Here is a 41,106-nt window from a genome sequence, read left to right as displayed (position 1 = left end):
GGCCGGCGCCGGGGCTGCGGCTTCAGGCGGCGGCGGTGCGGCGGCCGGGGCGCCTTCGGGCTTGGGCGGCAGCTTCTTCTTGATGACCAGACGCGACTTTTCCTCGGGCGTCATCGGATAGATGCGGGCCAACACCCGGCGGTTGATCGCCTGGGCCTCGGGATTGGGGGTCTTGTCGGGATTGCGGTTGTCCACCTTGGGGCGCGTCTCGGCGTAGCCGGTGGCCTTGAGCCGGCGCGGATCGACCCCCTTGGAGACCAGGAACCGCACCACGCTGGCGGCACGCGCCGTCGACAGTTCCCAGTTGGAGGGAAAATGGACGCTTCTGATCGGACTGTCGTCGGTATGGCCTTCCAGTTCGATGATGAATCCCTTGTAGCGTTCCTCGCTGAAGGTTTCGGCCATGGCGGTCAGGAGGGTCGTCACGCCATCCTGGATTTCCGCCGAACCGATCTTGAAGAAGGCCGAACTGGCGAATTCCATCACCAGCCCCTTTTCGTCGTTGCCCAGTTCCACCGCCTTGCCCTTGTCCAGGGTGTCGGTGATGTCCTGCATGGCCTGCTTGAGGATCGAGGTGTCCGACTGCTTGGCGCCCAGACCCATTTCCTCGGTCATGGCGTTCATGGTCTTCTCGAACTTGCCCTTGTCGAAGTCCGCCATGCTGAGCAGCAGCACGAAGAACGTCAGGACCAGGGTCACCGTGTCGGCATAGGTGACGAGCCAGTCTTCGCATTCTTCCTGTTCTTCGGGAACCGATGCGCCGCCCATGGTCCCGACCTCAGCCCTTCATCTTGTCGATGTTGAAGTGCAGGGACGGATCCAGGAAGCTGTTCATGCGATCCTGGATGTAGCGCGGGCTCTTGCGGTCGGCCAGCAGGCACAGGCCTTCCATGACCAGGTAGTTGCGGAAACGCACGATCTGTTCCCGCTGCAAGACCTTGGAGGCGACCGGCAGGAACACCAGGCGCGCCAACAGCACGCCGTAGAGCGTGGTGATGAGGGCCACCGCCATGCCCTTGCCCAGCCCCGCCGGATCGCCGCCCATGTTGTCCAGCATGATGATAAGGCCCACCAGGGTGCCGATCATGCCGAAGGCGGGCGCGGCGGCGGCCATGTTCTTCAGGATGTTGACCGGCACCGTGTTGCGGCCGTAGGTGCTTTCGATCATGGTGGTGAGGATGTCGCGCACTTCCTGGCCGGTGTAGCCGCTAAGCACGGCCTCCATGCCGAACTTCAGGAAGCGGTCGCCCTTCACCGCCTTGCCGGCTTCGGCTTCCAGGCCCGGCATGCCGTTCTTCTGCACGGCGTAAGCCCACTTGATGATCCGTCCGACTTCGGCCTTCAGCACGTTGCGCCCGACCCGCGGCGTGGCGATGACCTTGGCGATCAGCTTCAGGGACAAGATGACGTAGCGGGCCTCGTAGGACATGAAGGTCCCGGCCATGGTGCCGCCTACCACCATCACCGCGCTGGGCAGGTCGATGAAGGCCTTCCAGTTGCTGGTGGAAATCAGCACCGACCCGATGAACAGGACGTAGGAGAGGACGATGGCGATGATCGTGGAGATGGACATTCTGGTCCCCGTACCCCGTTCGCGCCGGGACACCCCGGCCACGGCGCCGGCCACGGCTGCCCGGCGATTCTGCTATTAACCTACACGAAGATTTAGAAAAGATGAACGGCGCCGAAGGCTTACCGCCGGGCGACGGCGGAGGAGGTTCAGCGGCAGGATTCCCGCCGATTCGCTGTTACGTGATGTCATCCAACCCGACGCGAAGGACCTCCGCCAATCTCTTGAGAGCGGAGAGGCTGCCCGGCTTCTTGCCGGTCTCTATCTCGGACAGGTAACCGCGCGGCAGGCCGGCGGCTTCGGCCAGGGCCTTCGAGGTCAAGCCTCGATGCTCACGCCACACCCGCACCGGACTTTCGCCGGCCAGCATCCGCTCGACCAATCCGACAGACAGGCAGTCGGCGCGGTAGGCCGCCTTCCCGGCTGCCCGTTCCTTCGCGGCGTTGGCATTCAGCGTGGCGGCGGTCTCCGCGTCTTCCAGGGCCTCCAAAAGCGCCTCATAGTCGGCGCGATTCAGGGTGACGGTCTTCGCCGTCTCGACAAGGGGAACAATCGTGTTCATCTGTATACCTCCCGTCTATGGCCCACGCGGTCCACCACCATTTCCTCGGTCTCCAGGTCCAAGCGGTAGACCGCCCGCCAGTCGCCATGCCGCGCCCGAAATCCTGGATGGCCGGTCAGCTTCTTCGCCTTGGCACATGGAGCGAAGGGATCGGCGGCGATTTCCTTCAGCACCGCCAATAGGGCTGCATCGTAGCGTGTTCGACCTGAAGAAGCCCTACCGTTCCCGGAAAGCCTCGTGGCGGAGTTTGAGCACCGGCTTGACCAGATATTCCAGCACCGACTTCTGTCCGGTGCGGATATCCACGGTGGCCTGCATGCCGGGCATGATGGGCAGTTCGCCCTCGTGCTTGCCCAGATAGGTCTTGTCCGTCTGGACGACGACGCGAAAGAAGGGATTCCCCTTGTCGTCGGTGCTGGAATCGGGGGCCACCATGACCACCTTGCCTTCCAGGCCGCCGTAGCGGGCGTAGTCGTAGGTGGACACCTTGACCATGGCGTCCTGATCCTCGCGCACGTAGCCGCGGTCGGTGGGGTTCAGCTTGGCCTCGATGACCAGATTCTCGCCGATGGGGACGAGTTCCAGGATCGGCTCGCCCGCCTTCACCACGCCGCCCAGGGTGTGGTAGCGCATGTTCTTGACGATGCCGTCGATGGGGCTCTTGATTTCGGCGCGCACGCCTTGGCGGGTGGCCTCGTTGAGAAGTTCCTGGACGCGGCCGATGGCCTGTTCCGATTTGCCCAGTTCCTCGCGGGCCTCGCGGCGGAAGGCGTTCTCCTCCGCCAGGACGCGCTCCTTGGCTTCCGCGATGGCCGCCTTGGTGCGCGGAATCGAGGATTCCAGGCTGTTCACCTCGCCCTGCAGACGTTCGGTGTCGGCTTCCAGGGACAGATGGTCCATCCTGGCGGTCAGGCCCTTGGACAGCAGCCCTTCCGACATGGTGCGCCGTTCCTGGGAAAGCTTCAGGTTGCGGGCCGCGGCCCGACGCTTGGCGTCCAATTCGTCGACTTCCAGTTCCTTCTGGCGCACCTGTTCGCGCAGCACGCTGAGCTTGGAGCCCAACTGGCGCTTGCGCGCCTCGTAGTTGTTGATTTCGGCAGCCAACTGCGAGGGACGGCGTTCCGCCACGTCGCGCGGGAACTTGGGCGTGCCGCCTTCGGCTTCGGCCTGCAGGCGGGCCCTTTCCAGGATCGAGCTGTCGAGCCGCACCTGCAGTTCGGCGCGATTGGCCTCCGTCGCCCCCAGGTCGAGCAGGAGCAAGGGCTCGCCCTCGGACACCCGCGCGCCCTCGGTGACGAAGATTTGCAGAATGATGCCGCCTTCCAGGTGCTGGACGACCTTCACCTTGCCCTGGGGAACCACTTCGCCGATGGCGATCGCCACCTCGTCCAACTGGGCGAAGCGGGACCAGACGGCCATCAAGGTCACCAGGATCATCACCGGCCAGGCCAACGAGCGCCATGTCGGCAGCGGGTGGGAGGCGACCAGGGCATCCAGGCGGTTCATGGCACCCTCCGGAAGCCGGTGACGTTTCCGCCGTCCTCGCCGCCCGGCGACGTGGCCGGGCGCCCGCGGAACTGGGCCGGATCGCCGCCCACCGGACGGGGGCCGCGCGGCGTGACGGTACCGCCGAAGATCTTGGGCAGGATGTCCTTGGCCGGGCCCGAGATCGCCACCCGGCCGCCGTCCAGGGCCACCAGATTGTCGCAGGCCGCGAGCATGATCGGGCTGTGGGTGACGATGATCACGGTCCGCTCGGCGCTGAGCGCCACCAGGGTGTCGCGCAGTTCGATCTCGGCCTGGCGGTCGAGGCTGCTCGACGGCTCGTCCAGCAGCAGTACCGGCGGATCGCCGATCAGGGCACGGGCCACGGCGATGCGCTGGCGCTGGCCGCCCGACAGACGACGGCCCGCCTCGCCGATGTCGCTGGCGTAGCCGTCCGGCAGGTCGATGATGAACTCGTGCACACCCGCCTGGGTGGCGGCGCGGACGATTTCCTCGTCGCTGGCGTCGGGATGGCGGTGGGCGATGTTGGCACGGACCGTACCCTGGAACAGCACGCATTCCTGCGGCACGTAGCCGATCCAGTCGGCCAGTTCGTAACGACCGAACTGGCCGATGTCGGCACCGTCCAGCAGCACCCGGCCCGATTTCGGCTTGTAAAGTCCCTGGATCAACTTGAGCAGGGTGGTCTTGCCGCTGCCGTTGCGCCCGACCAGGGCGTGGATGCCGCCGGCCTTGATGGACAACTGGACGCCTTCCACGACTGGCTTGGCGCCTTCTGAATAGGCGTAGGTGACGTTCTCCAGGGTGATGTTGCCCTTGGGACGCTGGAGTTTCACCTCGCTCTCGCGGCGATCTGCAGAAGCCTCGAAGATTTCCCCCAGCCTTTCCACCGACTGACGGAAGGAGGAATAGGCCCGCCACTGCCCGACCAACTGGTTCAGGGGTCCCAGCAGGCGGCTGCTCAGCATGTTGGTGGCGATCAGCGCCCCCATGGTCAGATGCTGGCCGATGATGGCGATCGAGCCCACGGTCGTCAGCACCACCGATGTGACCAGGGTCAGGGTCTGGCCCAGGTTGGCGTAGCCGTCGGTCTTGGCGCCCCGCTGGATCGAGGCTTCGATGTTCTCCGCGTGCTTGTCCTCCCAGATCGGCCGCATGGCCTGATCGAGCCCCAGGGCCTTCACGGTGGTGCGCCCCGCGATGATCTCGGCGACCAAGGCGTCGCGGGACAGGGTGCTTTGCCGTTCGGCCTTGTTGGCGTCGTTCATGACCCCGGCCGAACGCCAGGCGACCAGCATGAACAGGGGCATGATGACCAGGAAGACCCAGGCGATGGGTTGGGCGATGGTGAAGGCCAGGACCAGGAACAGCACCGCGAAGGGCAAATCGGCGACCAGCAGCGCCGCCGCCCCGGACAGGGTGTTGCGCACCACGTCCACGTCGCGGAACAGGGATTGCCAATAGCCGGCCGGCTTGGATTCGAGCATCTGCAACGGCAGGGCGGTGATTTTCTCGAAGAGTTGCCGGCCGACCAGCACGTCGACCCGGAGCGCCACCGTCTGCATGATGCGGGCCCGGGACTGACGCAGCACGTAATCGAACAGCAGGATGACTCCCACCCCCACCACCAAGCCCTGCAGGGTGCTGATACCGCCGCTGGAAAGGACGCGGTCGTAGACCTGCATCACGAAGACGGGAACGGCCAGGGCGAGGATGTTGACGAAAAACGACATCACCACGACCTCGCGGAAGGTCGGCCGCAGGAGCTTCACGAAAGGCCCCAGCCAGGATCGGGCGGACGGATTGGCCATTTGCGCACCAGTATACTGCGCCGATTCGCAGGGCGAAAGCGGCATTCCCGCCTATCCTAGTCAACAATTCTTGACCGGAGATTAAAGGCTCTTCGACGTCGCAAGTGGAATTCTCGGAAGTTCATGGGTTGGTCGAGATCGGATGAGAAAGCCCCCTCGCCACTTGTGAGAGGGCCGACAACGCAGCCTCCGGTCTTCCGGCAAGATCATCCGCCAATTCCATTCGAAACGTCGAGGAACCATGTTCTGCTATGGCAGAACGGTGAGGTAGAAGGGGTAGAAGCCCATGTCCCCGAACATCAAGAACGAGAAAACTCGCCGCCTAGCCGGGGAACTGGACCGGCTGACCGGGGAGACCATGACCCAGGCCGCGCAGCACCAAGGGATCGATCTGGCGGATCGCCTGCTTGCCATCGGCGCTGCCGTTGTTCCGCGCTGACTATCCGTTTACGCCCGCCGCCGCCTGCCCCAGCACCTGGGCGCTGCGGAACAGCACCATTTCCTGCCAGTCGCGGCTGGCCGGGTAGAAGTGATGGCGGATGGCTTCCTTGACGCGCCGGGTGGCGGGGGCGGCCCAGTCGGGCGGGCCGTCCCGGTGCGCCAAGTGGTCGTCGCGCAGCACGTCGAACATGGCTTCCGGGGAATAGGTACCGAATTCCAGGGCGACGAAGGTCACCGCTTCGCCCAGGGCGTCCTGCCAGCCGTAGTCGGACAGGCCCGCCTTGGCCACCGAGGTCGAGGTGCCGAGCGCCGGCTCGGTCACCGAATCGCCGAACCATGCCCGGGCGCGGGCGACGGCGGCGCTGCCCGGCGGATGGTCGCAGATGGGCTCGCCGTAGCCGAAGGGCCCGAGGCCCGTATGGAAGTCCACCACCGCCACCCGCGCCCGTTCCCGCAGGCGGAAATCGGCCATGACCGCCGCCGTGGTCCGGCGCGACCAGCAGGGCGCGGCGCCGCCGTAGAACAGGCCCTGGGGATGACGGTACTGGCCGCCGGTGACGGCTTCTTCCAGGGCCTTGCGGCCGTTTTCTTCCGCGTAGGCCTGCAGGGCCGCGTGGGCCGCCGCCAGCAGGTGGGGCTCCGACGACGGCGGAAGGATGGAATCGGCCAGAACGTCGTAGGCCGGGTTCTCGGGCAGGGGCCCGGAGAAGTCGATAAAGTTGCGGTTCAGGTCGATTCCTTCCTCGGTGACCCGCCGCAGCCAGGCGAAGCCGTGCGGGTTCAGCGCATGGACGTGCAGCATGGCAACGCCTTCCGGCCGCGGCCGGCGCAGAGCTTGGACCTGGGTGGCCGAGCCGCAGAAGCCTTCGACCCCGTGGGTTGCCGACAGCGTGACCAGGACGGCCGCGGCGTCCTCCGGTCCCAGCCAGGCGGCATCGGCAGCCAGGACTTCACCGTCGGGACCGCGTTCCGGGTTCGGGTATTCGCGTAAGCGCGCCCCGGCCGCCTTGGCGGCATCCAGAAACTTGGCCCGCGCCTGGGCGTAATCGGCGGAAAAGGCGGAAAGGTCGATCACAACTGGGCCTCCACCCAGGCCATGGCCTCGGCTACCGTCGCCACCTGGGGACCGGGTTCCGGGTAGGGGCGGGCGATCAGGACGACCTTGACCCGCTCCTCGCGAGCGGCCACCAGCTTGGCCCTTCCTTCCTCGCCACCGCTCTGCTTGGTAATCAGGGTGTCGATCCGCAGGTCGCGCATCAGGCGCCGTTCGTCCTCCACCGAATGGGGCGGCGCGCCGACGACGATCCGGTAGGCGTCGAGCGGCAGCGCCTCCGCCGGGGCCTCCAGCAGCCGCACGGCGAAAAAGATGCCCGGCAGCCCGGCAAAGGCCCCGAGGTCGCGCCGACCCGTGGTCAGCAGCACCCGCCGGGCGAAGCGCGGCAGGACCTCGGCGGCGCGGGCGAAGCTTTCCACTTCCACCCAGCGGTCGCCCGGCTCCGGATGCCAGGGAGGGCGGACGAGGGCCAGGCGGGACGTTCCGGCTTCCAGACAGGCGCAATAGGCGTGATTGGACATTTGTTCGGCGAAGGGATGGGTGGCATCGACCACCAGCGTCACCCCTTCCGCCTTCAGGTAGTCCGCCAGTCCATCGATGCCGCCGAAGCCGCCCTTGCGGACGATGCAGGGATGGCTGCGGCGCGGTGCCGCCACGCCAGCCAAGGAAAGCACCACCTCCGCCCGTCCGGCCAAGCGCTCGTGGGCAAGGGCGGCGAGCTCGTTGGCCTGTGCCGTACCGCCCAGGATCAGGACCTTCTTAGGCATGTCCGACCACCTCCCCTTCCCGGTCCACCACCAGGACCTCGACGTCGGTATGGGCTGGAAGATGGCTTGCCGCCACGCCCCTGGCAAGGGCCGCCACCCGATCGCCCAGGGGCAGGCCGTCCCGCCGGGCGATCGCCAGCATCCCGGCTCCCGTTTCCGCCCCGCTTCCGTCGCCGCCCAGGTCCGCCAGCAGGCCACCCAGCCAGGCCATATCCACCCGCGAGGCCCCGGAATGAAGGTTGGTCTCGCCTTGGGCCAGTTTGGCCAGCTTGGCGAAGCCGCCGGCCAGGGTCAGGCGGGCGACGGGGGTCTTTCTTAAGACCTTGAACAGCCCGCCCGCAAAGTCGCCCATGTCGATCATGGCCGTTTCGGGCAGGTTCAGGCGGGCGCGGACAGCCCTTTCGGAAGTGCGGCCGGTGCAGGCGGCGAGATGGTCGTGGCCGGCCGCCCGCGCCACATCGACCCCGGCCCGGATGGCGGCGATCCAGGCGCCGCAGGAATAGGGCACGACGATGCCCGTGGTGCCCAGGATGGACAGCCCGCCGACGATACCCAGGCGCTCGTTCAGAGTCCTTTTCGCCAGTTCCGCGCCGCCGGGAATCGACAGGGTAACCACGACATCGGCCCCGCCCAGGGCATCCTCGATCATGCGGCGCGGCACCGGATTGATGGCCGGCTCGCCGGGGGGGATGGGCAGGCCGGGGCGCATCACGGTTCCCACGCCCGCGCCGGCCCGGAAGGCGATGCCCGGCCCGCCCCGCTCTACGCGAGCCAAAATCAAGGCGCCATGGGTGACGTCGGGGTCGTCACCGGCATCCTTGACCACGCCGGCTTCCGCCCACCCGTCCCCCAGTGCCTTGCGGGCAAGCGGAAAGGAGGGCGTCTCGCCCCCCGGCAGGCGAATCGTCACCGGATCGGGAAAGACACCGCTCGCCAACGCCTCGAAGGCCGCGGCGGCGGCAGCCGTCGCGCAGGCCCCGGTGGTGAACCCCCGGCGTAAACCCCGTCTTTTCCTGTCCCTTGTCATGGCCTAAACATAGCGCCCCATGGACGCGCACGCGATGCTGTTCGATTTCGTCTCGGTCTGCCGGGTGGCGGTGGACGATCATTCCGGCCTGATTCTTGGCCTGTTCCTGGCCGGGCTGGGCGGCAGCCTCACCCATTGCGCCGGCATGTGCGGGCCCTTCGTGCTGGCCCAGGTGATGGCCCGCCTGGAAGCCCTGCCGGCCGGAGCCATGAGCGAGACCCATCGCCTGCTGGGCGCCGCCCTGGTGCCCTACCACCTGGGCCGCGCGACCACCTACGCGGGGCTGGGCGCCCTGGCCGCCGGGCTGGTCGACGCCGCCGGGTTTCGCCCTTTGGCCGCCCTGCTCCTCGGCTTGGCGGGACTCTTCTTCCTTGGCTACGGCTTGAGGCGCCTCGGGCTCGCCCTGCCCGGACTGGCGGCCACCGCCGAGGGCCCGGTGAGCCGCGCGATTTCCCGCCTCGCCAAGCCATTGTTCGCCCGGCCCGTCGGGACGAGGGCCTATGGTCTGGGGGTGGCGCTGGGTTTCCTGCCTTGCGGCTTGGTGTGGGGCGCCCTGGCGGCGGCGGCTTCGGCCGGAGACTCCCTGGGCGGCGCCTTCGCCATGCTGGCCTTCGCCGTCGGTACCATACCAGCCCTGCTGGCGGTCGGACTGGCCGGTCACGTGGCGGGCAGCCGCTGGCGGGAGACCGTCGGCAGGGTCGCTCCGTTTCTCCTCGTGGCGAATGCCGCCTTGCTATGCTACATGGCATGGCGAATGACTACCTGAGGGACCGATGAATAGACTCGTCTTCTATGCCGTGTTCGCCGTGATCGTCGCCGCCGGTTTCGGCGCCAGCCTGTTGCTCAAGGGCGACGAGCCGCCGGCCAAGCCCATCACCAACGCCGGAACGGCCAACATCGGCGGTCCCTTCGCGCTTATCGACGAAGACGGCCGACCCATCACCGACCAGGCCTTCAAGGACAAGTTCCTGCTGATCTTCTTCGGCTATACCTTCTGCCCCGACGTCTGTCCGACCTCGCTGGGCCTGGTGGCGGAAGCCCTGGACACCCTGGGACCGGACGCCGAGAAGGTGGTGCCGGTTTTCGTGTCCGTCGATCCGGCCCGCGACACGCCCGCCCATCTGAAGGAATACGTCAAGAAATTCCATCCCCGCCTGCGCGGCCTGACCGGCAGCCCGGACCAGGTCGCCAGGGCGGCCAAGGCCTACAAGGCTTTCTATGCCAAGGCGGCCGGCGGCGACGACAAGGACTACCTGATCGACCATTCGGCGCTTCTTTACCTGATGGGGCCGGACGGCAAGTTCCGCGCCTTCTTCTCCCACGGCACGCCCGGTGCGGAGATGGCGCAACGCATCAAGGAACTTCTGTGACCGCGCCCGGCATCGTCGTTGCCGCGCCGGCGTCGGGCAGCGGCAAGACGGTGCTGACCCTGGGGCTTTTGCGCCACCTGCACCGCAACAAGGTGAAGGTCGCCTCGGCCAAGGCCGGCCCCGACTACATCGATCCCGCCTTTCATGAGGCCGCCTCGGGCCGGCCCTGCCCGAATCTGGACCCTTGGGCGATGGCGCCCCGCCGTCTGGCGGCGGTGGCGAGCCAGATTGCGCAAGGGGTCGACCTGGTGGTCTGCGAGGGCGTCATGGGCCTGTTCGACGGCGCCACCGCCTTTCAGGGCTCGACCGCCGACCTGGCGGCGACGCTCGGCTGGCCGGTGGTGCTGGTGGTGGATGCCCGCGCGCAGGGCGCCTCGGCGGCGGCCCTCGTGCGCGGGTTCGCCTCCCACCGGCCCGACATGGAGGTCGCGGGGGTGGTGTTCAACCGCGTGGCCGGGGAGCGACATGCCCGCCTGCTCGCCGAGTCCTGCGCCGCGGCGGTGCCCCAGGTGAAGATCCTGGGCTTCATGCCGCGCTTCGAGGACCTTTCCCTGCCTGGCCGGCACCTGGGCCTGGTGCAGGCGGTGGAGCATCCGGACCTGGACGAATTCTTGGACCGGGCGGGAGAACTGGTCGGGGCCCACGTCGACGTGGCGACGCTCCGCGCGCTGGCCCGGCCGGCCACGGCTGAGGCATGCGACCTGCCGCCGCCCGTCCCGCCTTTGGGCCAGCGCATCGGGGTGGCGGCCGACGAGGCTTTCGCCTTCCGCTATCCCCTGGTGCTCGAGGGCTGGCGCAAGGCGGGGGCGGAGATTTCCTTCTTTTCCCCCCTGGGGGACCAGGCGCCGCCGCCCGATGCCGATGCCCTTTATCTGCCCGGCGGCTATCCCGAACTGCATGCGGAGGTCCTGGCGGCCAATCGCCGCTTCCTCGACGGTCTGCAGGAGGCCGCAAGGACCAAGGTCGTCTTCGGCGAGTGCGGCGGCTACATGGTGCTGGGACGGACCCTGACGGATGGGAACGGGCGCAGCCATGCCATGGCGGGCCTGCTGCCCTTGGCGACGAACTTCGCCGAACGGCGCCTGCACCTGGGCTACCGCCGCGCCGTGCTGCAGGTCGATGGCCCCCTGGGCGAGGCGGGGACGATCTTTCTGGGCCATGAATTCCATTATTCCGTGGTCCGTGAGGAAGGTCCGGGCCAGGCCCTGTTCCGCTGCACCGACGCCGAAGGAACCGACCGGGGGCCGGCCGGGCTGGCGGCGGGACGCGTCGCCGGTTCCTTCATCCACCTGATCGACCGGGAGGCCTGATGGCGTTCTGGCTCGACAAGCCCTTGGCCCGCCTGACGCCGGAGGAATGGGAAAGCCTCTGCGACGGCTGCGGCAAGTGCTGCCTGGAGAAGCTGGAGGACGTCGACACCGGCGAAGTCGCCTATACGGAAGTCGCCTGCCGGCTGCTCGACCTGGAAACCTGCCGCTGCCGCAACTACGTGGAACGGCGCCGCTTCGTACCCGACTGCGTACCGCTGTCGCCGAAAAACGTGAAGAAGCTGCCCTGGATGCCCACCACCTGCGCCTATCGCCTGCTGACGGAAGGGAAGGACCTTCCGGCATGGCATCCGCTCGTCACCGGCGACCCCGAATCGGTCCATGGAGCCGGGCAGTCGGTGCGCGGGCGGGCGGTGGCGGAAAAGGACGCGGGGGCCCTGGAAGATCATGTCGTCGACTGGCCGGCCTGAGGTCGTCGTTCTCGACGGCCGGGAAATCCCGGTCCTGGTGACGCGCAACCGCCGGGCCCGGCGGATGATCTTGCGCCTGGCCCCCGAGATCGGCGGGGCCACGGTCACCCTCCCCTGGCACGTGCCGAAGGCGGCGGCCCTTGCCATGGTGCGGGAAAAGGCGGGCTGGCTGCTGGCCCGATTGAAGCGCCTGCCGCCTCGCGTGCCCTTCGCCGAAGGGGCGGAGATTCCCTGGCTGGGCGAGCCGCATCACATCCGCCACGCCCCCGGCCGGCGAGGCGGCGTCTGGCGGGAGGACGGGGAAATCCTGGTCGCCGGCCTGGCCGAGCATCTGCCCCGCCGCGTCGCCGACTGGCTGAAGCGGGAAGCCAGGCGGGAAATCGCCGAACGGGTGCGACGCAAGTCGCTGCTGCTGGGACGCCAGGCCGGAAGGGTGGCGGTGCGCGACACCCGCTCGCGCTGGGGGTCCTGCGCCGCGTCGGGGAACCTGAACTTCTCGTGGCGCCTGATCCTGGCGCCCGATTTCGTGCTCGACTACGTGGTGGCGCACGAGGTGGCCCACCTGAAGGTCAAGGACCACGGTCCCCGCTTCTGGCGCACGGTCGACGACCTCACCCCCCACGCCAAGGCCGCCCGCGCCTGGCTGAACCGGCACGGGACGGCCTTGCACGGGTACGGCTGATCAGACGTTTTTGCAGCCGTTGCGCCGGGCGTTGGGCACCGTCTTCTTCCAGCGCCACTCGCCCGCCTCCGTTTTGGAAAGTTGGGGGATAGACGGCCGGGACGGCGCTTTCGTGACGGCTCACGCCCCCCGGAAGTGCCCGATCACCGTCCAGGCGCCCAGCAGGATGAAGCCGATCCCGGCGATCAGCTTGAGCGGGATGCCTTCGATGTATTTGGCCCCGGCGGTGCCCACCAGGACGGCCAGGGCGGTCGAGGCGACCAGGGCGCCGGCGGCGGCCAGGAAGACGGCGAAGGGATGGTGTTTGCCCTCGGAGGCGAACAGCACCGTGGCGAGCTGGGTCTTGTCCCCCAGTTCGGCCAGGAAGACGGAAGCGAACACGGCGGCGATCTCGAACATGACGGCTAGACCCCTGATCTGGCATAAAGGCGGCCTCTCCTTACACCAATCGGACGGACGGCACAGCATGAAACAGGCGCAGCACGGCTTCCAGGTCCAGACCCGCGGTCCCGGCCTTTATGAGGTGACGGAAGAGGTCTCCGCCTGGGCGCGCGCCCAGGGCATGGAGTGCGGCCTGCTCACCCTGTTCTGCCGTCACACCTCGGCTAGTTTGGTGATTCAGGAGAACGCCGATCCCGACGTGCGACGCGACCTGGACGAATTCTTCCGCCGTCTGGTGCCGGAGAACGCTGGCTGGATACGTCATACCGTCGAGGGCCCCGACGACATGCCGGCCCATATCAAGGGGGCATTGACCCAGGTTTCCCTGTCCATCCCGGTGTCGGAAGGCCGGCTGGCGCTGGGCACCTGGCAGGGCGTCTACCTGTTCGAACATCGCAGCCGCGCCCACCTGCGCACCCTGGTGGCCCACCTGGCGGGGGAGTAGACGTCCTTTTGCCGGCGGGAATCCCGTGGTATCATGACCATGGCAGGACTTCCAAACCCATGAGAGCGATGAAGGCCGGAGAATTCAAGGCCAAGCGCCTGAAGGCGATGGACGAAGTGGCGGCCAGCGGCGAGCCCCTGGTGGTCACCAAGCGGGGAGTGCCCATCGTTCGCCTCGTTCCGGTCCGGGAGCGTCCGGATGCCCGCCGTTAGGGCTTTCTCACGCAGGAGTGATGGTTTCCGGGGCCGGCCCCCTGGTCCGGTGCGGGATATCCTCCTAGATTCACAAAGAGGGGCAATGCCGCCCCTTGAAGGAAGGACTCCATGATCGCCGCGCGCAATGTTCCCTCCGCCGAGTCCGGCTCGCCCGGAGCCTTCGACTTGGCCCATTGGCAATTGAACGAAGTCATCTACGTCCGGCCGGTCGCCACCACCCAAGGCCCGGCCTTTTCCGTCCATGCCGCCGACGGCACGCCGCTGTTCGTCGCCGGGTCCATGAATCAGGTGATGGAGGCAGCCCGCGAGAACGAGGTTCGCCTCGCCACCTTGCATTGATACCGGCCAACCCTCGATCCGACTCGTTGGCCGGTATCGGGCGGCCATTGCGGCCGCGGCCAAGCGCGCGGATGCGCGCGCCCGGCGAGGGCAAAGATGAAGATGCCAGCCGGTCAACTCATTGGCCGGTTGGTATGACCCGTCAGCAGGCCGGGCACTGCGCCTTGACGACCGGATGGCCTTCCTTGGTCCAGCGGACGATGCCGTCGGTCACGTTGTAGACCTTGGCGTAGCCCACCTTCTCACTGAGGAACTTGGACACCACCCGGGTGCGGTTGCCGGTGCGGCAGATCAGGATCACCGGTTCTTCCGGCTTGACGAAGGCGGAGAACTCCTTGCCGAATTCCGGGTTCACCTTGCCGCGCTTGTCGAAGAAGGTGATCAGCTTGCTGCCCTCGACGACACCGGTCTGGCGCCATTCCTCGTCACGGCGGATATCGACGATCTTCACACCCTTGGCCAGCAGTTCCTTGAGCTTGGCATTGTCGACGTCGTCGTACTTGGCCTCGGCGACGGCCAGCAGTTCCACCTCGAACCGCAGCGTCGCGTTGGGCGGAATGACGCCGCCCGCGCCTTCCGGACCGTAACCCAGTTCGGGCGGAATGGTCAGTTCGCGCTTGGCCCCGACCTTCATGCCTTCGACTCCCTTTTCCCAGCCGGGGATGACCTCGCCCGCCCCCAGGGTGAAGTCGAAGGGCTCCTTGCGGTCGCGGCTGGAGTCGAACTTCTTGCCGTCCATCAGCCAGCCCGTGTAATGGACGGTCACCGTGGCGCCCGGCTTGGCGACGGCACCCGTGCCGACGGCCAGTTCCTTGACGGCGACCTCGGGCCCGGCGGCACCGGCCGGCGGGGCCGCGAAAGCCAGAAGGGCCGCGAAGGCGAAGCGGACGGAGCGGAAGGTCATGGCGAGAATCCTTGGTTTCGGGATGGGAGGACGCTTATACACATAGGCCGCATCGCCCGCCAATCAATTGCAGGAGACCTTGCGACCATGCGTATTTTCATTCTGGCCCTGGCGGCTCTCCTCCTGGCCGATGGCGCGCGGGCCGACGGCGATGCCGTCGCCCACGCGGACACCGCCGTCGGCTTCTTCGACCGCACCTGTCTGAAGCACTTCCGCGACCACGACGGCCTGAAAAGAAAGGTGGGCGAGGGCGGGGAATGGTTCCTGCCGGTGATGAAGGGCGGCCTGGAGCAGGTCTTCCTGGGCGCCGCACCCGGCCAAGCCTGGCTGTTGCGCAAGGACCAGGGAACCTTCGCGCTGGCCTTGCGCGACGACGGCACCTGCAGCGTCTTCGCCCGGCGGGCCGACGAAATCCGCACCCTGGAGGCGTTGGAAAGACTGTTCAAGGGCGGCTTCTTCACCGCCACGGAAGTGGATTCCGACCACCAGACGGTCTTCACCCGCCGCTATTACGCGATCCGGGCGGGAGCCGAGACCTTGAACTTGGTGGTGTCCACCACCCGCGAGCCCAAGGCCCAGTTCCAGGCCGCCTTCTCCCTGTCCGCCCCCGGCCAGCCGCCCCAGCCGCCCGTCGTCGCCAAGTGAGGCGATCGCCATGACTCTGCAAGCCCTGGTGTTCGACGTCGACGGCACCCTCGCCGAAACCGAGGAAGCCCATCGTCTTTCCTTCAACGAGACCTTCCGCGAATCGGGCCTGCCCTGGGACTGGTCGGTGGCGGACTACGAACGCCTGCTGGGCACCACCGGCGGGCGCCAGCGCATCTTGCGCCACATGGCCGAGGTTGGTTTCGTCCCCCCCGGCGGGCAGGAGGCGGAAGCGTTCGCCCGGAAACTGCACGAACGCAAGACCGCGCTTTACAACGAACGCCTGCGCTCGGGCGGCGTGCCGTTCCGGCCGGGCGTGGTGCGCCTGATCCGCGAAGCCAAGGCGGCCGGCCTGAAGCTCGCCATCGCCACCACCACCAGCCCCGAGAATGTGTCCACCCTGCTGGCCGCCAGCGGCGGGCCGGAAGCCGGGGACTGGTTCGATGTCATCGGCGCCGGCAACTGCGTGCCCGCCCTGAAGCCGGCCCCCGACATCTATCTCTGGGTGCTGGAAAGGCTGGGCCTGCCTGCTGCCGCCTGCCTGGCCCTGGAAGACTCCCGCAACGGCCTGCGCGCCGCCCTGGCCGCCGGGTTGCCCGTGGTCGCCACCGTTGCGACCTATACCCGCCACGACGACCTGACCGGGGCCCTGGCGGTAGTCTGCGATCTGGGCGATCCCGACGCGCCTTGCCGGCCGGTGGCGGCGGATATGCGGGGCAAGTCGTTTGTCGACTTGGCATTGCTTCGGTTCTGGCGGGAGTAGATCAATAATGCGAGATCATATCGTTCAATTGTAGTTACAAAATTTAGCAATCTGGTACTCTATCCCAACTGTACTTTTTGGCTTTGAAGGAGGGGGCTAGTTCATGTGCAACCTGACGAAATCCATGATCGCGGCGGCAATGGTCGCCATCCTGGCCGCCGTTTCCATTGTGCTGGATATCGTCGTTTCCGGCTTCGGCATCAAGACCGCGATGGCGCTGGGCGCGGTGGTTCTAGCCCTTCTGCCCATCTTCTTCCTGCGCAGGGTGGACACGGAGATCGCCCAGGCCCTGGCGGTCTGCAAGGCCATCGACAAGGGCGACTTCGAGGCCCGCATCGTGCTTTCCGACGCCAAGGGCCGCATGGGCGACCTGCACAAGACCCTCAACAACATGATCGACCGCACCGACGCCTTCGTGCGCGAATCGGGCGCCGCCATGGAATACGTGGCCCAGAACCGTTACTTCCGCCGCATCATCGAGAAGGGCACGACGGGAGCCTTCACCAGCGGCGCCCGTACGGTCAACGCGGCTATCGGCGCCATGAACGGCAAGGTCGCCAACTTCCGCAAGGTCGCGGACGCCTTCGAGGCATCGGTGCAGAAGGTGGTCGGCACCCTGGCTTCGGCCGCCACCGAACTGCAGGCCTCGGCCGGGGCCATGGAAAGCACCGCCTCGACCACCAGCCGCCAGGCCACCGTGGTGGCGAACGCCGCCGAAGGCGCGGCACAGAACGTCCAGACCGTGGCCGCGGCAACCGAGGAGCTTTCGGCCTCGGTCGAGGAAATCACCCGCCAGGTCAACCAGTCGGCCGACGCCTCCCAGGAGGCCATGACGCGCACCGAGCGCACCAACATGCAGATCAAGGGGCTGGCTGCCGCCGCCCAGAAGATCGGCGAGGTGGTCAACCTGATCACCGATATCGCCGACCAGACCAACCTGCTGGCGCTCAACGCCACCATCGAGGCGGCCAGGGCGGGCGAGGCCGGCAAGGGCTTCGCCGTCGTCGCCTCGGAGGTGAAGAACCTGGCCAACCAGACCGCCAAGGCGACCGAGGAAATCTCGGGCCAGATCGGCGGCATCCAGTCGGCCACCCAGGACGCGGTGAACGCCATCGACGAAATCACCCGTTCCATGGCCGGCATCAAAAATGCCGCGACCACCATCGCCGCCGCGGTCGAGGAACAGGGCGCCGCCACCCGCGAGATCGCCCAGAGCGTCCAGCAGGCTTCACAGGGCACCACCGAGGTGACCTCCAACATCGTCGACGTCACCGCCGCCGCCACCGAGACCGGCCATGCCGCCGGCGAAGTTCTCCAAGCCGCCGCCGAACTGTCCGAGCAAGCCGAAAACCTGCGCCGTGCCGTGGACGGTTTCCTGTCCGAACTCCGTAAAGTCGTCTGAGAGGAACCCCTTACCATGGTGCAAGCGACCTTTCTCACCGGTGTCGAGCGGACCTTCGCCGAACACGAGATCATCGTCAGCAAGACGGACCTGAAGGGCCGTATCACCTACGGCAACGAGGTCTTCTTCCGTATGGCCGGCTATACCGAGAGGCAGGCCATCGGCCAGCCCCACAGCATGATCCGTCATCCCGAGATGCCGCGTTGCGTCTTCAAGCTGCTCTGGGACACCATCCAGGGCGGCCACGAGATATTCGCCTATGTGGTCAACCGCTCGGCCAACGGCGACCATTACTGGGTGCTGGCCCACGTCACCCCGAGCCGCGACGGTTCGGGCAACCTGGTAGGCTACCATTCCAACCGCCGGGTGCCCAACCGGACGGTGCTGACATCCACTATCATCCCCCTCTACAACCAGCTCCTGCAGGAAGAGAACCGGCATTCCAACGCCAAGGACGGCATGAACGCCTCCCACGCCATGCTGGTGAACCTGCTGAAGGACAAGGGCATGCGGTACGACGAGTTGATCTTCGCCCTGGGCACCTGAAGTTCATCCGCGCCGCCATCAAGGCGGTCAGGTTTCTTGCTCGGAACCCGACCGTAGCCGTTCGATAGCCCGGCGCTCCTTCTTTGTCGGGCGGCCGGTGCCAGCGGCCCTCAAGGCCGGAGAGCCGGGATTCGGCGGCTTGGCCCTAGGCGGGTCCAGATCCTTGTAGAGTCCTTGGGCTTCCGGCGCCGGACCGCGCCGGGTGCCGAGGGCGACGACCCGGATCACCCGAATATGGGGCCCCAAGGGAAACGTCAGCACATCGCCCGGCTTGACCAAGGCATGGGCCTTGCCGGTCGGGGTGCCGTTCAGGCGGAAGCCGCCGGCCGTGCAGGCCTTGCCGGCCAGGGTCCGGCTCTTGAAGAAACGGGCATGCCAGAGCCACTTGTCGATTCGCAAGCCGCCCCCGGTCACGGCCGCCGGCAGTTGAGGGCGGCGTGAAGGGTCTCCGGCGCGATCTTCGCTCCCTTGATGTTGACCCGCCAGAGTTCCGCCGCCGTCAGGTCGGCACCCGTCAGGTCGGCGCCCCGCAGGTCCGCTTCCGTCAGGTCCGACCCGGCCAGCAGGGCGCTGCACAACTTGGTGTTCAGCAGCACGGAAAACACCAGGTTGGCGCCCCTCAGGTCGGCGCCCGAGAGGTTGGCTCCCGTCAGGTTGGCGCCGCGCAGGTCGGCGTTCTGCAGGTCGGCGCCCTGCAGGTCCAGGTCCCTGAGGTCCTGCCCGCCCAGCATGGCCCGGGTGCCCTGGGCGCCCCGCGACCGGCCCCACAGCATGTGGGCCTCGAGCACTACATCCAACTGCCGTTGATCCATGGTTTTGGCCTCCCCGACCAAGGCGGCCATTATCCGCCCGCCGAGGGCCGCTTGACAAGCGGCGCGGGGAATGGTCCTTCTCCGGCTTCCCCAACGGACGGAACCCCCATGACCGAACTGCGCAACATCGCCATCATCGCTCACGTCGACCACGGCAAGACCACCCTGGTGGACGAACTTCTGAAGCAGGCGGGAACCTTCCGCACCGGCCAGCAGGTGGCCGAACGCGCCATGGACTCCAACGAACTGGAGCGCGAACGCGGCATCACCATCCTGGCCAAGTGCACCTCGGTGGAATGGAAGGGAATCCGGGTCAACATCGTCGACACGCCGGGGCACGCCGATTTCGGCGGCGAGGTGGAGCGCATCCTGGGCATGGTGGACGGCGTGATCCTGCTGGTGGATGCCGCCGAAGGCCCCATGCCGCAAACCAAGTTCGTCACCATGAAGGCCTTGAAGCTGGGGCTCCGGCCCATCGTGGTCATCAACAAGGTGGACCGCCCCGACGCCCGCATCGACGAGGTGCACGAGGAGGTCTTCGACCTTTTCGCCGCCCTGGACGCCAACGACGAACAGCTCGATTTTCCGCTGCTTTACGCCTCGGGCCGCAATGGCTGGGCCAGCACCGACCAGAACCAGCAGGGCGGCGACCTGACGCCGATGTTCGACTGCATCGTCTCCCACGTGCGCCCGCCCAAGGTGGAGGAAGGCCCCTTCCGCATGCTGGTCACCACCCTGGAATCCGATCCCTTCCTGGGCCGGGTCCTGACCGGGCGGGTGTTTTCGGGCAGCCTGCCTCCCAACGCCACCATCAAGGCGCTCAGCCGCGACGGCCGCGAGTTGGAACGCACCCGCGTGACCAAGATCCTGGCCTTCCGCGGCTTGCAGCGGATGGCGGTTCCATCGGCCGACGCGGGCGACATCGTGGCCCTGTCGGGGCTTCAGGTGGCGACGGTGGCCGACACCCTTTGCGCGCTGGAAGTCGCCGAGCCGATCAAGGCCAATCCCATCGACCCGCCGACCCTGACGATGACCTTCACCATCAACGATTCGCCCCTGGCGGGCCAGGAAGGCGACAAGGTGACCTCACGGGTGATCCGCGACCGCCTGTTGCGCGAGGCGGAAGGCAATGTCGCCATCCGCATCGCCGAAAGCCCCGACAAGGACGCCTTCGAGGTGGCCGGGCGCGGCGAATTGCAGTTGGGCGTGCTGATCGAGACCATGCGCCGCGAGGGCTTCGAGCTGTCCATCAGCCGGCCGCGCGTGCTGCTGCGCAAGGATGAAACCACCGGCGAGACCCTGGAGCCCCTGGAGGAAGTCCAGGTCGACGTGGACGAGGCCTTCGCCGGCATCGTCGTCGAGGCGATCAGCGTCCGCAAGGGCGAGTTGAAGGAAATGCGCCCCTCGGGCGGCGGAAAGACCCGCCTGGTCTTCCTGGCGCCGTCGCGGGGCCTGATCGGCTATCACGGCGAGTTCCTCACCGAAACCCGGGGCACCGGCGTGATGAGCCGCGTCTTCCATTCCTACGGGGCCTTCCGTGGCACGGTGCCCGGCCGGCGCAACGGCGTGCTGATCTCGAACGGGGACGGCAATTCGGTAGCCTACGCGCTGAACACCCTGGAAGGGCGGGGTCCGCTGTTCATCGATCCGGGCATCCGGGTCTACCAGGGCATGATCATCGGCGAGCATACCCGGGACAACGACCTGGACGTCAACCCTCTGAAGGCCAAGCAGCTGACCAACATCCGCGCCGCCGGCAAGGATGACGCCATCCGCCTGACGCCGCCCCGGCGCATGAGCCTGGAACAGGCCATCGCCTACATCGGCGACGACGAACTGGTGGAAGTGACGCCCAAATCCATCCGGCTGCGCAAGCGCTACCTGGACCCCAACGAGCGCAAGAAGGCGGAAAAGGCGGCGGAGATCGAAAGGCGGTAGACATGACGACGATCTCTTGTCCCTGCGGCTCAGGCCAAGGATTCGATACCTGTTGCGGTCCCTTGATCGCGGGCGCGCCGGCCCCTACGGCCGAAGCGCTGATGCGGTCCCGCTACAGCGCCTTCGTGCACCGGACCTTCGACTACCTGGAGCGGACCCACGCCCCGGAGATCCAGGGAGATTTCAGCCGCTCCGCGGCCGAAAGCCTGGCCGATCAGGTGGAATGGCTGGGACTGGAAATCCGCGGCGTGGAAGGCGGCGGACCCGACGATCAGACGGGCGCCGTGGAATTCGCCGCCCGCTTTTCCCGTCAAGGCCAGGAACAGATCCATCACGAATTGGCCAGCTTCCGGCGCGAGCAGGGAATCTGGGTCTACGTCGACGGCAAGATGAATCCCAAGCCGCCGCCACGCCACGTGGTCAAGGTGGGCCGGAACGATCCCTGCCCTTGCGGGTCGGGAAAGAAGTACAAGAAGTGTTGCGGCACCTGATGCCATGGCGGAACGGCATTTTACCTGCACGGCCTGCGGCAAGTGCTGTTACGGCTGGCTGCCCCTGACTCTCGACGAAGCCCTGGTCCACGCAGGCCGCTTTCCTCTCGTGCTCGTCTGGACGCCCCTGCGTCAAGGGGCGCGGGCGTTCTCCCTGACCGCGCGACTGGGAACCACCGTTCGGCTGGGCAAGAGGAAGGAGTTTGCCGTCGGCGTCGTGCCGACCTCCTATATTCCGCCGGCGCTGGCCTGTCCCGCCCTGACGACGGACGGGCTTTGTGCCATCCAGGATGTCAAACCCACGCGCTGCCGCACCATGCCCTTTTCGGCTTACCGGGAAGAAGCCGACCAAAGGGACCTGCTGGTTCCCCGGCCCGGCTGGGACTGCGACGTCTCAGCCGCCGCTCCGGTGGCTTATCGTGACAAGGAAATCGTGTCCCGTCAGGACTTCGACCGGGAGCGCAAGGCGCTATTGGATCAGGCCCCGATCTTAAGGCGCTATGCCGATTGGCTTTTGGCCGCCAGTCCGCCGCTGATGGAGAATCTCCTGAAGATGGCAGCCAAACCGGCCGGAGGGCACGTGATCGTCAATTTCGCCACGCTGCTTCCCCACCTTCCCAAGGTCGATATGGGCGACTTCACGGCGAAGCAGGCTCCCCTGATGGTGGAATTCGCGGCCCGGACGGCCGGTATCGCCGCCCTGACCGACTACCATCGCCGCTACCGGGAATGCGCTGCCGAGCTGGGTGCCCGGTAAATTTCCCACTGGTCTTGCTGCAACGCAGCATTATAATTCCGGGCTTTCCCAAGGAGGGCCCGGCACATGGATATTTCCAAGATCCCGGTGGGCAAGAACCCGCCGTACGATGTCAACGTGGTTATCGAGATCCCGGTGGGCGGCAGCCCGGTCAAGTACGAACTGGACAAGAAGTCGGGCGCCATGTTCGTCGACCGCTTCCTGCACACGGCGATGTACTACCCGTTCAACTACGGTTTCATCCCCCACACTTTGTCGGAAGACGGCGATCCCATCGACGCCGCGGTGCTGGGCAACGTGCCGGTGGCGCCCGGCGTCGTCATCCGCTCGCGGCCCATCGGGGTACTGTTGATGGAAGACGAAGCCGGCCTGGACGAGAAAATGCTCTGCGTCCCCGTCGACGACCTGCATCCCTACTACGCCAACGTCGCTTCCTACCGTGACCTGCCGGCCATCCTGCTGGAACAGATCGCCCACTTCTTCGGCCACTACAAAGACCTGGAAAAGGGCAAGTGGGTCCAGGTCAAGCGCTGGGGCGAAAAGGAAGAGGCCCTGGACCTGATCCGCGAAGGCGTCCGGCGCGCCGGCGGCACCATGGTGGAGAATCCCGGCCGTGACAACGAGGTGGTCGGCGATCCCGCCAAGAAGGACAAGAAGTCCAAGAAGAAGAAATAGCCTACCGCCGCTTGGCCGCCGCCTCGTGGGCGGCCAGGGCGGCCATGGTCACCATGTTGGAGACCGTGGCGCCCATGGTGACGATCTGGGCCGGCTTCGACAGCCCGATCAGCAACGGGCCGATCACCGTCGCCCCGCCCAGGATCTGCACCAGTTGCGCCGACAGCGTCGCCGAATTCAGGCCCGGCATGACCAGCACGTTGGCCGGTCCCGACAGGCGGCTGAAGGGGTAGGCCTCGGCCATCAGTTCGTGGCTGAGCGCGACCTCGGCGTTCATTTCGCCGTCGTATTCGAAGTCGGCTTCCGAGGCGTCCAGGATGCGCACCGCCTCGTGGATGGTCTTCACCCGGTCGGGCATCACCTGGCCGAAGTTGGAGAACGAGACCAGGGCCACCCGCGGTTCGTGGCCCAGGCGCCGCACCTCGGCCGCCGCCTGGTGGGCGATGGCGGCCAACTGGCGCGAATCGGGCAGCGCATGCACCGCTGTATCGGCGACGAACACCGTCCGCCCGTGCGAGAACAGCATGGACAGGCCGAAAATCACCCGCGCCCCCGGCTTGGGGTCCAGGGCCTTGGTGATTTCGTCCAGCGCCGTATGGTAGGTGCGGGTCAGGCCGGTGACCATGGCGTCGGCCTTGCCCAGCGCCACCATGCAGGCGGCGAAGAAGTTGCGGCCCCGGTTGACCATCCGCTGGCAGTCGCGCAACAGGTAGCCCTTGCGCTGCAGGCGGCCGTACAGATAGTCGATGTAGTCACGGGTATCGGTGTCCAGGCGGGCGTTATGGATCTCGATACCCTCCACGCCGGTGAAGCCCAGGCGTTCCATGGCCTGGGCGATGCGGTCCTCCTCGCCCACCAAAACCGGCGTGCCGTAGCCGGCGTTCAGGAAGGCCACGGCGGCGCGGACGGTCTTTTCCTCCTCGCCTTCGGCGAAAACGACACGCTGCGGGTTGGCCTGCACTTCCTGCAGGATGGCGTTCAGGCTGCCTACCGTGGGATCGAGTCGGGCCGACAACTCGGCGGCGTAGGCCCCCATGTCCATGACCGGCCGCCGGGCGATGCCGGAATCCATGGCGGCCCGCGCCACCGCCAACGGCACGGCGGTGATCAGGCGCGGATCGAAGGGGGCGGGAATCAGGTATTCTGGACCGTAACGCAGATGGCCGCCCGAATAGGCGGCGCCCACCTCGTCGGGCACGTCCTGGCGGGCCAGTTCGGCGATGGCACGGGCGGCCGCCAGCTTCATCTCGTCGTTGATGGTGCGGGCCCGCACGTCCAGCGCGCCCCGGAAAATGTAGGGAAAGCCCAGTACGTTGTTGATCTGGTTGGGATAATCTGACCTGCCGGTAGCCACGATGGCCTCGGGCCGCACCGCCTTGACGTCTTCCGGCAGGATTTCAGGGTCCGGATTGGCACAGGCGAAAACGATGGGCTTGGACGCCATGCCGGCGACCATCTCGGGCGTCACCGCGCCCTTGACCGAGAGGCCGAGGAACATGTCGGCGCCTTCCATGGCCTCGATCAGGGTCCGGGCCTTGGTCGCGATGGCATGGGCCGACTTCCACTGGTTCATGCCCTCGGTGCGCCCCTGGTAGACCACGCCCTTGGTATCGCAGAGGGTGACGTTCTCGTGGCGGACGCCGTGGCGCTTTATCAGTTCGACGCAGGCGATGGCCGCCGCGCCGGCCCCGTTGACCACCAGCTTGAGGTCGCCCGGGTCGCGCCCCGTCAGGTCGCAGGCGTTGATGACGCCGGCCAGCGTGATGATCGCCGTGCCGTGCTGGTCGTCGTGGAAGACCGGAATATCCATCAACTCGCGCAGGCGCTGCTCGATGATGAAGCATTCCGGGGCCTTGATGTCTTCCAGGTTGATGCCGCCGAAGGTGGGGCCCAGGAAGCGCACGCAGTTGACGAATTCGTCCACGTCGCGGGTATCGACCTCCAGGTCGATGGCGTCCACGTCGGCGAAGCGCTTGAACAGCACCGCCTTGCCTTCCATCACCGGCTTGCCCGCCAGTGCTCCCAGGTCGCCCAAACCCAGCACCGCCGTGCCGTTGGAGATGACGGCCACCAGGTTGCCCTTGGCGGTGTAGTCGTAGGCGGTGGACGGGTCCTTTTCGATTTCCAGGCAGGGCGCGGCGACGCCCGGCGAATAGGCGAGCGACAGGTCGCGCTGGGTGGTGAGCGGCTTGGTGGGATGGATCTCGATCTTGCCGGGCCGGCCCGAGGCATGCAGGCGCAAGGATTCCCGCGCCAGCACGGCGCTCGGTTTGTCGTCGTCCATTCCCTTGCCCCCTTTGTCAGGCATGTTCGTGCAGATGGACGTTGGCGCCGCCGTGGGCGGTCAACAGGCCGATGGCCGTATGTTCCCGCTCCGGCGTCTCGGCGCTTACCCAGAGAATGACGCTGCCGGCGGTGAGCGCGCGGGCGAAGTCGTCGGTGTGGGGGGTCGAAGTCACCTCGCCCACCACTTCCTTCAACGCCATGCCGGCGGTCGCCGCGCCAACCACGCCGGCGATGGTGGCGGCGAACGGCCCGCCGAACAGGAAGATGGCGCCGGACGCGACCAGCGGTACCTCGAACTTGATCTCGCCCACCAGGGCGGTCAGCACGTCGCCCCAGGGCTTACCCGGCTTGCCGGCGGCGTCCAGGGATTCGTGGGAGCCGAGCACGCTCAGGTCGGCACGCTCGAACCCGACTTCCAGCAGGGCGTTGACGGCGGATTCGAAGGACTGGCGGTCGGCGAACAAGCCGACGACCTCGCGGGTGGGAATGGCGGCGGTATCGGTCACGGGTCCCCCATGGACGATGTTGTTTCGCCCATATTGCACGAGGACGAGCGGGATTCATAGTCTTCCCCCACGCCGCCGTGCTAAGGTCCCCGCACCCTCAGCAAGACGACCCCGCCGTGACCGACGACAGCCTTTCCGACGCGCAAGTGACCCCGATGATGGCCCAATACCTGGCCGTCAAGCGGGATTATCCCGACGCGCTGCTGTTCTACCGCATGGGGGACTTCTACGAACTGTTCTTCGACGACGCGGCCAAGGCGTCGGCGGCGTTGGACATCGCGCTGACCAAGCGCGGCCGGCACCTGGGCGAGGACATCCCCATGTGCGGGGTGCCGGTGAAAAGCCACGAGGCCTATCTGTCGCGCTTGATCCGCCGGGGTTTCCGGGTGGCGGTCTGCGAGCAGATGGAAGACCCCGAGGAGGCCCGCAAGCGGGGCGCCAAGTCCGTGGTCAGGCGCGACGTCATCCGGGTCATCACGGCGGGCACGCTGACCGAGGACAGCCTGCTGGATGCGCGGCGCCACAACTATCTGGCCGCCTTGGCCGAAGTTCGGGGCGACTTGGCGGCAGCCTGGATCGACGTCTCCACCGGCGACTTCCAGACCCAGGCCACCGACCGCGCTTCCCTGGCCGCCCTGCTGGCCCGGGTGGGGCCGGGCGAGCTTCTGGTCCCCGACGTCCTGTTGTCGAAACCCGACTTGGCGGACCTGTTCCGCGACTGGCGCGACCGCCTGACCCCCCAGCCTGCCGCCCGGTTCGATTCGGAGAACGGGCGCCGACGGCTGGAGACCCTTTTCCAGGTCAAGGTGCTGGATGCCTTCGGCGACTTCGGGCGGGCCGAACTGGGCGCCGCCGGGGCCCTGGTCGACTATATCGAACTGACCCAGAAAGGCCGCCTGCCGCGCCTGAATGCGCCGCGCCGCCTCGCCCTGGGGGCGGTGATGGAAATCGACGCCGCCACGCGGCGCAACCTGGAACTGACCGAGACCCTGTCCGGTGGACTCAAGGGCAGCCTGCTGGCCACTCTCGACCGCACCGTCACCGGGGGCGGAGCGCGGCTTCTGGCGTCCCACCTGGGGGCGCCGCTGACCGATCCGGCGGCCATCGACCGCCGCCTCGACATGGTCCAGTTCTTCGTGGAACGGGAACGTCTGCGTTCGGGGCTGCGCGAGATGTTGGCCCGCTGCCCGGATATCGAACGTGCCCTGTCGCGTCTGACCCTGGGGCGCGGCGGCCCGCGCGACCTGGCGGCCATGCGCGACGGCCTGGGGCTTACCGGAAGGCTGCGCCTGCATCTCTATTCGGAAGGCTTCGGGGGCCTGCCGCAAGGCCTGGAGGCGACCTTGGAGGCTCTGGGCCAGCACGACGCCCTGGTCGAGCGCCTGACCGGTGCCCTGGGGCCCGATCTGCCCCTGCTGGCCCGCGACGGGGGCTTCATCGCGCCCGAATATTCGCCGCGCCTGGACGAGTTGCGCACCTTCCGCGACGAAAGCGTCCGGGTCATCGCCGGCATGCAGGCCCGCTATGCGGAACGGACCGGCATCGCCACCTTGCGCATCAAGCACAACAACGTGCTGGGCTATTTCATCGAGGTGCCGGCCAAGCAGGCGGACAAGATGCCCTGCGGTCCGGGCGATCCCTTCATCCACCGCCAGACCATGGCCGGTGCCATGCGCTTCAACACGGTGGAACTGGGCGAGTTGGAAGGGAAGATGGCCAGCGCCGCCGGGCAAGCCTTGGCCTTGGAGGAGGACCTGTTCCGCGAACTGGTGAGCGAGGCGATCGGGCGGGCGGACGCGGTGGCGGCGGCAGCCCGCGCCCTGGCCGCTCTCGACCTGGCGGCAGCCCTGGCGGAACTGGCGGTGGAACGGCGCCACGTGCGTCCGACGGTCGATTCCAGCCGCGATTTCCACATCGTCGGCGGCCGCCATCCGGTGGTCGAGGCGGCGCTGGAGGAAACCGGGTCCGGCGCCTTCGTCGCCAACGGCTGTACCTTGAACCCGGACGGCCGGCTGTGGCTGCTCACCGGCCCCAACATGGCGGGCAAGAGTACCTTTTTGCGTCAGAACGCCCTGATCGCCCTGATGGCGCAGATGGGCGCCTTCGTGCCGGCGGAAAGCGCCCGCATCGGGGTGGTGGACCGGCTGTTCTCGCGGGTCGGCGCCGCCGACGACCTGGCGCGCGGGCGGTCGACCTTCATGGTCGAGATGGTGGAAACGGCGACCATCCTCAACCAGGCGGGTGAACGGGCCCTGGTGATCCTGGACGAGATCGGACGCGGCACCGCCACCTTCGACGGCCTGTCCATCGCCTGGGCGGTGGTCGAGCATCTGGCCCAGGCGAACCGTTGCCGGGCCCTGTTCGCCACCCACTATCACGAACTCACCCACCTGGCCGCCCGCCTGGACGGGCTGGCCTGCCACACCATGCGGGTCAAGGAATGGCAGGGCGAGGTGGTGTTCCTGCACGAAGTGGCGCCGGGCGCCGCCGACCGGTCCTACGGCATCCACGTGGCGCGCCTGGCCGGCCTGCCCAAGGCGGCGGTGGACCGGGCGGAGGAAGTGCTGGCGACCTTGGAACAGGGCGATTCCTCGGGCGCGGTGGCGCGTCTGGCCGACGATCTGCCCCTGTTCGCCGCCGCCCGCGCCGCCCCCCCGCCCGCGGCACCACCCAAGCCGTCGCCAGCCGAGGAAGCCCTCCGGGCGCTCAACCCCGACGACCTCAGTCCCCGCGAGGCGCTGGAGGCGCTGTACCGGCTGAAGGGGCTGCTCTGTAGGCAGGTTACTCCGCCGCAGGCTTGCGGGGCTCGTAGGGATGCATGAGGGCGGTGAAGCGCTGGTCCATGGACTGGAGCCACTGGCCCTGGCCCTCGATCCGCCCTTCCAGCCTTGCCAAGCGTTCGTTCATGGCGGCTTGACCATCCATCAGCTTCGCCAGCATGGGCTCCAGCCGGGCCAGGGTGGCCTTGATGTCCGCAATGTCGCGATCCGTATCGGTCATGCATCGATCATAGCGGGGAACGCGGCCGCCGTCATCCGCGGAATGCTCGCCCGCGCCCTACAGGGACTGCAGCGGCCGTCTTGGGATGTTGCGGGTGTCGTAGTCGAGGAAGCCCAGCAGCATCTGGGTGCCCAGGATCACCGGCAGGCCGGCCAGCAGGACCGTGCCGGCGGTGGCCGGGATGCCGGTCGCCTCGCTCTGCCACCAGCGGAAACCGCCGTAGGCCAAGCCGAACAGGAACAGCAGCTTGCCCAGCACCAGTTCGATGGAGGCGATGTTGAAGTCGCGCAGGAAGTAGGAATAGAAGATCCGCTTCATGATGTTGCGGACATGCTTGGCGGCGAATTCCGCCAGCGTGCGACCCAGGCGGATGTGGCTGGTCTCGGTGCCGTAGCGGGCCGCCATCGGCACGTCTTCCACCACCGCGCGGGCCAGATAGAGCCGGAACAGCATGTCCGATTCGAAGAAATAGGACCGGCTGATCTTGTCGAAGGGCAGGCGGCGGGCGGCGGCGGCGTGGATGGCGGTGAAGCCGTTGGTGGGATCGAAGACGTCCCAGTAGCCGCTGGACAGCTTGGTGGCGAAGGACAGGGCCAGATTGCCGAAGATTCGGTAGCCGGGCATCTGTTCCAGGCCGGCCAAGTCGTGGAAGCGGTTGCCCTTGGCGTAGTCGGCGCGGCCCTTCAGCACCGGCGCCGCGATGGCGCCGATCAGGGCCGGGTCCATCTGGCCGTCGCCGTCCAGCTTGACCATCGCTTCGGCACCCAGATCCAGGGCCCGCTGGTAGCCGGTCAGCGTCGCCCCGCCGACCCCCTGGTTGCGTTCGTGAACAAGGACCTCGACGCGCGGATCGCGGCAGGACTCGCGCACGAAGGCTCCGGTGCCGTCGGGGCAGGCGTCGTCGACGACCAGGATATGGTCGACTTCCGGCCCGATGCGCTCCAGCACATCGAGGATATGGGCCTTCTCGCGGAAGCAAGGGATGACGACGGCAAGTTTCATGGCGCCAGGATAATCGGGGAAGCGGGGGACGAGCAAGACCGGGCCTCGCTTCCGGATGGACCCCGTGCTATAGAACCGGGAGGATCGGGGAGGGGGAAATGGCGGAAGGCGGTTCGAACAACTTGGCGGGGGTCGACCTTCTGGCCGGCCTGAGCGCCGACGAACGACTGGCGGTCGAGCAGGCCTGCCGCTGGAAGCGTTACGCGCCGCAGGAACAGATCATCGATCGCCAGAGCGACACGCGCGATATCTGCTTCGTGGTGCGCGGCCGTGTACGGGTGGTGAATTACTCGTTGTCCGGACGGGAGATCACCCTGGACGACATCGCCGAGGGCAACTACTTCGGCGAGTTGGCCGCCCTCGACGGCCAGCCCCGGTCCGCCAGCGTCATGGCCTTGACCGAATGCCTGATCGCCACCCTGCCGCCCGATCACTTCCTCAAGACCCTCGAGCGCCATCCGGCCATGGCGCTCAAGGTGATGCGGCGTTTGGCCAACGTGGTCCGCGTGTCGACCGACCGCATCATGGACCTCAGCACCCTGGGCGCCAACAACCGGGTGCATGCCGAACTGCTGCGCCAGGCCCGCACCAACATGACCGGCGAAAACAGCGCCGTCATCAAGCCGATCCCGGTGCACGGCGACATCGCCAGCCGGGTCAGCACCACCCGCGAGACCGTGGCCCGGGTGATGAACGATCTGGCCCGCCAGAAAGTGCTGGAGCGCAAGAAGGACTGCTTGGCGATTCCCGATGTGGAGCGTCTGCAGGACTTGGTCGAGGAAGTGCGGGGCGAGTGACCCCCGTTTCCGTGATCGGTTTCACAGACGCCGGCCGGTCGTCGCGGCATGATCGTCCCGACCCACGCGGATGGGAGGGCGTCATGGATAATCTGAAGGCATTCGGCGTTGCGCTGTCGCTTCTGGTGTTGGCCTGGGCCACGGGTGCCGGCTTCGATATGACGAGTTTCTGACGGACCGGCCGGCCCGTTTGACTCGGGGCGGCGAATCCTCCATGATCTTCCGAGGCTTGCGGAGGGAACCGGGAAATCCGGACCTGGGGCAGGGAAGTTCGTGGTGCGCGGGAGCGGCCGATGTCGAAGACCATCCTGATCGTCGAAGACAACGATCTGAATATGAAGCTGTTCAACGACCTTCTGCAGGCGCACGGCTACAATACCGTGCAGACCAAGGATGGCCGTTCCGCCGTCGACTTGGCCCGCGAACACAGGCCGGACCTGATTCTGATGGATATCCAGTTGCCGGAAATTTCGGGGCTGGAAATCACCCGCATCCTGAAGGGCGACGACGCCCTGAAGGCCATACCGGTGATCGCGGTGACCGCCTTCGCGATGAAGGGCGACGAAGAGAAAATCCGCGAAGGCGGCTGTAACGGGTACATCGCCAAGCCGATCTCGGTGCCCAGCTTCCTGCAGACCATCGCCCAGTTCCTCGGCTGAGCCGGATTGGGGCGGCAGGCGCATGTCCGCAAGAATCCTCGTAGTCGACGACATGCTGCCCAGCCTCAAGATGCTGGCGGCAAAACTGTCGGCGGAATACTACGAGGTCCATACCGCCAATAATGGGCAAGCGGCCCTGGACGCCGTGCCCGAGGTCAATCCCGATCTCGTGCTGCTCGATGTCATGATGCCGGGGATGGACGGTTTCGAGGTCTGTCGGCGCATCAAGGCCGATCCCACCACCACCCACATCCCGGTGGTCATGGTGACGGCGCTCAGCGGCACCGACGACCGCGTGCGCGGCCTGGATGCCGGAGCCGACGATTTCCTGACCAAGCCGGTGGTCGACACCACCTTGTTCGCCCGCGTTCGCTCCCTGGTGCGGCTCAAGCGCATGCTCGACCAGTGGCGACTGCGCGAGGAGACCACCCAGAGCCTCGGGCTGGCGCTGGGGCTGGAACCCGATCCCACCCACGGCGGCGACGCGCGGGTGGTGCTGGTGGACGGCAGCGCCATCGAGGCGGAGAACGTTCGCCGATTCCTGGCCGCGGACCATAATGACACCACGGTCCTGAACCCCAGCGGCGATCTGCCCGAGGCGGTGGCGGCGGTCAACCCCGACGTGGTCCTGATCGGCCTGGAAGGCGACCGTGAAGGGCCCCTGCGCCTGGCCTCGCAGCTGCGCTCGTTCGAGGCCACGCGCCAGACGCCGATCCTTCTGATTGGCGACGACGACGACATGGACCGCCTGATAAAGGCCCTGGAATTGGGGGTCAACGACTACCTGCTACGGCCCATCGAGACCCACGAGTTGTTGGCGCGGGTGCGTACCCAGGTCAAGCGTAAGCGCTACCAGGACCGGCTGCGCACCAACTTCCTGCATAGCCTGTCGCTGGCGCTCACCGACAGCCTGACCGGACTGCACAACCGCCGCTACCTCCAGGTCCACCTGGAGGCGATCCTCAAGCGGATGGCGGGGGCGGGCAAGCCGGTCAGCCTGCTGATGGCCGACATCGACCACTTCAAGCAGGTCAACGACACCCTCGGACACCCGGTGGGCGACGAGGTATTGGTCGAAATGGCCGGGCGCATCGGCCGCAACATCCGCGGCTTCGACATGGCGGCGCGTTACGGCGGCGAAGAATTCGTGGTGGTGATGCCCGACACCTCGCTGGCGGTGGCGGTGGCGGTGGCCGAACGGCTGCGCGCCAAGGTAGCCGCCGAACCTTTCCGCCCCAGGGGGCTGGACAAGGACTTGGCGCTGACGGTCAGCATCGGGGTGGCGGAGAATCCGCTGGGCAGCTTGGATTGCGACGCCCTCATCCGGGCCGCCGACGTCGCGCTCTACGAAGCGAAAAACGGCGGTCGCGACCGCGTCGTCCCCGAACCCGGCGAAGGCATCGTGCCGACGGGCGAGATCATTCCCGGCTGACCTACTTCTCCAGCGCCCGCGCCTTCTTGTAGGCTTCCAGGGATTTCATCGGCTCGCCCAGCACATCGTAGGCGCGGCCCAGCCGTTCCCAGCCGTCCTTATCGCCGGGATTCTCCTTCAGACGGCTTTCCAGGCGTTCCACCATCTGACGGATGAAGGCCTGCTGTTCTTCGGCGCTCATCTCGGCCGGAGCGGCGGCGGACGGCGCCGGCGCCTCGCCCTGGATGCGCGGCTTGACCGCATCGGGGCCCAGGCCCAGCTTTTCGGTCGCCGCCGCCAGACTTTGCCTGACCTGCGCCAGCCAGGGCGCATCCGGCGGGGAAACCGCCACCAGATCGGTCCATTCCTGCACGGCGCCCTTAAGATCGCCCTTCCGGCCCAGGCTGGCGCCCTTGTAGAAGTAGGGACGCGGGTCCTGCGGGTCCTTGGCGCGCACCTCCTCGAACAGGACGAGGGCCTGGTCGGGAATGGCGTCACCGCCGCCGGCCTGGACCAGGGCTTCGGCATAGTCGCCGACGATTTCCGGCTGGCGGTTCGACAATTCCACCGCCCTGGCATAGGCCTCGACAGATTCGCCGAAGCGTTCCATGCCGTCAAGCGACCGCGCCAACACCATCCAGCCCTTGAGGTCGTCGGGATTCTTCTTCAGCCGTTCGGCAAGCTGGGCCACCAGTTTTTCCATGTCCGCCTGGCGGTCGGCCACCCGCTCCTGGCCCAGGTTGCGGGCCGAGAGAGGCAGGTCGGGCAGGCCGGGCGAGCCCAGCTTGGTATAGAGCGCGATGGCCGCCACCGGCACGGCGATCGCCAGGCCGATGGCCAGCAGCATGTCGCGCCCCGATCCCGGGGCCGCGGGAACGACGGCTTGGGCCGGCGCCACGGCCAGCATGCGGCGCTGGATCTCGGTACGGGCGGCGTCGGCCTGAGCCGGCGCCATCAGGCCCCGTTCCAGGTCGCCGTCGATTTCCAAGAGCTGATCGCGATAGACCGCCAGATCGTACTCGGCGCGGTCGGGCTGGACCTCCGCCTGGCGCCGGAAGACGGGCATCAGCACGCCGATCAGGGCCACCGCCGAAGCGCAGGCCATGAAGATCCAGAGGTTGATCACCGGCCGTCCTCCTTGAACAGCGCCTCCAGGCGGCGCTTTTCCTCGGCACTGAGGGGGGCGGGCTCGTCCGGGATTTCCGCCCCGTCGGCGTTGCGGCGGCGATAGAACAGCAGGACGCCGCCGAGGCCGAGCAGGACGATCAGGGGCGCGCCGAACCACAGGGCATAGGTGGTCGCCTTGAAGGGCGGATCGAGCAACACGAAGTCGCCGTAGCGCGACACCATGTAGTCGAGCACCTGCCGGTCGCTGTCTCCCTTCAGGATGCGCTCGCGCACCAGGATGCGCATGTCGCGCGCCAGTTCGGCGTTGGAATCGTCGATGGACTGGTTCTGGCAGACGACGCAACGCAAGGCTTGCCCCACGTCGCGGGCGCGGTGTTCCAGCGCCGGGTCCTTGAGAATCTCGTTGGGCTCCACCGCGAAGGCGGGAAGGGTCGCGAGCAGGGCGGCCAGAAGGAGGGCGAGGCGGGTCATCGCTTGCGCAACTCCTGAATCAGGGGCCAAAGGACCTTTTGCCAGACATCCGGCGTCACCGGCCCCACGTGCTTGTAGCGCACGATGCCCTGCTTATCGACAAGGAAGCTTTCCGGCGCCCCGGAGACACCGAAGGCGATGGCAGCCTTGCTTTCCGGGTCGTCGCCCACCCGGGTGTAGGGATCGCCGTGCTTGGCCAGCCAGCGCGGGCCGTCGTCGGGATTCCTTTCGCGCCAGTCGATGCCGTGGATGGGCACCAGACCCTTCTTCTTGATCTCCATGAGGAAGGGATGCTCGACCTGGCAGGAGACGCACCAGGACCCGAAGATGTTGACCAGGCTCACCTCGCCCAGCAGGTCGGTATTCTTGAACCCGTCGTCGCGGCCCTTGATCGGCTTGAGGTCGAACTCGGGAACCGGCTGGCCCTCCAGCATCTTGGCCAGTTCGCGCGGGTTGAGGTCGAACCCCTTGAGGAAGAAGCCGCCCAGGATCGCCAGAACGATCAGCGGCAGGAAATAGACGACCCGCTTCATGCCCCGGCCACCTTCCGGCGCGGGGCGCCGATGCGATGGCGGCGGTCGGACAGGCTGATCGTCGCCCCCAGCACCAGCAGCGCCGAGCCGGCCCAGATCCAGGCCACCAGGGGATTGAAGTAAAGCCGGGTGACGTAACCGCCGCCCTTGTCCTCGTCGCCGATGACCGCGTAGAGGTCGCCCGACACCATGCTGTGGATGGCGGCTTCGGTGGAGGGGCGGCCCTCGACCGGATAGACCCGCTTCTCGGGCTCCAGCTTGACGATTTCCTTTCCGCCCCGGCTGACCGTGAAATTGCCGACGGTGGCGATGTAGTTGGGACCTTCGGTGTCGCGGGCGCCATGGAAGGTATAGTCGTAGCCAGCGACCTGGACGGTGTCGCCCGGCCGCATCACTTGGATATGCTCGACCTTCCAGGCGGAAGACCCGGTGATGCCGACGATGGCCACCGCCAAGCCGGCATGGGCCACGGTCATGCCCCAGGCGGCACGCGGCACCCGGGCCAGTAGGCGCAGGCTTTCGGCCAGAGACGCGCGGAACAGCCGGATGCGGTCGGCCAGTTCCGTGAGGGTACCGGCAAACAGCCAGAACGCCAGGGCCATGCCCAGCAGGGCGAGGAGAGGCTGGCCGCCCCAGACGTAGCCGGTGGCCAGGGCCGCCGCCAACGCCAAGCCGCCGGCCAGGCGCAGCTTCGCCAGAACCGGCAGGGCCTCGCCCCGCTTCCACGACAGGAAGGGCCCGGCCGCCATGGCAAGCACCATGGGAATCATCAAGGGCACGAAGACGGCGTTGAAGAAGGGCGGGCCCACCGAGACCTTGCCGCCGCCCAGGGCGTCCAGCAGCAGCGGATAGAGGGTGCCCAGCAGCACCACGCCGGCCGCCGTCGTCATCAGGAGGTTGTTGAGCAGCAGGCTGCCTTCCCGGGACATCGGCTGGAACAGGCTGCCGGCCTTCAGGCTGGGCCCACGCAGGGCGAATAGGGAAAAGCCGCCGCCGATGAAGCCCATCAGCAGGATCAGGATGAAGACGCCGCGCTCGGGATCGGTGGCGAAGGCATGCACGCTGGTCAGCACGCCCGAGCGCACCAGGAAGGTCCCCAGCAAGCTCATGGCGAAGGCGACGATGGCCAGGAAGACGGTCCAACCCTTGAGCGCGTTGCGCTTCTCCACCACGATGGAGGAATGCAGCAGGGCGGTGCCCGCCAGCCAGGGCATGAAGGAGGCGTTCTCCACCGGGTCCCAATACCACCAGCCGCCCCAGCCCAATTCGTAATAGGCCCACCAGGACCCGAGCACGATGCCGATCGTGAGAAAGGCCCAGGCGGCCAGCGTCCAGGGCCGCACCCAGCGGGCCCACGCGGCGTCCACCCGGCCCTCGATCAGGGCCGCCATGGCGAACGAGAAAGCCACCGAGAAGCCGACGTAGCCCAGGTACAGGAAGGGCGGGTGGAAAGCCAAGCCGGGGTCCTGCAGGAGGGGATTGAGCCCCTTGCCGTTCTCGGGCGCCGGCATCATCCGGACGAAGGGATTGGACGTGAGCAGGATGAACAGCAGAAAGCCCACGGAGATCAACCCCTGGATGGCCAGGACCCGAGCCTTCAGACTGGGCGGCAGGTTGCGGCCGAACAGGGCGACGGAAGCGGAAAACGCCGCCAACACCGTCACCCAGAGCAGCATCGAGCCCTCGTGGTTGGCCCAGACGCCCGACACCTTGTAAAGCATCGGCTTGTCGGAATGGCTGTTGCGGAAGACGTTCTCCACCGAGAAATCGGAAGTCACGTAGGCGTAAGTCAGCGCCGCGAAAGCGAGACCGATCATCGCCAGTTGCATGACGGCGGCGGAGCGGCCCATCGCCATCCAGACGGCGTTGCCGCGCGCCGCGCCCACCATGGGGACGACCGCCTGCACGGCGGCGATCAAAAGAGCCAGGATCAGGGCGAAATGGCCGGCTTCGACGATCATTTCGCGGTCCCGTCCTTCGGGGGCATCTGCCCCGATTGTTCGAGTGAATCCTTCACGTGCTGCCACTGGCCGGACTTCTTCAGCGCGTCGGCGACTTCGGGCGGCATGTAGTTCTCGTCGTGTTTGGCCAGCACTTCGTCGGCCACGAAGACGCCATCCCGCATGCGGCCCTCGGCAACCACGCCCTGGCCCTCGCGGAACAGGTCGGGCAGGATGCCCTTGTAGACCACCGGCACGGCGGCATTCAGGTCGGTGATGCGGAAATTGGTCTCGGAAGAGCCCGCCGCCTTCTTGACGCTGCCTTGTTCCACCAAGCCGCCGACCCTGAGGCGGCGGTCGGGCGACGGGTTCTTGGCCAGCACGTCGGTGGGCCCGAAGAAGAAGGCGATGTTCTCGTCCAACGCCGATAGCACCAAGCCCACCGCGGAGGCCAGGAGACCCAGCGCGATCAGGACGAAGGTCAGGCGTTTATGCTTCCGCTTCATCTGCCCCTTCCTGGGACTTGAGGGCATCGAGAGCCCGCTGGTTTTCCTTCAGGCCGCGCAACGAGACGGCAAGCACGACCGCCATCACCAGGGCGGTGACGCCGAAGCTGGGCCAGACGAAGGCGGCATAGCCGCCCATGGCGAGGAATTCGGCCATGGCTTAGTCGCCCCCCGCGTGGACCTGACGGAGGCGTAGCGCACGGATCTTGTTGGCCAGGATCTCGGCCCGGACGCGCACCGCCAGAACCCATAGATAGTACGCCGTGAAGCCCAGCGCCATGAACAGCAGCGGCCACAACATGCTGGAATGGATGGAAGGTCCGCCCTTCTTGATGATGGAAGCCGGCTGGTGCAAGGTGTTCCACCAATCCACCGAGAACTTGATGATTGGCACGTTGACCACCCCGACCAGCACCAGGATGGAGGACGCCTTGATGCCGCGCGCCGGGTCGTCGAAGGCGTTCACCAAGGCCATGTAGCCGAGGTAGAGGAATAACAGCACCAGCATGGAGGTCAGCCGTGCGTCCCAGACCCAGAAGGTGCCCCACATGGGCTTGCCCCAGAGCGAGCCGGTAAACAAGGCGAGAAAGCAGAAGGCGGCGCCCACGGGCGCGGTGGCCTTGGCGGCCAGATCGGCCAGCGGATGCTTCCAGATCAAGCCGACGGCGGCCGAAATCGCCATGGAGACGTAGCAGAACAGCGCCATCCAGGCGGCCGGCACGTGCACATACATGATGCGCACGCTTTCGCCCTGCTGGTAGTCGGGCGGCGCGGTGAAGAAGGTCATGTAGAGCCCCGCCCCCAGCAGCAGGGCGGTGGCTCCGGCCAGCCACGGCGTCAAGGCCGTGGCGAGGCGGGTAAAACGGGTGGGGTTGGCGTAACCGAACATGGGCCGGTGTTTTAGCGCCCCCCGGCCGGCATTTCCAGTAGACTTTCCGTGAGAGGTGCTCCGTAGTCGCCGCTGGCCCGCCCGGATCGGACGGTCAAACGTCCTTGTCGCGGGGCGGGGCGCCGGCCTCGCGTTCGCGCAGGCGGGCCTTGTCCAGCTTGCCCAGGTCGTTGGCGGACATGATATTGCGCAGGTCCGCCACATAGTCGAGGCCCCGTTCCGAATAGCGGATCAGTTCGGCCGCCAGCTTGTGGCCGCTCAGGGTCTCGCCCTTGTCGCGCATCGCCGCGCGCGCCTTGCGCAGGCCTTGGTAGGCCTTGTGGGTATTGAGGTTGTGCACGTAGGACCGCGCGGAGTCCGACAGGCTGTCGAAGGCACGGACCTTGTGGGAGGCGCCGTCTTCCCGCTCCTTGGGGGTCAAGCCGTCGTAGGTTTCCGTGGTCCACTGGCCGAACAGGGCGTTGCCTTCCCGCACGAAGCGCGAGGTGCCCCAGCCGCTTTCCGCCGCCGCTTGGGCGACGGCCAGGGAAACAGGCACGATATCGAGGCGTTCCAGCAAGCCTTCGATGTCGTCGCGTTCCACCTCGTAGCGTTCGGCGACCACGGTCAGCCACAGCCGGTCGATGGCGTCCAGGCGCTGGCCGGCCTTGCCGCGCGCCGCGATTTCCAGCAGGCGGGCCCGGTCGGCTTCGATTTCCTCGTTCACCTCGAGGACCAGGGGCAGCACCATCTGGATGAACAGCGCCTTGCGCATGTCCGATTCGCGGACCTTGTCCAGGTCGGTGGGCACGTTCGCCAGGAAGACGCGCGGCACCGAATCCTGGCCGGTCTTCACTTGCTCGAAGTCGTAGCCCAGACGGCGGAAGGAATTGGCCAGGGTGTGGGACGACTGGCCGGGGCCGCGACGGTCCCAGTATTCGGCGTCCTTGCGAAAGGGAATTCGGGTGGGGATCATCGCCGAGGCGGCCATATGCAGCACGGCCCGCGGCGAGGCGGTCGCCATGTCCGGGGGACTGACGTAGACGGCGCCCATCAGGCTCAGAACCAGAAGCCCCACCAGGGCCAAGGCGGCTCTTTCGAAGGTCGACATCATGGGGAATCGAATCTCCTCGGCTTCGCTAGAAAGGCCTTAGTCGTCTCCCAGGCTTCGCGAATGGCCCCCTGCCCCTCGACACGCCACACGGCTCGGAACCCCCGGCCGGTTCGGGAGCCAATGATAACGGCTTTGGGCACCAAGGAACTATCGGTTTATTTTCCCCTTAGGATAGCCCTATCAAGTCATTGTAATCTCAGCAGACTTGACGAACTTCCTTAACCTCTGGAACATAATGGCGGAGCATATTCTCGACGCCGTTGCGCAAGGTGGCGCTGGCGCTGGGGCAGCCCGAGCAGGCACCCTGCATGTTCAGATAGACCACGCCGTCCTCGAACTTGCGGAACACGATATCGCCCCCGTCCTGGGCCACGGCCGGGCGAATGCGGGTGTCCAGCAGTTCCTTGATCTTCTTGACGATGGCGCTGTCGGCCCCGCCCTCGTCGGCGGCTTCCTCGCCCTCGATCGTCGGGCGTCCGGAAGTGAAATGGTCCATGATGGCGCCCAGGATCTGGGGCTTCAGCACCCCCCAATCGCCGGCGCCGGCCTTGGTCACGGTGATGAAATCCGACCCCAGGAACACCCCGCCCACGCCGTCGATCTCGAACAGCCGGGACGCCAGCGGCGACCGCGCCGCGGCCTGGGCGCTCTGGAAATCGGCGGACCCCTGCGCCATCACCCCGCAGCCGGGCAGGAACTTGAGCGTCGCGGGATTCGGGGTGGGCTCGGTCTGGATGAACATGGATCGTCACCTGTGATTTACGTTGCCCAAGAAATGGGCTGTGTTTTCCGCCACGTCAAGGCCGCAGGAACCCGACGATGTCCTTGACCTGGTCCAGGATGGGCGCGGCGAGGGCGGCGGCTCGCTCGGCGCCGTCCTTCAGCACCGCGTCCACCGTGACCGGGTCCTGCATCAGGCGCGCCATCTCGCGGTCGATGGGGCCCAGGACGGATACCGCCAGGTCGGCCAGGTGCTGCTTGAAGGTGGAAAAGGGCTCGCCGCCGAACTTGGCCAGCACGTCTTCCAGCGTGGTGTCCGACAGGGCGGCGTAGATGCCCATCAGGTTGGCCGCCTCGGGCCGGCCCTCGAAACCTTCCTTGGTTTCCGGCAAGGGCAAGGGGTCGGTCTTGGCCTTCCTGATCTTCAAGGCGATGGTATCGGCGTTGTCGGTCATGTTGATGCGCGAATAGTCGGATTCGTCCGACTTGCTCATCTTCCTGGTCCCGTCGCGGAGACTCATCACCCGGGTGGCGGCGCCGAAGATCAGGGGCTCGGGCACCGGGAAGAAGTCGGTCTTGAAGTCGTTGTTGAACTTGATGGCGATGTCGCGGGTCAGTTCCAGGTGCTGCTTCTGATCCTCGCCCACCGGCACGTGGGTGGCGCGGTAAAGCAGGATGTCGGCCGCCATCAGGTTGGGATAGGCGTAGAGCCCGACCGAGGCGTTCTCCTTGTGCTTGCCCGCCTTCTCCTTGAACTGGGTCATGCGGTTCAGCCAGCCCAGGCGAGCCACGCAGTTGAAGATCCAGGCCAGTTCGGCATGGCCGGAGACCATGCTCTGGTTGAAGACGATCTGCTTTTTCGGGTCGATGCCGGCGGCGATCAGCCCGGCCGTCACCTCGCGGGTGCTGGCGCGCAGTTGGGCCGGGTCCTGCCAGACGGTGATCGCGTGCAGATCGACCACGCAGAAGATGCACTCGTAGGATTCCTGCAGCCGCACCCAGTTGCGGATGGCGCCCAGGTAGTTGCCGAGATGCAGGTTGCCGGTGGGCTGCACGCCCGAAAAGATACGGTTCATGACGAAAACCCTGTGGGGATGGCGAGCGGCCGTGTCATGGCACGGCCCGTCCCCCCGGTCAACCGTTGTTGCGCCCCCGCATCAGGGTCCGCAGGTCCGACAGGCGGGCCGCGCCGGTCAGGTGGGCGAACAGCAAGAAGGCCGCCGCCCCGGCGCCGACCAGGACCGCCAGCGCCGCCGCCCGCGTC

48 protein-coding genes are annotated in these 41,106 nt (G+C 67.0%); 21 read left to right on the top strand and 27 right to left on the bottom strand.

What is annotated here, in order from left to right; all coding sequences use genetic code 11:
* The 6 genes from H7841_08200 to H7841_08175 all read right to left on the bottom strand — a co-directional run.
* The coding region (locus H7841_08200; GenBank protein MEO5336860.1) for an OmpA family protein at nucleotides 1–768 on the bottom strand (768 nt) is incomplete at its 3' end.
* 10 nt (nucleotides 769–778) lie between these two features.
* Nucleotides 779–1,573: a MotA/TolQ/ExbB proton channel family protein gene (locus H7841_08195; GenBank protein MEO5336859.1), complete on the bottom strand. Its 795-nt coding sequence runs from the start codon at nucleotides 1,571–1,573 to the stop codon at nucleotides 779–781.
* Between the two features lie 175 nt (nucleotides 1,574–1,748).
* A complete protein-coding gene (locus H7841_08190) occupies nucleotides 1,749–2,132 on the bottom strand; it encodes a helix-turn-helix domain-containing protein (GenBank protein MEO5336858.1) in 384 nt (127 codons plus the stop codon).
* Complete coding sequence (locus H7841_08185) at nucleotides 2,129–2,305, bottom strand: type II toxin-antitoxin system RelE/ParE family toxin (protein MEO5336857.1); 177 nt, start codon at nucleotides 2,303–2,305, stop codon at nucleotides 2,129–2,131. The genes H7841_08190 and H7841_08185 overlap by 4 nt, the downstream gene beginning before the upstream one ends.
* A 43-nt stretch (nucleotides 2,306–2,348) precedes the next feature.
* On the bottom strand, nucleotides 2,349–3,638 hold the full coding sequence (locus H7841_08180) for an HlyD family type I secretion periplasmic adaptor subunit (GenBank protein MEO5336856.1): 1,290 nt from the start codon (nucleotides 3,636–3,638) through the stop codon (nucleotides 2,349–2,351).
* Entirely contained in the window at nucleotides 3,635–5,410 is a 1,776-nt protein-coding gene (locus tag H7841_08175) for an ATP-binding cassette domain-containing protein (GenBank protein MEO5336855.1), read from the bottom strand. The genes H7841_08180 and H7841_08175 overlap by 4 nt, the downstream gene beginning before the upstream one ends.
* 325 nt (nucleotides 5,411–5,735) lie before the next feature.
* On the opposite strand from H7841_08175, the gene H7841_08170 reads away from it, so the two are divergent.
* Nucleotides 5,736–5,888 carry a type II toxin-antitoxin system VapB family antitoxin gene (locus tag H7841_08170; protein MEO5336854.1) on the top strand — a complete coding sequence of 51 codons (153 nt, stop codon included), beginning with the start codon at nucleotides 5,736–5,738 and terminating at the stop codon, nucleotides 5,886–5,888.
* Here the strand turns inward: H7841_08170 and H7841_08165 are convergent, their stop codons facing one another.
* Genes H7841_08165 through H7841_08155 form a run of 3 tightly spaced genes read right to left on the bottom strand, consistent with a single transcriptional unit; the run spans nucleotide 5,889 to nucleotide 8,738 of the window.
* Nucleotides 5,889–6,965: a M14 family metallopeptidase gene (locus tag H7841_08165; protein ID MEO5336853.1), complete on the bottom strand. Its 1,077-nt coding sequence runs from the start codon at nucleotides 6,963–6,965 to the stop codon at nucleotides 5,889–5,891.
* Nucleotides 6,962–7,711: a cobalt-precorrin-6A reductase gene (locus tag H7841_08160; protein MEO5336852.1), complete on the bottom strand. Its 750-nt coding sequence runs from the start codon at nucleotides 7,709–7,711 to the stop codon at nucleotides 6,962–6,964. The genes H7841_08165 and H7841_08160 overlap by 4 nt, the downstream gene beginning before the upstream one ends.
* Nucleotides 7,704–8,738, bottom strand: a complete 1,035-nt coding sequence (locus H7841_08155) for a cobalt-precorrin-5B (C(1))-methyltransferase (GenBank protein ID MEO5336851.1) — start codon at nucleotides 8,736–8,738, stop codon at nucleotides 7,704–7,706. The genes H7841_08160 and H7841_08155 overlap by 8 nt, the downstream gene beginning before the upstream one ends.
* Before the next feature lie 19 nt (nucleotides 8,739–8,757).
* On the opposite strand from H7841_08155, the gene H7841_08150 reads away from it, so the two are divergent.
* The 5 genes from H7841_08150 to H7841_08130 are packed head-to-tail and all read left to right on the top strand — an operon-like array spanning nucleotide 8,758 to nucleotide 12,528.
* Nucleotides 8,758–9,504, top strand: a complete 747-nt coding sequence (locus H7841_08150) for a sulfite exporter TauE/SafE family protein (GenBank protein MEO5336850.1) — start codon at nucleotides 8,758–8,760, stop codon at nucleotides 9,502–9,504.
* Between the two features lie 7 nt (nucleotides 9,505–9,511).
* Nucleotides 9,512–10,108, top strand: coding sequence for an SCO family protein (locus H7841_08145; protein MEO5336849.1), 597 nt, complete (start codon nucleotides 9,512–9,514; stop codon nucleotides 10,106–10,108).
* A complete protein-coding gene (locus H7841_08140; protein ID MEO5336848.1) occupies nucleotides 10,105–11,418 on the top strand; it encodes a cobyrinate a,c-diamide synthase in 1,314 nt (437 codons plus the stop codon). The genes H7841_08145 and H7841_08140 overlap by 4 nt, the downstream gene beginning before the upstream one ends.
* The gene (locus H7841_08135) at nucleotides 11,418–11,846 is read left to right on the top strand and encodes a YcgN family cysteine cluster protein (GenBank protein ID MEO5336847.1); all 429 of its coding nucleotides are present in this window, start codon (nucleotides 11,418–11,420) and stop codon (nucleotides 11,844–11,846) included. The genes H7841_08140 and H7841_08135 overlap by 1 nt, the downstream gene beginning before the upstream one ends.
* A complete protein-coding gene (locus H7841_08130; GenBank protein ID MEO5336846.1) occupies nucleotides 11,824–12,528 on the top strand; it encodes a M48 family metallopeptidase in 705 nt (234 codons plus the stop codon). The genes H7841_08135 and H7841_08130 overlap by 23 nt, the downstream gene beginning before the upstream one ends.
* Before the next feature lie 120 nt (nucleotides 12,529–12,648).
* Here the strand turns inward: H7841_08130 and H7841_08125 are convergent, their stop codons facing one another.
* Nucleotides 12,649–12,927 (bottom strand): TMEM165/GDT1 family protein, encoded by a 279-nt coding sequence (locus H7841_08125; protein ID MEO5336845.1) that lies wholly within the window; start codon nucleotides 12,925–12,927, stop codon nucleotides 12,649–12,651.
* Nucleotides 12,928–12,994: 67 nt separating this feature from the next.
* On the opposite strand from H7841_08125, the gene H7841_08120 reads away from it, so the two are divergent.
* The 3 genes from H7841_08120 to H7841_08110 all read left to right on the top strand — a co-directional run bounded on the left by H7841_08120 (nucleotide 12,995) and on the right by H7841_08110 (nucleotide 13,968).
* On the top strand, nucleotides 12,995–13,414 hold the full coding sequence (locus H7841_08120; GenBank protein MEO5336844.1) for a secondary thiamine-phosphate synthase enzyme YjbQ: 420 nt from the start codon (nucleotides 12,995–12,997) through the stop codon (nucleotides 13,412–13,414).
* A gap of 59 nt (nucleotides 13,415–13,473) precedes the next feature.
* Nucleotides 13,474–13,626, top strand: a complete 153-nt coding sequence (locus H7841_08115; protein ID MEO5336843.1) for a type II toxin-antitoxin system Phd/YefM family antitoxin — start codon at nucleotides 13,474–13,476, stop codon at nucleotides 13,624–13,626.
* A 111-nt stretch (nucleotides 13,627–13,737) separates the two neighbouring features.
* Complete coding sequence (locus tag H7841_08110; protein ID MEO5336842.1) at nucleotides 13,738–13,968, top strand: DUF1150 domain-containing protein; 231 nt, start codon at nucleotides 13,738–13,740, stop codon at nucleotides 13,966–13,968.
* Nucleotides 13,969–14,110: 142 nt separating this feature from the next.
* On the opposite strand, the gene H7841_08105 is transcribed toward H7841_08110, so the two are convergent.
* Nucleotides 14,111–14,872 (bottom strand): FKBP-type peptidyl-prolyl cis-trans isomerase, encoded by a 762-nt coding sequence (locus H7841_08105; protein ID MEO5336841.1) that lies wholly within the window; start codon nucleotides 14,870–14,872, stop codon nucleotides 14,111–14,113.
* Between the two features lie 87 nt (nucleotides 14,873–14,959).
* On the opposite strand from H7841_08105, the gene H7841_08100 reads away from it, so the two are divergent.
* The 4 genes from H7841_08100 (at nucleotide 14,960) to H7841_08085 (ending at nucleotide 18,228) form a co-directional block, all read left to right on the top strand.
* Nucleotides 14,960–15,517 (top strand): hypothetical protein, encoded by a 558-nt coding sequence (locus H7841_08100; GenBank protein MEO5336840.1) that lies wholly within the window; start codon nucleotides 14,960–14,962, stop codon nucleotides 15,515–15,517.
* Between the two features lie 10 nt (nucleotides 15,518–15,527).
* Nucleotides 15,528–16,280: an HAD-IA family hydrolase gene (locus H7841_08095; protein ID MEO5336839.1), complete on the top strand. Its 753-nt coding sequence runs from the start codon at nucleotides 15,528–15,530 to the stop codon at nucleotides 16,278–16,280.
* Nucleotides 16,281–16,383: 103 nt separating this feature from the next.
* Nucleotides 16,384–17,682, top strand: coding sequence for a methyl-accepting chemotaxis protein (locus tag H7841_08090; protein MEO5336838.1), 1,299 nt, complete (start codon nucleotides 16,384–16,386; stop codon nucleotides 17,680–17,682).
* A gap of 15 nt (nucleotides 17,683–17,697) precedes the next feature.
* Nucleotides 17,698–18,228, top strand: coding sequence for a PAS domain-containing protein (locus H7841_08085; GenBank protein MEO5336837.1), 531 nt, complete (start codon nucleotides 17,698–17,700; stop codon nucleotides 18,226–18,228).
* Nucleotides 18,229–18,255: 27 nt separating this feature from the next.
* Here the strand turns inward: H7841_08085 and H7841_08080 are convergent, their stop codons facing one another.
* Both H7841_08080 and H7841_08075 read right to left on the bottom strand, forming a co-directional pair.
* Entirely contained in the window at nucleotides 18,256–18,627 is a 372-nt protein-coding gene (locus H7841_08080) for an RNA-binding S4 domain-containing protein (GenBank protein MEO5336836.1), read from the bottom strand.
* An 11-nt stretch (nucleotides 18,628–18,638) separates the two neighbouring features.
* The gene (locus H7841_08075) at nucleotides 18,639–19,040 is read right to left on the bottom strand and encodes a pentapeptide repeat-containing protein (protein ID MEO5336835.1); all 402 of its coding nucleotides are present in this window, start codon (nucleotides 19,038–19,040) and stop codon (nucleotides 18,639–18,641) included.
* 108 nt (nucleotides 19,041–19,148) lie between these two features.
* Here H7841_08075 and typA point away from each other — a divergent pair, with 108 nt between their 5' ends.
* From typA to ppa, 4 genes are all read left to right on the top strand, one after another.
* The gene (gene typA, locus H7841_08070) at nucleotides 19,149–20,978 is read left to right on the top strand and encodes a translational GTPase TypA (GenBank protein ID MEO5336834.1); all 1,830 of its coding nucleotides are present in this window, start codon (nucleotides 19,149–19,151) and stop codon (nucleotides 20,976–20,978) included.
* A 2-nt stretch (nucleotides 20,979–20,980) separates the two neighbouring features.
* On the top strand, nucleotides 20,981–21,469 hold the full coding sequence (locus H7841_08065) for a YchJ family protein (protein MEO5336833.1): 489 nt from the start codon (nucleotides 20,981–20,983) through the stop codon (nucleotides 21,467–21,469).
* A 4-nt stretch (nucleotides 21,470–21,473) separates the two neighbouring features.
* Nucleotides 21,474–22,226 (top strand): YkgJ family cysteine cluster protein, encoded by a 753-nt coding sequence (locus tag H7841_08060; GenBank protein ID MEO5336832.1) that lies wholly within the window; start codon nucleotides 21,474–21,476, stop codon nucleotides 22,224–22,226.
* A gap of 66 nt (nucleotides 22,227–22,292) precedes the next feature.
* Nucleotides 22,293–22,901 (top strand): inorganic diphosphatase, encoded by a 609-nt coding sequence (ppa, locus tag H7841_08055; GenBank protein MEO5336831.1) that lies wholly within the window; start codon nucleotides 22,293–22,295, stop codon nucleotides 22,899–22,901.
* Between the two features lies 1 nt (nucleotide 22,902).
* Here ppa and H7841_08050 read toward each other — a convergent pair whose 3' ends face one another.
* The gene (locus tag H7841_08050) at nucleotides 22,903–25,185 is read right to left on the bottom strand and encodes an NADP-dependent malic enzyme (protein MEO5336830.1); all 2,283 of its coding nucleotides are present in this window, start codon (nucleotides 25,183–25,185) and stop codon (nucleotides 22,903–22,905) included.
* Nucleotides 25,186–25,201: 16 nt separating this feature from the next.
* Nucleotides 25,202–25,693, bottom strand: a complete 492-nt coding sequence (locus tag H7841_08045) for a hypothetical protein (GenBank protein MEO5336829.1) — start codon at nucleotides 25,691–25,693, stop codon at nucleotides 25,202–25,204.
* 155 nt (nucleotides 25,694–25,848) lie between these two features.
* Between H7841_08045 and mutS the strand changes: the two genes are divergently transcribed.
* Nucleotides 25,849–28,515: a DNA mismatch repair protein MutS gene (mutS, locus tag H7841_08040; protein ID MEO5336828.1), complete on the top strand. Its 2,667-nt coding sequence runs from the start codon at nucleotides 25,849–25,851 to the stop codon at nucleotides 28,513–28,515.
* On the opposite strand, the gene H7841_08035 is transcribed toward mutS, so the two are convergent.
* Both H7841_08035 and H7841_08030 read right to left on the bottom strand, forming a co-directional pair.
* On the bottom strand, nucleotides 28,475–28,693 hold the full coding sequence (locus H7841_08035) for a hypothetical protein (protein ID MEO5336827.1): 219 nt from the start codon (nucleotides 28,691–28,693) through the stop codon (nucleotides 28,475–28,477). The genes mutS and H7841_08035 overlap by 41 nt on opposite strands.
* A 57-nt stretch (nucleotides 28,694–28,750) precedes the next feature.
* On the bottom strand, nucleotides 28,751–29,695 hold the full coding sequence (locus H7841_08030; protein MEO5336826.1) for a glycosyltransferase family 2 protein: 945 nt from the start codon (nucleotides 29,693–29,695) through the stop codon (nucleotides 28,751–28,753).
* A gap of 98 nt (nucleotides 29,696–29,793) precedes the next feature.
* On the opposite strand from H7841_08030, the gene H7841_08025 reads away from it, so the two are divergent.
* The 3 genes from H7841_08025 (at nucleotide 29,794) to H7841_08015 (ending at nucleotide 32,583) form a co-directional block, all read left to right on the top strand.
* On the top strand, nucleotides 29,794–30,492 hold the full coding sequence (locus H7841_08025) for a Crp/Fnr family transcriptional regulator (GenBank protein MEO5336825.1): 699 nt from the start codon (nucleotides 29,794–29,796) through the stop codon (nucleotides 30,490–30,492).
* Nucleotides 30,493–30,785: 293 nt separating this feature from the next.
* Nucleotides 30,786–31,151, top strand: a complete 366-nt coding sequence (locus H7841_08020) for a response regulator (GenBank protein MEO5336824.1) — start codon at nucleotides 30,786–30,788, stop codon at nucleotides 31,149–31,151.
* A 22-nt stretch (nucleotides 31,152–31,173) separates the two neighbouring features.
* Nucleotides 31,174–32,583: a PleD family two-component system response regulator gene (locus tag H7841_08015; protein ID MEO5336823.1), complete on the top strand. Its 1,410-nt coding sequence runs from the start codon at nucleotides 31,174–31,176 to the stop codon at nucleotides 32,581–32,583.
* A gap of 1 nt (nucleotide 32,584) precedes the next feature.
* Here the strand turns inward: H7841_08015 and ccmI are convergent, their stop codons facing one another.
* The 10 genes from ccmI to trpS form a co-directional block, all read right to left on the bottom strand.
* Entirely contained in the window at nucleotides 32,585–33,688 is a 1,104-nt protein-coding gene (gene ccmI, locus H7841_08010) for a c-type cytochrome biogenesis protein CcmI (GenBank protein MEO5336822.1), read from the bottom strand.
* Nucleotides 33,685–34,161 (bottom strand): cytochrome c-type biogenesis protein CcmH, encoded by a 477-nt coding sequence (locus H7841_08005; GenBank protein MEO5336821.1) that lies wholly within the window; start codon nucleotides 34,159–34,161, stop codon nucleotides 33,685–33,687. Before H7841_08005 ends, ccmI begins: the two co-directional genes overlap by 4 nt.
* Complete coding sequence (locus H7841_08000; protein ID MEO5336820.1) at nucleotides 34,158–34,694, bottom strand: DsbE family thiol:disulfide interchange protein; 537 nt, start codon at nucleotides 34,692–34,694, stop codon at nucleotides 34,158–34,160. The genes H7841_08005 and H7841_08000 overlap by 4 nt, the downstream gene beginning before the upstream one ends.
* Nucleotides 34,691–36,655, bottom strand: a complete 1,965-nt coding sequence (locus tag H7841_07995; protein MEO5336819.1) for a heme lyase CcmF/NrfE family subunit — start codon at nucleotides 36,653–36,655, stop codon at nucleotides 34,691–34,693. The genes H7841_08000 and H7841_07995 overlap by 4 nt, the downstream gene beginning before the upstream one ends.
* Nucleotides 36,652–37,140 carry a cytochrome c maturation protein CcmE gene (gene ccmE / locus H7841_07990; GenBank protein MEO5336818.1) on the bottom strand — a complete coding sequence of 163 codons (489 nt, stop codon included), beginning with the start codon at nucleotides 37,138–37,140 and terminating at the stop codon, nucleotides 36,652–36,654. The genes H7841_07995 and ccmE overlap by 4 nt, the downstream gene beginning before the upstream one ends.
* Nucleotides 37,124–37,297, bottom strand: coding sequence for a heme exporter protein CcmD (gene ccmD, locus H7841_07985; GenBank protein MEO5336817.1), 174 nt, complete (start codon nucleotides 37,295–37,297; stop codon nucleotides 37,124–37,126). Before ccmD ends, ccmE begins: the two co-directional genes overlap by 17 nt.
* Before the next feature lie 3 nt (nucleotides 37,298–37,300).
* Nucleotides 37,301–38,029 carry a heme ABC transporter permease gene (locus H7841_07980; protein MEO5336816.1) on the bottom strand — a complete coding sequence of 243 codons (729 nt, stop codon included), beginning with the start codon at nucleotides 38,027–38,029 and terminating at the stop codon, nucleotides 37,301–37,303.
* A gap of 94 nt (nucleotides 38,030–38,123) precedes the next feature.
* Nucleotides 38,124–39,122: a glucosaminidase domain-containing protein gene (locus H7841_07975; protein MEO5336815.1), complete on the bottom strand. Its 999-nt coding sequence runs from the start codon at nucleotides 39,120–39,122 to the stop codon at nucleotides 38,124–38,126.
* Between the two features lie 196 nt (nucleotides 39,123–39,318).
* Nucleotides 39,319–39,864 (bottom strand): NifU family protein, encoded by a 546-nt coding sequence (locus tag H7841_07970; protein MEO5336814.1) that lies wholly within the window; start codon nucleotides 39,862–39,864, stop codon nucleotides 39,319–39,321.
* A gap of 55 nt (nucleotides 39,865–39,919) precedes the next feature.
* On the bottom strand, nucleotides 39,920–40,918 hold the full coding sequence (gene trpS, locus H7841_07965; GenBank protein ID MEO5336813.1) for a tryptophan--tRNA ligase: 999 nt from the start codon (nucleotides 40,916–40,918) through the stop codon (nucleotides 39,920–39,922).
* Nucleotides 40,919–41,106: the final 188 nt, after the last annotated feature.

This window comes from Magnetospirillum sp. WYHS-4, from assembly GCA_039908345.1.
Lineage (GTDB): Bacteria > Pseudomonadota > Alphaproteobacteria > Rhodospirillales > GLO-3 > JAMOBD01.
This window is presented reverse-complemented; position numbering and strand designations above follow the sequence as displayed.

What these genes read in the sequence shown, in the direction of transcription:
- H7841_08195 (MEO5336859.1), bottom strand. Translation starts at nt 1,573, where the DNA reads ATGTCCATCTCCACGATCATCGCCATCGTCCTCTCCTACGTCCTGTTC.
- H7841_08190 (MEO5336858.1), bottom strand. Translation starts at nt 2,132, where the DNA reads ATGAACACGATTGTTCCCCTTGTCGAGACGGCGAAGACCGTCACCCTG.
- H7841_08180 (MEO5336856.1), bottom strand. Translation starts at nt 3,638, where the DNA reads ATGAACCGCCTGGATGCCCTGGTCGCCTCCCACCCGCTGCCGACATGG.
- H7841_08170 (MEO5336854.1), top strand. Translation starts at nt 5,736, where the DNA reads ATGTCCCCGAACATCAAGAACGAGAAAACTCGCCGCCTAGCCGGGGAA.
- H7841_08160 (MEO5336852.1), bottom strand. Translation starts at nt 7,711, where the DNA reads ATGCCTAAGAAGGTCCTGATCCTGGGCGGTACGGCACAGGCCAACGAG.
- H7841_08155 (MEO5336851.1), bottom strand. Translation starts at nt 8,738, where the DNA reads ATGACAAGGGACAGGAAAAGACGGGGTTTACGCCGGGGGTTCACCACC.
- H7841_08150 (MEO5336850.1), top strand. Translation starts at nt 8,758, where the DNA reads ATGGACGCGCACGCGATGCTGTTCGATTTCGTCTCGGTCTGCCGGGTG.
- H7841_08145 (MEO5336849.1), top strand. Translation starts at nt 9,512, where the DNA reads ATGAATAGACTCGTCTTCTATGCCGTGTTCGCCGTGATCGTCGCCGCC.
- H7841_08135 (MEO5336847.1), top strand. Translation starts at nt 11,418, where the DNA reads ATGGCGTTCTGGCTCGACAAGCCCTTGGCCCGCCTGACGCCGGAGGAA.
- H7841_08130 (MEO5336846.1), top strand. Translation starts at nt 11,824, where the DNA reads ATGTCGTCGACTGGCCGGCCTGAGGTCGTCGTTCTCGACGGCCGGGAA.
- H7841_08125 (MEO5336845.1), bottom strand. Translation starts at nt 12,927, where the DNA reads ATGTTCGAGATCGCCGCCGTGTTCGCTTCCGTCTTCCTGGCCGAACTG.
- H7841_08120 (MEO5336844.1), top strand. Translation starts at nt 12,995, where the DNA reads ATGAAACAGGCGCAGCACGGCTTCCAGGTCCAGACCCGCGGTCCCGGC.
- H7841_08115 (MEO5336843.1), top strand. Translation starts at nt 13,474, where the DNA reads ATGAGAGCGATGAAGGCCGGAGAATTCAAGGCCAAGCGCCTGAAGGCG.
- H7841_08110 (MEO5336842.1), top strand. Translation starts at nt 13,738, where the DNA reads ATGATCGCCGCGCGCAATGTTCCCTCCGCCGAGTCCGGCTCGCCCGGA.
- H7841_08105 (MEO5336841.1), bottom strand. Translation starts at nt 14,872, where the DNA reads ATGACCTTCCGCTCCGTCCGCTTCGCCTTCGCGGCCCTTCTGGCTTTC.
- H7841_08100 (MEO5336840.1), top strand. Translation starts at nt 14,960, where the DNA reads ATGCGTATTTTCATTCTGGCCCTGGCGGCTCTCCTCCTGGCCGATGGC.
- H7841_08095 (MEO5336839.1), top strand. Translation starts at nt 15,528, where the DNA reads ATGACTCTGCAAGCCCTGGTGTTCGACGTCGACGGCACCCTCGCCGAA.
- H7841_08090 (MEO5336838.1), top strand. Translation starts at nt 16,384, where the DNA reads ATGTGCAACCTGACGAAATCCATGATCGCGGCGGCAATGGTCGCCATC.
- H7841_08085 (MEO5336837.1), top strand. Translation starts at nt 17,698, where the DNA reads ATGGTGCAAGCGACCTTTCTCACCGGTGTCGAGCGGACCTTCGCCGAA.
- H7841_08075 (MEO5336835.1), bottom strand. Translation starts at nt 19,040, where the DNA reads ATGGATCAACGGCAGTTGGATGTAGTGCTCGAGGCCCACATGCTGTGG.
- typA (MEO5336834.1), top strand. Translation starts at nt 19,149, where the DNA reads ATGACCGAACTGCGCAACATCGCCATCATCGCTCACGTCGACCACGGC.
- H7841_08065 (MEO5336833.1), top strand. Translation starts at nt 20,981, where the DNA reads ATGACGACGATCTCTTGTCCCTGCGGCTCAGGCCAAGGATTCGATACC.
- H7841_08060 (MEO5336832.1), top strand. Translation starts at nt 21,474, where the DNA reads ATGGCGGAACGGCATTTTACCTGCACGGCCTGCGGCAAGTGCTGTTAC.
- ppa (MEO5336831.1), top strand. Translation starts at nt 22,293, where the DNA reads ATGGATATTTCCAAGATCCCGGTGGGCAAGAACCCGCCGTACGATGTC.
- H7841_08050 (MEO5336830.1), bottom strand. Translation starts at nt 25,185, where the DNA reads ATGGACGACGACAAACCGAGCGCCGTGCTGGCGCGGGAATCCTTGCGC.
- mutS (MEO5336828.1), top strand. Translation starts at nt 25,849, where the DNA reads ATGATGGCCCAATACCTGGCCGTCAAGCGGGATTATCCCGACGCGCTG.
- H7841_08035 (MEO5336827.1), bottom strand. Translation starts at nt 28,693, where the DNA reads ATGACCGATACGGATCGCGACATTGCGGACATCAAGGCCACCCTGGCC.
- H7841_08030 (MEO5336826.1), bottom strand. Translation starts at nt 29,695, where the DNA reads ATGAAACTTGCCGTCGTCATCCCTTGCTTCCGCGAGAAGGCCCATATC.
- H7841_08025 (MEO5336825.1), top strand. Translation starts at nt 29,794, where the DNA reads ATGGCGGAAGGCGGTTCGAACAACTTGGCGGGGGTCGACCTTCTGGCC.
- H7841_08020 (MEO5336824.1), top strand. Translation starts at nt 30,786, where the DNA reads ATGTCGAAGACCATCCTGATCGTCGAAGACAACGATCTGAATATGAAG.
- H7841_08015 (MEO5336823.1), top strand. Translation starts at nt 31,174, where the DNA reads ATGTCCGCAAGAATCCTCGTAGTCGACGACATGCTGCCCAGCCTCAAG.
- H7841_08005 (MEO5336821.1), bottom strand. Translation starts at nt 34,161, where the DNA reads ATGACCCGCCTCGCCCTCCTTCTGGCCGCCCTGCTCGCGACCCTTCCC.
- H7841_08000 (MEO5336820.1), bottom strand. Translation starts at nt 34,694, where the DNA reads ATGAAGCGGGTCGTCTATTTCCTGCCGCTGATCGTTCTGGCGATCCTG.
- H7841_07995 (MEO5336819.1), bottom strand. Translation starts at nt 36,655, where the DNA reads ATGATCGTCGAAGCCGGCCATTTCGCCCTGATCCTGGCTCTTTTGATC.
- ccmE (MEO5336818.1), bottom strand. Translation starts at nt 37,140, where the DNA reads ATGAAGCGGAAGCATAAACGCCTGACCTTCGTCCTGATCGCGCTGGGT.
- ccmD (MEO5336817.1), bottom strand. Translation starts at nt 37,297, where the DNA reads ATGGCCGAATTCCTCGCCATGGGCGGCTATGCCGCCTTCGTCTGGCCC.
- H7841_07980 (MEO5336816.1), bottom strand. Translation starts at nt 38,029, where the DNA reads ATGTTCGGTTACGCCAACCCCACCCGTTTTACCCGCCTCGCCACGGCC.
- H7841_07975 (MEO5336815.1), bottom strand. Translation starts at nt 39,122, where the DNA reads ATGATGTCGACCTTCGAAAGAGCCGCCTTGGCCCTGGTGGGGCTTCTG.
- H7841_07970 (MEO5336814.1), bottom strand. Translation starts at nt 39,864, where the DNA reads ATGTTCATCCAGACCGAGCCCACCCCGAATCCCGCGACGCTCAAGTTC.
- trpS (MEO5336813.1), bottom strand. Translation starts at nt 40,918, where the DNA reads ATGAACCGTATCTTTTCGGGCGTGCAGCCCACCGGCAACCTGCATCTC.